Here is a 57,671-nt window from a genome sequence, read left to right as displayed (position 1 = left end):
GATAATACATGCTTGTCCAATTCTTTTACAGTTTCAGTGCCATTTTCACTATAGGCAATAGTCAAATCATCAACTGTTTCGCTCATGAATACATTCCATACAATAGATTAATTAATCGATGGATTGTAATTTGCCATTGACAAAAGTCAAGTTAAACGGAGTTTGGTATTGGTTAGTTTGATAAGTCCATATTTCAGGCTTTTGATTACTCTGAATAGGTTGATTAATGAATGTGTTATTAACCAAAGAAGGATTACCGCAGGAACCATATACCTTGTTAACGGGGTCGCCGATTTGCACCATTGAGCCACCACAGATAGAGAATGCATTCGTATTGGAACCGTTTATACGTACGGCACTGACTTTATTATCAACAATATCGATTTCAAGCTGCGCACCACTATTAGTGCCTACTGGTAAAGACCAGACTCCATAAAACGCGGATTGTGAACCTTGGTTATTATATAATAGCTGCATGACTGGAACTTTTTGCATCACCGGTGTATTGGATTGCTGTTTGCTGAGTGGTTGACCACAAGCTGATATGACCTGATCAGGGGTCATTCCTAAGTTAATATAACCATGATTTTGAGGGCAATACATCTGTGATTGTGCAAAGGCATTTAAGGACAAACTAAGAGAAGCTATCCCGAAAGCGCTTACTAGGCGACTAGTCATAAGATTATCCTCAAGGTTAATCTGTTTCAAGTATAGCTCCCCTTAACTTTTTTTGCTTACATCCTAAAGGGGAGTGAAGCCTCCATGAATAACGTAATCACTTTTAAAATCACAAGGATAATAAAAGGTGAAAAATCAAAACCGGAAATATCAGGTACAATGCGGCGCCCAATCTCTAATAGTGGCTCGGTAATTAACTTCATAATATCCAGAAAGGGATGCTGCCATGTAGGGTTTACCCAGCTCATAACAACACGAATAAGAATAAGGTAAAAAAGCAAGTTACAAACTTGAACAATTAAATCAGTAAAGGCAAATAGTAGTAAGTACGAAACGGGTAGTAGGAGACCGTGAAAAATTAAACCAATTATCAAATACTTAATGATTTCAATAACAATGATTAAAGCAAAACTCACCCAATCATATTGTTTTAAAGGGGTGTTTTCGGAGTAAATTAAGCGCTCGATGGGATGTACAATGGGATTCGTAAGACGATAGATTAGCTGACTCGCAGGATGCAAGGCACTAATACGAAAATAGCGAAGGGCTATTCGCAACCACAGTACAAAGAGGATTAAATTAAAAAATAGTTCGACTAAAAAATAAGTAACAGCAATTAAACCTGACATAATTTTCTCTCAAAGCTTCGGGTCGGTTGACAATTTTACTGCTTTGGCCAAAATGGCTTGATTTTCTGTACTCCGATGCTCACATACTTCATGTATGCTGCGCTTCGTGTTCAAAAATCAAGCCATTTTGGCTCAAAACAGCGAATTGTCAACCCGGCCCTAAATGAAATCTTTAGCGTAGATAGTTTGTTATTATACGGCGAATATCATAGCAAACTAAATTCTTCTTCCTTATAAAGTTCAGAGCGATAAAGTTAGGAGCTTAGCTGTGCAGCACGTTCGCTGGCAGCTTTCATTGCTTTAAATAACAACTCTTTAAATTCATGGCTATTCAATACGTCTAATGCAGCAGCAGTTGTACCTGCAGGGGAGGTTACTTTTTTTCTTAACTCGCTAATATCAATATTAGGCTTGGATGCCAAGGCTAAGGCACCTTCGAATGTTTGCAAGGTAAAGGTTTTAGCTATTTCTTCATTAAGCCCTAATTTTTTGGCGGCTTCAATCATCGCTTCTATAAAAAGAAAAACGTAAGCAGGTCCACTCCCTGATAAAGCGGTAAAAGGATTCATGTCATTTTCTTCACGAGTCCAATGAACTATGCCTAAGGTTTGAAATATTTCTTCAGCCCATTGTTTATGTAGCGTCGTGACTTGATGGTTTGCAATCATCGGTGTTGCTCCCTTACCAATGGAGATAGGAAGGTTAGGCATGCTACGAATAATTGCCTGTTCTTTGCGACAAGGTTGTGCAAGTGATGCGAGACTTACGCCCGCGGCAACAGAAATGAGGAGGCAATGAGGAGGAAGTGCTAAGCTGATTTCATGCAATACCTCTGCTATTTTCGCAGGTTTAACTGCCAGAATGACAACATCTGCCACATTTGCTATCTCCAAATTGTTGGGCGAGCGGCAGATGTCTTCTAGCATTTCGCTGGCAAGCGAAGGCGCTGCTGCAAAAATTTGATATTTTTTGTTGGCGATTAATCCTCGAGCAATGGCTTGCGCCATATTACCAAAGCCTATAAAACTTATCTTCATTCATGCTCCTTTCTACAAGTTAAGCACTCTCTTCTCTGTCACCAAATAAGGCTCGTCCAATGCGTACGATAGTACTACCCGCTCGAATTGCAGCGATTAAATCTTCACTCATTCCCATAGAAAGAGTATCCATTGATAAGTCCATTTTTTTATTGAGCTCAATAAATAAATGGGTAAGTCGTGAAAGACTTTCATACTGCTGTTCCTCTTCCTTTTGGGGTAGGGGAATAGCCATTAAACCGCGCAATTTTAGATTAGGCAGTTTAATAATGAATGCTGCCAATTCTTCGACTTGTCCAGGACTAATGCCTGACTTGCTTTCTTCATTATCAAGATTAATTTGCAAGCACACATTCAGAGGGGGTAAATAAGCTGAGCGGTGTTTGTTGAGTAAATAGGCAATCTCTTCGCGACTTACACTGTGAACCCAACTGAAATTTTGAGCAATGTTCTTAGCCTTATTACTCTGAATAGGTCCTATAAAATGCCAACAAATGCCTAAAGAATGGAGGGCTTGAATTTTTTGTCGTGCTTCTTGATAGTGATTTTCACCAAAATTTCTTAACCCTGCCTGATAGGCTTCCAAAATTGCATGAATACTGTGCCCTTTGCTAACGGCGAGCAATAGTATTTCCTGAGGGCAACGCTGATAGTATTTTGCACTCGAAGCGATGAGCTCTTGGATGCGATGAATTCTGTCAGTAATGTTGACCATATCAATACGTAAATGTGAGTAGGTTTGTAGCCTTATTAGTATGGCAAGGCTACAAATTCTATTGATTTAAGCGCTTTTCTGTATTTCAATCAATTGCGCAATTCCGCTTTCAGCCAAAGCGAGCATGTTGTTAAGCTGTTCGCGGCTAAAGCTCTTGTCCTCAGCAGTCCCTTGGATTTCAATAAAATGGTTTTCTTCATTCATAACAATGTTCATATCTGTTTCAGCTAAGACATCTTCGGCATAATCCAAATCGAGCACGGCTTGGCCACGATAAATACCAACAGAAACAGCAGCGACATAATTAAAAGTTGGCATTTTGCGTAGTTTTTCACGCGCCACCATCCAGGTAACTGCATCTTTTAACGCAACACAGGCCCCCGTAATTGCTGCAGTACGCGTGCCTCCATCTGCTTGGATAACGTCACAGTCTAAGGTAATAGTATTTTCACCAAGTACTTTTAAATCAACGCAAGTGCGCAAAGAGCGTCCAATTAAGCGTTGGATTTCCAGGGTTCTGCCACCTTGTTTACCTTTGCTTGCTTCACGTTCGGTCCGACTATGTGTTGCGCGAGGTAGCATGCCATATTCAGCGGTTACCCAACCTTGATTTTTGCCTTTCAAAAATCTTGGAACACCTTCGATAACTGATGCATTACATAAGATGCGTGTTTGGCCAAATTCGATGAGAACAGAGCCTTCTGCATGCTGGGTAAAATTTCGAGTAATTTTAATAGGGCGTAATTGGTTAGACTCACGATTACTGGGGCGCATGATAAATCCTCGATAAAATGAGCAAGTATAAACCTTTCCTCTAGACTATGCACCTGGATCTCTCTTATGTCAGCCATTTCTGCCAGACTGTAGAAGAAAGCAACACTGCTGCTTTCATAAGAATTAAAATAATTTTTTTGGAATTTAGAAGGGATATGAATTGAAAAGCAAGGCTTGCATTTGTACAAATTTAGTATATAGTCGCGCCCACGTTAGACGAATTAGTATCACAATATGACGCACAGTATGACCGCTTTTGCCAGGGTGCAACGCCAGTTTGATGCTGGAATTTTCTGTTGGGAAATCAAATCTGTAAACCATCGTTACCTTGATGTATCTTTTCGTCTTCCTGAGTCATTTCGTTTTTTAGAAACTTCATTGCGGACTTTACTGCGTGATAAAGTAAGCCGCGGTAAATTGGAGTGCCAATTAAAATTTCAGGCTTCAGTGGATTGCAATCAATCCATGCTCATTAATGAAAAACTAGTCAATGATTTGCTGGAAGCAGGGGAAAAATTGGCAACCAAAAAGTTTATCGCCAATGATTTATCATTAAGCACTGTTTTGGCGTGGCCGGGTATCGTCGAAGTTAAGCAACCTGATACTGAGTTATTGGGACAGCAGGCGGAACAACTTTTTGAAGAGGCATTAAGGCAACTGTTAGCAGTTCGGGAAGCTGAAGGCAAAGCATTAAAAACGCAAATTGAAATTCGTCTAAAAAAGTTAGATAAAGAAATACAAAATAGCTTGGAACAAGTTTCTACCCTTGGAGGACAGACTCGTGATAAGTTATTTACTCGTTTAAATGGTTTACAATTAGAAGTTGACAATACCAGAGTCGAACAAGAAATAGCTTTGCTGATAGCTCGCGCGGATGTAAGTGAAGAATTAGATCGCTTGCAGATCCATGTAAAAGAAGTTGCTAAGGCTTTGGGAAGTAATGAAGTTGCAGGACGTCGTTTAGATTTTCTAATGCAGGAATTAAACCGAGAGGCGAACACATTGAGCTCAAAATCAGACTCGATTGCCTTAACGCAAAGTGCAGTCGAAATGAAAGTCTTAATTGAGCAGATGCGGGAACAAATACAAAATATAGAGTAAATACTATGACTGTTACTACAGGCAATTTGATAATAGTCGCGGCTCCCTCTGGAGGAGGGAAAACCAGTTTGGTGAGAAAATTGGTCAATGCTATGGATAATATAGCAGTCTCAATTTCCCATACAACACGCAGTATGCGTCCTGGTGAGAAAGATGGCGTTGATTATTTTTTTGTTGATGAGCAGCAGTTCTTGGCTATGGTTAATGAGAGTGCCTTTGTTGAATATGCTCGTGTGTTTGACCACCACTATGGTACTTCGGTTGCGCAAATCAAAGCGCGGTTAGAGTCGGGAATTGATGTGGTTTTAGACATCGATTGGCAGGGTGCACAACAAATTCGTCGCATTTTTCCTGAGTCGCTCTCTGTGTTTATTGTTCCTCCTTCCCTAAATATTCTCAAGCAGCGACTTCTGGGTAGACGACAAGATAATGAAGATGTTATCCAAGAGCGAATGAAACGGGCACAAGATGAGTTAAGTCATTTTCCTGAATTTGATTATCTTATCGTTAATGACGATTTTGAAAAAGCCTCTGTAGAATTGCAGGCTATTGTGATAGCAAATCGCTTGAAAATGAAGCGTCAAGCACAACAGCAGAGAAAACTACTTTCTTTCCTGTTGTCATCGCAGTAAAATAGACTATTTTTGGGCCCTCAAAAGTTCTGCTAAACTCCAAGACATTGATTTTCTGACTTTATTACTTACATATTAGCTATATTAATAGAAAAGATGTTAGAAAATGAGTTACAAGTGAACTAATAGGGCCCATAGCTATCATTGATTGACAATGTTTTAGTTCCTGGAGGGTTGATGTTATGGCACGTGTAACCGTAGAAGATTGCTTAGAACACGTAGCAAATCGCTTTGAGCTGGTAATGGTGGCCACGAAGCGTGCTCGAGAGATCGCCGTACGTGGTGAGCAACCACTGGTTGAATGGGAAAATGATAAACCTACTGTAGTTGCTTTGCGTGAAATTGCGGCAGGATTAATTAAGCCGGATATTCTGGACAAAGACTAATTGAGAATCTTTCGTCACCGTGATTGTGGTTTGAACCTGCAGATTTTTCAGGATTTGTTGCAAATTTTTACTGTTATACTGCCTAAAATCCGGGTTTTACCTTTGCATTGGCGAAAAACTTCAGAATATTCTACTATGGACTTTTACAGCCAATATCTATAAGTGGTAGTTGAAGGGACAGGAGTATTGCGTGAGCTACTTTAAGGCGTTAGACGAAGAGCTTAAATGCTACCTTGAGCAACCGCTTATTGAGAAATGTTATCAAGCTTTCTTAGTGGCTGAAAAAGCACATCAAGGCCAAATGCGCCGTTCAGGTGAGCCTTATATTACTCATCCGGTTGCTGCTGCCTTAATTTTGGCACGCATGCGTTTAGATTATCAAACCATCATGGCGACACTGCTTCATGATGTAGTTGAAGATACTTCAATTAGCAAAGAGGATTTAATTCAGCAATTTGGGGAAGATGTGACTGCATTAGTAGATGGGGTCACCAAATTAACCAAAATTAAGTTTGAATCACGCGCCGAAGCGCAAGCAGAAAATTTTCGTAAAATGGTCCTTGCCATGGTGAAGGACATTCGTGTCATTATTGTGAAACTCGCTGATCGCTACCACAATATGCGCACCTTAGGGGCAATGCCATCGGTGAAAAGACGCCGGATTGCCATAGAAACCCTGGAGATTTATGCCCCGATCGCCAATCGCTTAGGGATGCATGCAATCTATACTGGACTTGAAGATTTAGGGTTTCAAGCCCTCTATCCTATGCGTTATCGCGCCATCAAGTCGGCTGTTGAGAAGTCACGTGGAAATCGGCGCGAATTAACGCAAAAAATTGAGCAAGATTTAGAACAAGCATTAAAACAACTCAACATTCCTTACGAGCATGTTTTTGGCAGACAAAAGCACTTATATAGTATCTATCGTAAAATGCGGCAGAAGAAAGCTTCTTTTGCCGAAATTACTGATGTTTTTGCTTTTCGAGTGATTACAGAAGATATTGACTCTTGTTATCGTGTCCTCGGCGCGTTACATCGTACTTACAAGCCAGTTCCGCAGCGATTTAAAGACTATATTGGTATCCCTAAAGCGAATGGTTACCAATCATTGCACACGACCTTATTTGGTCCTTTTGGAGTACCGCTGGAAGTACAAATACGAACGCGGGACATGGACAAGGTTGCGGAAAATGGGGTAGCTGCACACTGGATTTATAAGTCTTCAGGTTTAGAGGTCAATGAAGCCCAGTTGCGGGCGCGAGAATGGGTGCAGCGATTACTAGAAATGCAACGAAGTACCGGCAATTCTCTGGAGTTTATTGAAAACGTCAAAATCGATTTATTCCCAGATGAAGTTTATGTGTTTACACCTAAGGGGCATATTATGGAGCTCCCTAAAGGGGCTACTCCGGTGGATTTTGCTTATACGGTGCATTCTGGGGTTGGTAACAGTTGTGTCGCGGCAAAGGTTAATCGTCGTTTAGTTCCTTTAAGTATTCCACTGACTAATGGGCAAACGGTAGAAATTATTACGGCCCCTGGTGCTCATCCAAATCCAGCTTGGTTAAATTTTGTGGTAACTGGAAAAGCGCGTTCTAATATTCGTCATTTTTTAAAAAGCCAGCAGCATGCCGAATCCATTGTGCTTGGAAAACGTTTATTGGAACAATCGCTGACGGAATTATCCAGTGACTATGCAAAGGTGCCTCCTGAAACGTTGCAAGCGCTGCTTCATGATTTAAATTATAAATCTTCAGATGAACTACTCTATGCGATTGGTATTGGTAATCAGATGCCAATGGTGATCGCCAAGCGCTTGATCATTTCACAAGAAACTACAGAGCTTGATAAAAGTACGAAGAGTCGACCTTTGGCAATTAAAGGGACAGAGGGAATGGTGGTTCATTTTGCTGACTGTTGCCAACCTATTCCTGGTGATAATATTGTAGGTCGTTTTCAACAAGGTCGTGGTATTATCGTTCATGCTAGTGATTGCCTCAATATCAACCAAGGACGAGGTAATCCCGAACAATTGATTTCGTTGCGTTGGGATGAGCAAGTACAAGGAGAGTACTGGGTCGATATTACCGTCGAGGTGGCCAATCAACGAGGGGTTCTTGCCGCATTAGCGACGGCAATTTCTGAAGCAGAGTCGAATATAGGCAATATTAACGTGGATCCGAGAGATGGTCGCCATAATGCAGTAACTTTTTCCATAAGTGTGCGTGATAGGACTCATTTAGCCAGAGTAATGCGCCGCTTGCGGGCAAATAAAGTAGTGATGCGCCTTTATCGTAATAAGCAGGAGAATAATTAATGCAACCCATTCACAGTGATTTGGCACCAGCAGCGATTGGTACCTATAGTCAAGCAATCCGTTGTGGAAATACTGTTTATTTGTCAGGACAAATACCGCTCGATCCAAAGACTATGCAATTATGTAGCACCGAAGTCCGTATGCAGATTAACCAAGTGTTTGATAACTTAATGGCAGTTTGTGAAGCGGCCGGTGGCAGTCTTGCAAATCTTGTGAAACTGACAGTCTATCTGACCGATTTAAGCCATTTCCCTTTAGTCAATGAGGCTATGACTCGATACTTTGCCGAGCCATATCCTGCAAGAGCGGCAATAGGCGTAAGTGCTTTGCCCCGCGGCGCACAGGTAGAAGTTGAAGGAATCATGGTTCTGCCAAACAAATAAAGATTCCTCAGGTGAATAATTCGGAATATACCAAAGCAGGACGCTTTATGTTCCTGGTAGTTTGGCTCATTTTCTTTGGAATGCTGTTTTTATTTTTCTATTATTATAATAATGCAGATCAAGGAAAATATCAGATTAATGCCGGGACAATCGCTATTACGCCTGATAGGCAGGGGCACTATTATATTGATGGTTTCATTAATGATCATCCTGTAAAATTTTTGTTGGATACGGGGGCGACTTTAGTTGCGGTGCCGGAGCATTTAGCAAAAAAAATGAATTTAAAAGGCCGCTATGCTGTCACGATAAAAACAGCGAGTGGTGAGGTAACCGGTGCCTTAACGCGATTAGAAAGACTTTCTTTTGCTGATTTCAAACTGCAAAACATCAAGGCGGTAATTGTGCCTGGTGATGATGACGAAATTGTTTTATTGGGTATGAACGTATTAGCGCAATTTGATTTATCGCAAAAGGGCAAGCGTTTAATTTTAAAAAAAGAATAGGTTGTCTTTTTAACTTTGCTGCAAAAAAGCAGCAAATCGTACTGAAGGAACAATCACCTCCCGGTAGAATTTGAAAAGGCTTGGTAAACAATTGATTATCTGCTTTTATCTTAGATGAATGATGAGTTTGTATGAGTATAGTTTCTTTTCATGGTGTTACGTTAAATCTTGCGAGCAACTGTTTGCTTGATAAAGTGGATTGGCAGATTCAGCCGCAGGATAGAGTTGCTTTGGTTGGTAGAAATGGGGCTGGTAAGTCTTCTTTGCTGCGCCTTTTGCAGGGCGAGTTAGTAGCTGATAGTGGGCAACTGAGCCGCATTAACGGTTTGCGTGTCGCAGGTTTAACCCAAGAAGTTCCATTAAGCGCTAAAGAATCGGTCTACCATTTTCTCGTAAAAAGCTTAGGTGAGGTTGGAGAGGTACTCTCGCAGTTTCATGCCTTAACTCAAGCAAATGACACAGCTAAGTTAGCGCAATGTCAACAAAAAATGGATAATTTGCATGCTTGGGATATTTTGCCGCGTGTTGAAATGATGGCAAGTCGCTTGGGTGTTGATCCTAATGCCCAGATGAGTGAGTTATCAGGAGGAATGAAGCGCCGTGCCTTATTAGTGGCGGCCTTGATAGCCTCCCCTGATCTATTGTTACTCGATGAGCCAACCAACCACCTTGATGTGAATGCAATCGAATGGTTGGAATCCTATTTAAAGACTTATACAGGCAGTTTGTTGCTAGTGACTCATGATCGTGAGTTTTTAGGTCAAGTGGCAAACCGTATTGTCGAAATTGATCGTGGCAAACTTTACAGTTATGACTGTGATTATGAAACTTATCTTGATAGAAGAGAGGCGAAACGTTTAAGCGAACAAAAACAAAATGATTTATTCGATAAACGTCTTGCTGATGAAGAGACTTGGATACGGACGGGTATTAAAGCGCGTCGTACACGCAATGAGGGACGTGTTCGTGCTTTAAAGGCTATGCGCGAGCAATATAAGGCACGTCGTGAACAATTGGGCAAAGTACAAGCCATTTCTCTTGACGTTTCACGTTCAGGAGCAATGGTCATTGAAGCGAAAAACTTAAATTATAGTATTGCTGGTAAAACATTGGTGGATGATTTTTCTTTATTGCTAATGCGTGGAGATAAGGTTGGAATTATTGGACCTAATGGTTGTGGAAAAACTACCCTTGTTCGTTTGTTATTAGGAGAGTTAACACCGGATTCTGGTTCCGTGCGTCAGGGAACCTCTCTTGAGGTCGCTTATTTTGACCAATTAAGGCGGAAACTTGATGAGCAGCAGACAGTCATGGCCAATGTGGGGGATGGTGCTGATTATGTAACGATTAACGGTCAGCAAAAGCATGTCGCTTCTTATCTTCGCGAATTTTTATTCCCACCAGAGCGCTTTAATCAAACGGTTGCTACACTTTCAGGTGGAGAACGTAATCGCTTACTGCTTGCCAAATTGTTAGCAAAGCCAGTCAATTTGCTGGTTATGGATGAGCCAACCAACGATCTTGATATAGAAACTCTGGAGTTATTGGAAAACATGTTGATGGATTACCCGGGCACATTATTATTAATCAGCCATGACAGGGCATTTATTAATCAGGTGGTCACCAGTGTTTTAGTTTATGAAGGAGAGGGACAATTTAATGAATATGTTGGTGGTTACGAGGATTATCGCACTCAGAAAAAACAGCAACGAGAGACTATAGCAAAACCTGTGAAGCGGGTAAAAAACACGGCGAAACTAAGCTTCAATGAGCAACGGGAATTAGCCCAACTTCCACAAAAAATTGAAGCATTGGAACAAAGGATTGCGCAATCGCAGCTGAGAATGACTGAAGCCAATTTCTATCAACAAGAAGCCCAAGCAATCTCCGCATTTAATCAACAACTGGTAGCCGACGAGCAGGAGCTTGCAAGTCTTTACCAGCGTTGGGAAACGCTGGAAGAAAAGGGGTGATAACATGTTATTAACAGTAGCACTAGTCGTGGTGTGTTGTGCGATTGTTGTGATGTTTTCGCAGGAATTCGCTAATTTTTTTAAGAGGATATTTGCAATTCGTGGTATGAAATTGCTATTACCGCTTATCTTGGCTTCGACTTTGGTAGTTTATTACGATCCGTGGGTTTCCTGGGGATTGTTACAAACCAAACGAATCTTGCACACTGCAGCTGCCACTATAGCTAATTGGCTCTCTTTCAAAGAAGCACTTATCGTTGCAAATATTATTATCCTAATGGGACTAGCAGTCCTCCCTGTTGCTATTGCTAATTTTTGGATAAAACACAAAAGCTTTGAGCCGTTTCGTTTTGCATTTATTACCAGTATGGTCATTTGGCTCATTGTTGCCATCTTGTTGACAGTCAATTATAGCTATTCCTAAATTAGCATTTCTGAACAAATATACCTATTCAATCTGACACCGTATTCCCGTGGCATCGACCGCGGGGTTCGCTGAATGATATCTTCTAAAAAGTTCTAATGGGTTTGCATCTCCCCTAAATGATAAGGGTAACCCTCACGACATTTTTTATAGGAGTAGTAAACATAAGAAGGATTGGTAGAAAAACTATAATGAGTGGCATCATAGGCGCAACAAGGAATCTTGCTCATAAAACAACCACGCTTGGCGTTCCATAAGAAACCACTGCTGGTCATACGCAGAGAGCGCCCGTCCATGCAAACATAACGGGGTTTATCGGGCTTTCCTCCCACAATGCAACCTTGAGCAAAAACTATCCCTGGTAAGAAGGCAAAAATGAAGCAAAATAACTTGTTCATTTATTCGTCCTGTTGCTTGCTATACTATTAAAAATAGAAGAGGTTAGACTCAAATCAAGCCTTTTTTATAAAATCCTGTAAAGTTTAAGGAATACTTAATAAATTAAGTTTAAAATTAAAATTATTATGACTCTTGCGGAGTAACAAATGCCTGCCGTAAATAATACGCTATTAGCCGCGCTGCAAAATGCTGCACTTCTTAAAAAACCAGCTGAAGCCCTTCAAGTTTTAAATAAAATGCTGGAGGTAAGCCATACTACTCCAGATGCATTTAGAAAAGCGATCATAGACCAAGGGGCTATTTGGAACGGGTTAGGTGTTAATTTTAATCCAACGGGTTTTGCACATAACAATGATAATGATTTAAAGCCAGATGGTGATGTTGGGATGGGAGCAGTTCCTGCCCAAGATTTCCAGGCATTATTCAAACTTGCTGCCGAAAAAAGGATGATTATCGCGCTTCAGAATGCGGATGAGGCAGCTCTTAAGGCTATCATAGAGCAGGATAATAGAGTTCAGTTGCGCAACCTATTAGCTCACCCTGATGGTAGAACAAAATTAGGGGCACCAGCAGGTCGAATTGCTAACTGGAACCCTAATGATGAGTCGGTACTTACTAATGACGCAGTCGATAGAATTAGATTCGAAGCGCAGCGCCAGCTGCTTCTGAAAAAGATCAGCTCATGCCAAGATATTAATCAAATCAATGCCTTATTAACTGCTGGTGGTCAGCCTGCGTTTCAAGCTGCACTGAACGGACTTGGTATTGCACCTTCAACGTCTCCTAAGATGCTTCTGGCAAACCCGTTGGGGAATTTACAGAGGTTAGTAGCAAATGAGGCTGCTAAAAAAGGAATTGAGTTACATTTTGCTAATAATCCTCCTCTTAATCTGAATACTACGCTTGTGGCTTTGCAAGACCCTACGGCATCTACGTTTTTGAATGCAGCCATTAGTGTTGGCACAGGTTTTCCCGCTCCTTATAGAACTGCATTGCAAGATGCCGACGCGCCTTGGGTTCGAGCTCTAGTAGGTAAAAAATACTTAGAGCAAGCATTAAGCATAGGTAATAATAAAGATGCGCTTAAGAATATTGCCAGTCAAACTGACCTAAATGCCTTAAAAGACATATTGCAGGGGGGCAATAATGCAAATGATCTTTATTTAAATGCTGCCGTTACCGCAGAAAATTTAGCGAGTATTCGCCAGGCCGCAGCTACCCGGGCTCTGCAGCTTAAGATAGCCGAGCTAGATGATGTCGAAACTTTAAATGCTTTAATGAAGGTTACCTCAGTAGCAGACATTAAAAATGTTTTAGCCAGCAATACTGTACTTGGTTATCAAACTGAAAATAGTTTTCATAGCGCCTTTTCTGATCCGAAAAGCGTACAGCAAATCGTTGCGGCGGCTTATGTGAGAAAATCATTATATAGCGCCAAGGATGCTACTCGTTTAAGACAAATGTTAAACGAGCCTAATCCTGATTTTAATGTAGGCTGGGGACATTTTACTCAAGGACGTGCGGTACCACCAGGAGTCGCAGAGTACTTTAAAAATCCTGACAATGTCAAAAAAGCACGGCAACAGGCGCTGATTTCTCTAGCCAAGAGCGAGGATGGTGTTAAAGCTTTAAGTCCCGATCAGCTAGCGACTTTGGCATACCCCACAAGCGTTGGCCTTCTCAAGGGAGCAGTGAGAGTTCTTCTGGGTAGACCTGCCACTAGCGCTTTTCCCGGTGAAGATGATGTAATTCATCAAAATGCCTATGGGGATTATGAAAAGACGTTAAGTGCCTATGCAGCAATGGAAGCTACTCTGCGAGTTACTAAAAAAATAGATTTGCGGGGTAATAATTTTGCTGATTTTATAATTAATATTAATAATCTTAATATAGCAGACCCAACTGCTATTCATGGCGCTACAAGAGAATTGGCTGCCTTTGATTTAAGTCACTTAAATGTAGGCGCCCTAGTCGGAACTCTACCTCAAAAAGAGCAACAAGCTTTTCGGGCACGTCTAGTTGAGAATTTGGTTAGTAATTATCCAGAAGATGGAGATCTTACTAAGTTAAAAAAACTGACACAAGCCAAAGACATCGATACATTTAAAGCTGCGTTAACGGATATGGGGATTACTGAGCAAGGCTGGGTTAACAAGGACAGCATGGCTTCTGTACAAAAAGCAGCTGCAGCTAAAACCATTGCTTTAAGCTTGGATCAATATTCTCGCTTTGATAACCATGATGCCCTTATTAAAGTTATCGAGCAACTACCACTGGCTACACAACAAGTTATCCTTGCTAAACCGGAAATCATGCGCACTTTAATGGATGCTCATGGTCGTGATGTCAATGCAACGAGTCTGGCTATTGTAAAAGCATTGGGTGGGGATATAACGATTGATCCTGCTCTTTTGACGGCAGCGGCAGAAGAGAATTTACAGCATGCTCGCGCTTCAAAAATTGTCAATGCTCAAGTGGCAAAGATTATTGGTGAGATGACGCTAGATAATCCATTAACTGAGGCGCAGGTTAAGGCTATTAATGATGTGCTTTTGGATCCAAGCACCGATTTTAATGGCCCCACAACAGAATATAAAAGAGCAGTGGATCGTTTTGCTCAGGTTCTAGGAATGGATCCTGAGGATTTATATGTGGGGTTTGGCTATGATTCAGCTAATCGCACACGTGATGATGTAATTCAAGAAGCGATTCAGGATCAACGAGATCATAACCAGCATTTAATTGCGAGATACGGAATTACTCCTTCTGCCACAAATAAAGCAGTTATGCAATTCTTAATGACTCTAGAGAAAGAAGATGAATTTCCTGATGCTCAGATAAATACTATCGTGGGAAATTTTTATGAGTCATCAAGCTCGGCTGAGTTTTTGGGGAAATTACAGGCTGCTAATCTAGTCAATCCGCCTGCTCCAAGAGGTACGTTTAATCGTGATGATTTAAAAGAACAACTGACGCCAGAAGCATTTAAAGATGCAAAAGCAAGTGCGAGTAAAGCGGTATTCCTTAGTTCTGATCAAACGAATATAGCCAGGCTTATAGATCTACAAACAAAAGAGCGAAACAAATTTACAGATTTACATAAGGAAATTACTGAGGCTGATAAGAAAATCCATAAGCAGTTAAAGCTCTTAAGTGAAACAAAAGTTTTTGATTGGTTCAATCCTGCTTTTCAGGCTACGGCTAAAGAGAATGCTCGCGAGATGTTGGAGCAATATACTGAGCTTGATAAAGTCTCTAATTCGATGGTGAAGTTTTATCGAAATGAGATAACGCTTTTGAATGAGCAGCTTGCCAGTATCCCTCAAGCTCATGAGTTGCCTGTTAATACACCGCAATGGCGTAAAGATAAGCTTAAGGAGTATAGGGATGAACTCAACAAGCAGTTAGATGCAGCACAGAAAGAGCTTGAGCGTTATGAAGGAGTACAAAGACTGCTACGGGGTAATCCTATAGGGCCAGATAACTCTTTACTGAAAAAAGGCCTGCTGAAAACACTGCAAGAGGCCCAAGTGGGTAAAGACGTTAAATTTTTAGCTTTTAAGTCAAAGATTGATGATTATCCAATTAGCCAGAAACAATCGTTGCTTAGCAGTGCTGGTAATGAAACTGTGGATTTGACAGCTAATCTTACAGTGAGAAGAAATCAGATTACACCTGAGGGTTATAAACATTTTGATACAGAGAAACCTATTCCTGCAGGCTGTATTCGTAACCACACGATTGGGACCGTAGGGACTACTGGACCGATTTATAGTAAATTCCTGGAGGAGCGTAAGCCTGAAATGGCGCGAGTCAATAGTAAAGGTCAGGTGGAATATGTTGGTAGCTCCTCGTTCACTGTACGCCAACCTCCTCCTCCCACTGAGGAAAAAGCGACTAAAGAGTTTTATATGGCATTAGCCATGCAGGTATTAAAAGATGGGCCGCCTACAGCAGACGATCCTATCTATCTGGATGATGGTGATGAGGACCAAGTTAAAAATATGTGGATGGCATTAATGGTGATTGGTAGAAATGTCCCAGGTATGGAATTTGATAGCAGTGCGATTAAGGTAAGCAGCACGGCCGGGTTTAATCCAAATCAACACATTAAAAAAGATTTCTTTGGCAAAGGAGAGTCTATTATCAATCTACCCGAATATGAGACTTGGAAAACTCATCCTTCAGTTCTTAATAGCGCAACTGGTATGAAAGAGTTTTCTACGGTCAAGCTCGGAGAGAAAAGGGAAGAAGCAAAAGAGAAAACAAATACTGCAGCCAGCGACGTTGTCAAATCAAAATTGAAAGATATCAAACCTAAGGTAGAGCAAGTGAATACGGAACAGGAAAACAAGGCCCCAACTGTTCCAGGTCAAAGTAGTTGAAGGGCGAGGTAAGTTAGTTATTTATTAATAACCAGTTAAACTTACAATTTAGGACAATAATGAATAAGAATAATTTGCCTATTGGTGTGTTCGATTCAGGTATGGGTGGCTTAACAGTCTTAAGGGCGCTTAAAGCTACCCTGGTTAAAGAGTCTTTTGTCTATCTTGGGGATACAGCCCGATTGCCTTACGGTACCAAAAGCCCTGATACGGTGCAGCAATATGCATTGCAGATGGCTCGTGTTTTAGTAGAAAAACAGATAAAAGCATTGGTTATTGCTTGTAACACGGCGACAACAGCAGCGCTTCCTCACTTACAAGAGATGTTGCCTGACCTGCCAGTTTTAGGGGTTGTATCTCCGGGCGCTGCAGCAGTAGTGGCTGCAACTAAAAATCAACGTATTGCTGTTTTAGCGACTGAAACGACTATTGCTTCAAGCGCTTATCAACGTCTAATTTGTGAAAAATTGCCGCAAGCCACAATAAGTGCTCGTGCATGCAGTGTTCTAGTGGCTCTTGCCGAAGAAGGAATGGTCGATAATGCGATTGCTCGGGAAGCATTAAAGCATTATTTGTCAGATTTTCGTGATGAAGATACTCTTCTTTTAGGTTGTACTCACTTTCCCGTGTTTAAGTCGTTGTTAAAAACACTTTTACCTGCAGGGGTTACCATTGTTGACTCTGCTGAAGCTACTGCAAAAGCCCTGAAAGAAATATTAACAAAAACGAAATTATCCAGTACAGATGGAACGCAGGTTATTCATTATTTAGTCACTGATTCAATTAAACGTTTTCAAGCCGTGGGGGAGATTTTCCTTGGCGAACCACTCCCTCATAATCGCATTGAATTAGTTGATGCTTGCACGTAAGAGCTTATTTGCAAATAAGCTCTAGACTACTCACTTTCAACTATAATTTTCTTTTTTCGTGCTGATTGATGCCGCGCATGCATTTCAACATCAATGTAACGGTCTGTTGTCGCACTAGAGCTATGTCCTGCGTCGTCGCGTACATGTTCTCTGGGGCGAATTTTAACGTCTTCAGAGATGCCAGTATGCCTTAGCCAGTGTACAGTGGCTGCTGCCAAGTTATCAGCCTCTTCCAACCTATCATGGCGACGCAAGTCTTCAGCGGCCAAGTCAAAGCAAAGTTGTACTAAGCGTCGTATAGGGGCAGTATCGCTCATGGGTCCTGTACCACGAATTCTTGGTATTAGCGGAGAGTTATCGGCAGGTGAGGGGAACGGAGTTAAACCTAAAAACTGACGCCAACGCGCTAAGCTGGCCAGCATCGCATCACTAACAGCAACTTGTCGTTCTTTATTGCCTTTCCCTACGGTGGTAAACCACCATTGACCGTTTGAATCTTTGGCAAAATCATTCATTGTTGGGATCCAACGCTCACTCGCAGCAAGCTCAGAGATACGTAAATACATACCGAAAAGCATACTGAGAATAAAGCGCGTGCGCTCATGCTTTTCAGGATTCTCATTGGCGAGCTTTTCTGCAGCATCAAGTACTGCATCCCATTGATTGAGACTCAAACGTCTTATAGGGGCATTTGTTTGGCGTTTACGGACAAATTTACTTTTCTGTCTAATTAAGGCAACTGGATTAGATACCAGGTATTCTTCAGCAATCAAAAAATTAAAAAAAGTACTTAAAATAGCAAATATTTCCTGTACTGCCCCTTGTGAGAGGCTAAATTGCTCAACTGACGGCGCAACACCTTGCTTTCTTTCTGATTTACTCACACTGGCAACAAAGGGGCGCCAATCTTCATTGGGTTGACGTTTCCCTTCCTTTTCGAGAAAGCGTGGTACTTTTTTCAAACTTATCCAGGTAGATGGCGGGTTTTGGCAAAAGCGAACGAACTGCTCAATATCGTCGCGTTTAAGTTCGCAAAGAGTCGTCTTTTTGATGTGCCAACACCATTGCAAAAGGCGCTCGGCTTCGCGCCGATAACTGTTGAAAGTACCTAAGCTACCATTATAACTCTTTAAAAAATTTAAGCTGTAATAGAAATCATTCTGAAAACGAGCATCAGGTAAAATGACGTTTTCTTGATTTTTATGAAGATAATTCATGTTATCAAATATTGGAAGCAGTCGAGGTTTCATAATTACCACTATAGAAACGAAGTTTTTAATGCTAACTAAAAAAAATATAGGCGGCAAATGAATTGTTTATCGAAGAGACTCCACTTTCATTAAAATTTAATGGTTTTGGTTATTGACCTATAGCACAGCTACGAGTATTATTTGCGCTCTGTCCTCGGGACGGGTTAACGGGGTGTAGCGCAGTCTGGTAGCGCGCCTGCTTTGGGAGCAGGATGTCGGGGGTTCGAATCCCTCCACCCCGACCAGTTTTAAATTTGCGCCCGTAGCTCATCTGGATAGAGCATCGGCCTTCTAAGCCGAGGGTAGCAGGTTCGAATCCTGCCGGGCGTGCCAGCCTTTGTGCAGAGTTCCTATTTAATTGTAATAATTATGGTGAGCGTAGCTCAGTTGGTAGAGCCCCGGGTTGTGATCCCGGTTGTCGTGGGTTCGAGTCCCATCGTTCACCCCATACACCAATAATAAATCCAAAATATGATTATTTTTGGGAGTAATTTAGCCAGCTGAGCTTAAGATTCATTCTGAGTCTTTACAAGAGTGGCTTACTGTTTGATAATTCCACCCTGTTTAGCGAAAGTGGCGGAACTGGTAGACGCGCTGGATTTAGGTTCCAGTGGGGTAACCCGTGAGAGTTCGAGTCTCTCCTTTCGCACCATTTCATGACAATTTCCAAGAGGTGACTAGATGCAAGTTTCTGTTGAGACCTTGAAAGGTTTGGAACGTAAAATAACAATTTCGGTACCGACCGAAAAAGTAGAGGAAGAAGTGAGCCTGCGTCTCAGAAATCTTGCTCGCAAAGTGAAGGTTGATGGTTTTCGTCCTGGCAAGGTACCAATGCACGTTGTTCAAAGTCGTTTTTCTACCAGTGTGCGTGAAGATGTAGCCAGAGAAATGGTTCAATCAACTTTATATCAAGCATTACAAGATAAGCAGCTAGTGCCTGCGGGTTCGCCTCTTGTTGAGCCCGAACAAGTCGAGTCAGGAAAAGATTTTGTCTATACCGCCACTTTTGAAGTATTTCCCGAAATCACTATCGTTGAACTTGAAAATGCTACGATTGAAACAGTCCGTGCTGAAGTTAAGGATAGTGACGTTAAGGATATGTTAGAGAAGTTGCGCGAGCAAAATAAAGAATGGCATGAAGTATCACGCGCTGTAGCTAAAGATGACAAAGTGACTATCGACTTCCAAGGCTTTTTGGGTGATAAAGCATTCGAAGGTGGAAGTGCTGAAGGCTATGAAATCGTGATTGGCTCCGGTTCAATGATCCCTGGCTTCGAAGATGGCATCATAGGTGCTAAAAAAGGTAAACCTTTCGAAATTAAAGTAACTTTCCCTGCAGATTATGGACATAAAGATCTTGCTGGTAAAGAAGCAACCTTCAAAATTACAGTACAAAAAATTATGGAAGGTAAATTACCTGCATTAGATGATGCTTTTGCTGAAAAATTTAATATCAAAGAGGGCGGAGTAGATGCGCTGAAAAAAGATATTAAAGAAAACATGGTGCGTGAGCTTGAAAGACGCGTCAATGCGATGAATCGTGAGAAAATTTTTGACCAGTTATTGGCAGTTAACCCATTTGAGCTACCTAATGCATTAATTGACAAAGAAATCGAACATTTAAAACATGACATGTATCATCGTCTTTTTGGTCATGAGCATTCTGATAATGAAAAAATCCCAGATTTCCCTAGAGCCTTATTTGAAGAGCAAGCAAGACGACGTGTCCATCTTGGTCTACTCTTTTCTGAGTACGTTAAAAAGCACGAATTAGTTGCAGATAAAGCTCGAGTCGATGCAATGATCGATAAATTTGCAAGTGCTTACGAAAGTCCGGATGAGCTTCGTGCTTGGTACCAAGCGAGCAAAGAACGCTTAGGCGAAATCGAAGCATTGGTTATGGAAGAGATGGTTGCTGAGAAAATCAGTGAAAATGCCAAGATTAAAGAGAAGAAAATGGGTTACGAGGAAGTAATGAACCCGAAGAAAGAGACAACGAAGGAAGAGGCATAAAATATGACGGGCTATTCAGAGAACTTGATAAGAAATGCCAGTGGCTTAGTACCTATGGTTATTGAGCAAACCTCAAGAGGGGAGCGTTCTTATGATATATACTCAAGGCTTTTGAAAGAGCGTATCATTTTTCTGTTGGGCGAGGTTGAGGATCATATGGCTAATTTAGTCGTTGCCCAATTATTGTTCCTCGAATCAGAAAACCCAGAGAAAGATATTTCGTTATATATCAATTCACCTGGTGGGGTCGTGACAGCGGGACTAGCTATCTATGATACAATGCAATTCATCAAGCCAGATGTTAGTACATTGTGCATAGGGCAAGCTGCCAGTGCTGCAGCCTTACTACTTTGTGCCGGTGCAGAAGGTAAGCGGTTCTGTCTGCCAAATTCAAGGGTAATGATCCATCAACCTTTGGGTGGTTACAGAGGTCAGGCGACTGATATCGAAATTCACGCGCGTGAAACGTTAGCTGTACGTGAGCGCCTAAATAACATCATGGCAAAACATACTAATAAGACGCCTGATCAAATTATGCGTGATACTGAACGTGATAATTTCATGAGTGCCACACAAGCTACTGAATATGGTTTGGTAGATAAAGTTCTCCATGACCGCGTATCTTTAGCTGAAACCAAGTAAGTTGATTAGGCCAGTTTGTAAAACTGGCCTTTTCACTTGGCGTTATTTTTCCAATTGTCTAAAATTTTACTATGGCTTGTGCTTAAAGTTGCAAAAAAGGGAAATAAGAAATTGGGGGCAAGGATAGTTAAAGCAAATGGCCGGCGCTATTTAAGGGCATTTTTCTTGTTCGGCCCGATTTCCCAATGAAACTTTAAGAACAAAGCTTTTCAGATTACCACTGCTTTTGGTAACAGTTAGAAAGGGGTTTGTAGATGAGTAAAACCGGTAACGGCGATGGTGATAAAGTCTTGTATTGTTCATTTTGTGGAAAGAGCCAGCATGAAGTAAAAAAATTAATTGCTGGTCCTTCTGTGTTCGTCTGTGACGAATGCGTTGAGTTGTGTAATGATATTATTCGTGAAGAAACTCAGGAAACTCAAGAGGAAACTGAGACCCGTTTACCTACACCTAAAGAAATCGCCAATTTTTTAGATGAATATGTAATTGGGCAACCTCATGCCAAAAAAGTATTGTCTGTGGCCGTTTATAATCACTATAAGCGCTTACATCACAAAACTGAAGATGGCATTGAATTAGGGAAAAGTAATATTTTATTAATCGGACCTACGGGTAGCGGTAAAACATTGTTGGCTCAAACATTAGCCCGTATATTGAATGTTCCATTCACTATGGCTGATGCTACAACGCTAACTGAAGCTGGTTATGTGGGTGAGGATGTTGAAAATATTATCCAAAAATTATTGCAAAAATGCGATTACGATGTGGATAAGGCTCAACAAGGTATCGTTTATATTGATGAAATTGATAAGATTTCACGTAAGTCAGATAATCCCTCTATTACTCGAGATGTTTCCGGTGAAGGTGTTCAGCAAGCCTTATTAAAATTGATAGAAGGAACTATTGCCTCTGTGCCTCCTCAAGGAGGGCGCAAGCATCCTCAACAGGAATTCCTCCAAGTAGATACGTCAAATATTCTATTTATTTGTGGCGGTGCTTTTGCTGGCTTGGATAAGGTGATTCGTGAGCGAAGTGATAAGTCAGGTATTGGTTTCTCTGCTGAATTAAAGAATAAAAAAGATAATCAGGACATGGAAAAAGTGCTAAGTGCACTTGAATCTGAAGACCTGGTGAAATATGGTCTAATTCCAGAGTTTGTGGGCCGATTACCGGTTGTAACTACTTTGCATGAGCTAAATGAAGATGCATTGATTGATATTCTTACTAAGCCCAAAAATGCATTAACCAAACAATTTCATGCTTTATTTAAAATGGAAGGGGTTGAATTGGAATTTCGTGAAGAAGCCCTGCATTTGATTGCTAAAAAAGCCCTAGATAGAAAAATAGGTGCTCGAGGGTTGCGTGCTATCCTTGAAAATATACTTTTAGACACCATGTATGAGTTGCCTTCAATGGAAGGTGTTAATAAAGTAGTTATCGATGAAAATGTTATCAACAATACTGGAAAACCCATCCTTATTTATGAGGGTGAGGAAAACAAACAATCTGCTGCTGGTGGACGAGAATAAGAAATTATCCTAAAAATGCAGTTAGATTCGCACGAGAGTACTCGTTGTAGAATGTAACTCGTTTTTTAGGAGCATATGGCAGTGCTGCTCTCCTAGATTGGAATAACTAAAGGGGCAGTTCAAGTTCCAATATTTGCCTGAGGTGTGAACAAGCAACTGAGGGCGGCTGTGCTTTTTCTCATGGGATTTATCGTTTGAATAAGGGCTTATTATGTCTAGCGAAAGCGAAAAAGAATTCATGTCGAATGAAAATGAAGAAGTAATGTCATCATTGCTGCCTGTTTTACCTCTTCGTGATGTTGTGGTGTATCCACACATGGTTATTCCATTGTTTGTGGGAAGAGAGAAATCCATTAAGGCATTAGAGGCCTCGATGGTGGATAACAAACAGATTTTCTTAGTGGCACAAAAAAAGTCCTCGAATGACGATCCTGGTCCAGAAGATGTGTACACAGTGGGTACCGTTTCTAGTGTTCTGCAATTGCTAAAATTACCAGATGGCACAGTGAAAGTGCTGGTGGAAGGGGAGCAGCGCGCCAAAGTTAAGGAGTACACACAGGAAAAAAGTTATTTAGAAGCTTCTTTGGAATCCATTGAAGAATTCAGCGAGCAAATAAAAGAGCAAGAAATCGAAATATTGATGCGCTCTTTAATGTCACAATTTGAGCAATATATAAAATTAAATAAAAAAATTCCTCCTGAAGTTTTAAGTTCGTTAGCAAGTATTGAAGAGCCTGGGCGTTTAGCAGATACGATTGCAGCACATCTATCGCTAAAAGTTGAAGACAAGCAAGAATTGCTTGAAATTCTTGATGTTGGGACTCGCCTTGAACGCCTGATGGCCGCAATCGAAGGGGAAATTGATTTACTTCATGTTGAGAAACGCGTGCGTGGTCGTGTCAAACGACAAATGGAAAAAAGCCAACGTGAGTATTATCTCAATGAACAGATGAAAGCCATTCAGAAAGAGTTAGGTGAGCTTAGCGAGGAAGGTAACGAAATTGAGCAGTTAGAAAGCTCTATTAATAAAGCTGGCATGCCCAAAGAAGCAAAAGAAAAATCACTGGCTGAGTTGCAAAAATTAAAAATGATGTCACCAATGTCAGCAGAAGCGACAGTGATTCGTAATTATCTGGATTGGATGCTGACTGTTCCCTGGAAAAGAAAAAATAAAATTCAGTTTGACTTAAGTAAAGCGGAACGTTTATTGGATAAAGAACATTACGGGCTTGAAAAAGTTAAAGAACGTATTCTTGAGTACCTGGCTGTGCAACAACGGGTGAAGCGTCTAAAAGGCCCTATCCTGTGTTTGGTTGGACCTCCAGGAGTAGGTAAAACTTCATTAGGGCAATCCATTGCGAATGCCACTGGTAGGACATTTATTCGAATAGCTTTAGGTGGCGTTCGCGACGAAGCCGAAATTCGTGGTCACAGACGCACTTATATCGGTTCTATGCCGGGTAAAATAATTCAAAAATTATGCAAAGCAGGCGTAAAAAATCCACTTATTATGTTGGATGAAGTGGATAAAATGGCTATGGATTTCCGTGGCGATCCGGCTTCTGCATTACTCGAGGTATTAGATCCGGAACAAAATCATACCTTCAATGATCATTATCTAGAAGTTGATTATGACCTTAGTGATGTAATGTTTATTGCTACTGCGAATTCCTTAGAGATACCTGCGCCATTGCTCGATCGAATGGAGGTCATTCGTCTAGCTGGTTATACGGAAGATGAAAAAATTCATATTGCAGAAAGTTATTTGATACCCAAGCAATTGGTCTTGAATGGTTTAAAAGCCAATGAAATCAATATCGCAGAAACGGGTGTACGTGACATTATTCGCCATTATACGCGTGAAGCTGGGGTACGTAATCTTGAGCGAGATATTGCCAGTATTTGCCGTAAAGTCGTTAAAGAAATACTTGCTGGCAAACGGGTGAAAAAAGTCACTATTTCACGTAGTAATATTGAAAAATACCTCGGCGTGAAAAAGTTCCGTTACGGCCTTGCTGAGGAATTTGATCAGGTAGGGCAGGTTACAGGACTTGCGTGGACCAGTGTAGGTGGTGAACTCTTAACCATTGAAGCATCGATGATGACTGGAAAAGGGAAAACTGCGCATACTGGTCAACTGGGTGAAGTTATGCAAGAGTCTATTCATGCAGCAATGACAGTAGTTAGAAGTCGTGCTAAATCATTTGGGCTACAAGATGATTTCTATGACAAGAATGATTTTCACGTACATGTGCCTGAAGGGGCTACACCCAAAGATGGTCCTAGTGCGGGTATAGGGATGTGCACGGCATTGGTTTCTGCATTAACTCAGATCCCAGTACGTGCGGACGTCGCGATGACTGGAGAAATCACCCTCAGAGGACAGGTTCTACCCATCGGAGGGTTAAAAGAGAAATTGCTGGCAGCCCATCGTGGCGGAATCAAGCATGTCATTATTCCTGAGGAAAATCGCAAGGATCTTGAAGAGATTCCTGATAATGTTTTAAAGAAGCTGACAATACATCCAGTCAAGACTATTGAGCAGGTTTTAGAGCTGGCTTTACAACGCAGTCCTATCGTAAATGCCACTGCTCCTAGCCATCCAGAAGTAATTTCAAACAAAAGTTCAAAAAAAATTAAAAATAAAGATTTACATGCCCATTAATACCGGGTATATTTCACAGCGTTGCCCGCTACTGGCGGGCGATGCAAGGATGTGACTGCTTGACTGCGGCCGATGATTTTGATTTAATCGCCACGGGTAAGGAAAGAATAACTGATAGGGGAAAAGATGAATAAGAGTGAATTGATTGAAGCTATTGCACATGGTTCTGGCGTAACTAAGGCAGACGCTAGTCGAGTTCTCGATACTTTTATGACTACCGTGACCGACGCTTTAAGAAGTGGTGACCAAGTTGTATTACCAGGTTTCGGTTCTTTTTCCACTGGTAACCGCTCTGCACGTACTGGTAGAAATCCGCAGACAGGTGAAACCATTGAAATCAAAGCTTCAAGAGTTGCTAAATTTAAAGCTGGTAAATCACTAAAAGAAGCTGTACAAGAAGCGTAAGTTTTTTGGGTGCTTAGCTCAGCTGGGAGAGCATCGCCCTTACAAGGCGAGGGTCGCAGGTTCGATCCCTGCAGCACCCACCAAGAATTGGAGTGGTAGTTCAGTTGGTTAGAATACCGGCCTGTCACGCCGGGGGTCGCGGGTTCGAGCCCCGTCCACTCCGCCAGAATAACGCGCCGTATGGCGCGTTTTTTTTACCAGTCACGTTTTGAATCTAGATTTCTTTGCGAATACCCAATTTATGGAACACCAAATATGTTGCAGAAGCTGAACGAACGCATACAAGGTCTTGTAGCCTGGATAGTCATAATTCTTATCGCTATTACTTTTACTCTTTTTGGCGTTGACTATTATATGCAGTCGCATCAAGCCTCAAATGCTGCAGTGGACGTAAATGGGGAAGCAATTACGAAGCAGGCTTACGAAGTCAATTATAGACGAGCTCGCCAACAACGTGATGCATCACAAATGACTGTTGCTAACGAAAAAGCCCTAAAAAAGGAAGTCCTGGAAGATATGATTGTCAATGAGGTTTCAGTACAGGCTGCTCGAGGAAACGGTTTTGAAGTCAGCGCTGAGCAAGCGAATGCTGCAATAGTAAGTATTCCTCAATTCCAGGAAGATGGTCATTTTTCTGCTGAGCGTTACCAGCAGGCTTTAAGTGGTGCCATGTTTACTCCAGAATCGTTCCAAACAGAAGTCAGACAAGGAATGTTGTTGAATCAACAACGTTTTGCTTTCATGGGAACGGCTTTTGCACTGCCTAATGAAATTAAACGTTTTGTAAAACTTTATATGCAAACTCGGGATTATGATTATCTACAAATCCCAATTAGCTTGTTCATGAAGGATACTAAGGTTTCTGAGCAGGCAATTAATGAATATTATCAAAAACATCAAAAAGGATTTATAACTCCCGAAAAAGTCTCAATAGATTATGTTCGCCTTTCCATGCAGCAACTTCGCGATCAAATTATTATTAGCGACGATGAGTTGAAGCGTTATTATGAGGAGAATCAAAGTAATTTTATGACGCCAGCACAATGGCAGGTTGCTCATATTCTTTTTGCAGTGCCAGCTGATGCTGCAGCCGAAACACAAGAGCAAATTAAACAAAAGGCAGATGAGGCTTATCAAGTTTTGCAAAAAGATCCCAAACAGTTTTCTGCATGGGTACAAAAATCTGATGATAAGCTATCCGTGGCTAATAATGGAGTGCTTCCTTGGTTAGTTGCTGGGCATTCGGAGTTTGATAAAACTTTGACAACCTTAACAAAAGAAGGTCAAATTTCACCACCGGTAAAATCAGCTCATGGGTATGAAATTTTCAAATTACTTGCTTATAAACCTGCGACATTAAAACCTTTGGCAAGCGTGCAGTCAGAAATTAAGGAGCAATTGCTAGGTGAGCTTTCACAGACCAAGTATTCCCAAGCTCTAGAGCAATTAAGTGATTTGAGCTATCAATCACCAGACTCTTTAAATCCTGTCGCAGATGCATTAAAATTGACCATCGAAAAAACCAGGCCTTTTTCTCGACAAGGTGGCGACGAAGCATTAACAAAAAATAAAGAAGTAGTGAATGCAGCCTTTAGTCATGATGTTTTAGAGTTGGGTAATAATAGCGAGCCAATACAATTAGACAACGATAGTGTGATGGTATTGCGTGTGAACAATCATTTCCCAGCTGCAGAGAAACCGCTTGCTGAAGTCAAAGATTTCATTGCAAAAAAATTGGCAATGAAAGAAGCTGAGCAAATGGCGAAACAACTAGGAGCAACACTTTTATCGGCAAAAACGGATGTACAAGTTCAAGAAAAGTTATTAGCAACAAATCAATTGCAATGGCATCAAATTGAGCAAGCTACACGCGATACGGACAAAGCCGATGCTGCTATTAATGATTTGGCATTTAGTTTGGCTCGAACCAATACCCGAGAAGGACGTAGCTTAAGAAATGGGGACTTTGTAATTGTCCATCTGAAAAAAATTAATGATGGTCAATTTAAATCACTAGACAAGGAACAACAAGCTAGTATTGCGCAGCAAATTGAGTCTAGTTATGGAGTGATGGATTACGACCTTTATGTAAACAGCCTATTGAGTAAAGCAAAAATCGATAGACACTAAAGCAAGGGGGAGTAATGACGAAGAAATTTACTGACAACCAACTAGCAAATTTATATCTAAAACTGGGAAGTAGATATAAAGACTTAAGCGAACAAACTTATCCATCACTAACCCAACAACAGATTTATCAGCAATTACTTAATGAAATTTATTATGAATTAAATAGCCCATTGAGTAACTTATACGGGCTTGATTATTCTGAGCAATACAAAGTTTTTACTGTTCTCAATACGTTTTTTAATTCACGGCCTCCATTTGCTGCTCTTCAGCCTGAAGTACGTCCTCATTTCGTCTTTATTGTACAAAACATTGATGTTCATGATCGACGTTGGCATGGTCATCGTTGCTACAGCTCTACTAACGATGTGCTATTTACTTGGTTATTATTAGATTCCTTATCTCACCATCGCCACCATCATCACTATAACAGTGGCTGTTTTGGTAGTAGCAATCACCACTCACACTCCAGTAAAGATGATCAAGCGAAGTTATTTTTGTTGTTAGTTCTCTTGGCAGCGCTTGCCGTCGGCATTGCTTTTATCGCCGCATATTATCTACTTAGAGCTGGTGCCGACAGCATAGAGCGCCTCATCCATGACGAGGGGTCATTGCAAGCAATCATTAGCTTGTCAAGTGCAATGGGTAGTGCACTCGTTTCTGGGTTTTTAGCGACAATTTTTGCTTCAACACCGCTTGCTATGTTTGCTTTGGCGGCTGGCATCACTAACCCAATTGGTTTTGTGACTCTTGGTGTTATTTGCTTAACTGTTATTGGTTCAGCAGTAGGCTGTTTTATAACGAATCAAATCCAGAATTATATTATTAAACAAGGAAATCTAAACGCACTTGATCCCTTAGATCCTCATCGATACGGACTTACTGAAGATGAAGAGATACATTTAGCGAGTAGAGGTTTCGACCCTGTTAAGGTCAAATGCGCTATAGTTGCCCTTCATGAGCAAATAGGTAAGGATGTTTCTCCTCGCCTTCATCGTATTTTTTCAGATAGTGATGGAAAACAAGCGTTGTTGGATACTATAAGAAAATTACGTCGTGGTGAGACAGGATACATTATTGAAATTGGTACAGGAACTGACAAGCAAACTTTTGATTTAAGGCCTTTTGTTGTTCCCCAACAACAACATTCTTCTGGGTTATATCCAGACATTCGCCCTAATGCCGCTCCTACTCATGGACACCCTACTACTGAATATCAAGGATATCCAGAAATCCCACCTACGTACGATAGTACTAATTATGGCTCTAACATTCCTTCAGCACCTACTTATTTCTAAGATGGAGAGTTATTTCCAATAGTTGGGTCCTTAGGGCCCAGCTTAACTCCCTGGTGGTTATCTTGATTAAGATTTTCTATCGTTTGAGATTATGGTAGCCTTTAGCATCCCAAATTTTTAAGCTATCTGACAAACATTTGTTGGACTACACGAAGTGATGCGAAATAAATTTTCAAATTTAACAATCGATCGGCAGGTATTTATCTACTTCTCGATGCTCGCTTGTTTTTTAATTATGGCTCGCTTGTTTTTATGCAATTCCACGCTTGGTTTAGATGAAGCAGAGCAAATTGTTTTCGCACAGAAATTATCGGCAGGCTACCCTGCACAACCTCCTTTGTACACATGGTTACAGTATTTCTTTTTTCAAAGTTTCGGAGTGAGTTTACTGAGTATTGCCTTGTTAAAATATAGTCTGCTGTTACTATGTTTTTATTTTTATCATCAAATTTGTCGCCTTTATTGTCAAAATTTATTGTTAGCTTGGTGTGCTACTCTTTCATGGGCTTTAATCCCTAATATTAGTTATGATCTTTTGCCTCATCGGACGCATGCTATTTTAGCATTGCTAGCGGCTTGTTTGAGTTGGTATTGGTTGGTACGACCAACTCAATTATCCAAATTAGGTTGGTCCATAATTTTTGGTGCCATCATCAGCGTGGGTTTATTATCTAAATTTAATTATTTAATTTTTTTGTCAATTTTTATAATAACGGCATTATCGATTAAGGAATATCGCAATAAGCTTCTAAACCCTTATCTAATAGTTACTATTGTTACTGCTTTGCTACTTTCAAGCCCTTATTGGTTTTGGCTATTTGATAACTCAAAAATGGGTTTATATTCATCCTATAAATTGTCATTACCTGGCAAGAGTCAATGGCATGGGATAGGGCAGTTATTTGCAGTATCTATCTATTTCGCCATTCCTTTAATTGTAATCCGACTTTTTTTCCCACTATCGCGTGCGCAGCTTGTTAATAATGGACAAAACCAACTCTTGTGGCGCTATCACATTCTACTCATTCCCTTTTTATTGTTAGTGGTTATTAGCGCAGGTATTCACGGTGTTAAAAGCCATTGGGTTCTTCCATTATTTTTCTTAGTGCCTCTTTGGCTATTTAGTATCGTTGATAGTCAGGCTTTCTCTATAAGCCACGCCAAACGTTTTCTTGGTTTATGTCTAATAGTCCAGCTAACATTAATTGTTATTTGGATTAGTCGCACTCCTTATTTGGCTCAGTTTCCTGTAAAGCAATTTGTTGAGGATATTCGTGAAGAACAGCAACCTTTTGCTGCCATTGTTTCTGATTCACATTGGCTATTGGGCAGTCTTATGCTCTCTTTACCCAATAATCAAGGCACTTTAATGCATCCTGCAAAACCAATTGTTTTACCGCCAGGAAATCTTCTATTTGTCTGGGAAGGTGAGCAAACGCCCTGGTGGATTAACAATCTTGCTTTGGGTGCTTCGCAAACCATGACAAAAGCAAGGACAACTCGAAATGAAAAGGCTGCCACTAGTCATTTATATCGTCTGCAGACGAGATAAAAAGTAGAGTTTTACCAACATATCGTTAAGTCCTCATTAACCCAATCTAGATCCCTTTAAACTAATGCTATGCTTAGTTAATTGCTTAACTTTAAATTTAAGGAAGGTAAGAGATGACGATAATTCGAAAAGAGGATTTTATTCAAAGTATCTCAGATGCTTTTCAGTTTATCTCTTATTATCATTCCTATGATTTTATTCAAGCGATGTATCAGGCTTATGAAAAAGAACAATCTCCTCGAGCACGAAATTCAATAGCACAGATATTATTAAATTCTCGGATGGCTGCGGAAGGTAGACGTCCTATATGCCAAGATACCGGGGTGGCTGTTGTCTTCCTTAAAATTGGCATGGATGTCAGATGGGATACGACAAATCAGACCATCAATGAAATGGTCAATGAAGGTGTGAGACTAGCCTACACTAATTCAATCAACCCCTTACGCGCTTCTGTTGTAAATGAACCATCAGGTAGACGGGAGAATACAGGTGATAATACGCCTGCTATTGTGCACCTTGAATTTGTTTTGGGTCATACTATTGAAGTTATTGTCGCTGCCAAAGGCTTTGGCTCTGAGGCAAAGGCAAAATTCGCTATTTTAAATCCCTCTGATAGCGTTGTTGATTGGGTTATTGAGCAAATACCGCATATGGGTGCAGGATGGTGTCCTCCTGGCATATTGGGAGTAGGTATCGGGGGAACAGCTGAAAAAGCCATGTTGCTTGCTAAAGAAGCTCTTATGGAGCCCGTTAATATTCATGAGCTTTATCATTGCAAGAAACTAAACCATCTGGAGGCTTTACGCCTGGAGCTTTATGAAAAAATAAATGCACTTGGGATTGGCGCACAAGGCCTCGGTGGTTTAACCACGGTGCTTGATGTAAAGATTAAAGAATACCCAACTCATGCTGCTAGTTTGCCGATAGCGATTATCCCTAATTGTGCTGCAACAAGACATCTGTCATTTGTTCTCGATGGCAGTGGACCTGTTAAATTAACGCCACCTTCTCTTGACTCCTGGCCAAAACTAGATGGGAGTACTAACGCGCCATTGCGTAAAGTTAACTTGGATACCTTAACAAGAGCCGAAATCAGAGAGTGGCAATTGGGTGAATGTTTATTGTTATCTGGACAATTAATTACGGGTCGCGATGCAGCACATAAAAAATTAGCGCTGCTATTGGAGAGGGGAGATCCTTTACCTGAGGGCATTGATTTAGATAACAAATTTATTTACTACGTAGGTCCAGTACCTTCGGCAGCCAATGAAATTATAGGACCAGCAGGTCCTACCACCGCAACACGCATGGATAAATTCACCGAGCTTATGTTGTCAAAAACAAATTTACTTGGGATGATTGGGAAAGGTGAGCGAGGCCCAGTAGCCATCGAGGCAATTAAACGGCACAAATCTGTTTCTTTAATTGCTGTTGGCGGAGCCGCTTATTTGATCTCAAAGAGTATTCACAAATCACGCATCATCGCCTTTGAAGAGTTAGGGATGGAGGCTATGCGTGAATTGGAAGTTGTTGATATGCCTGTTACTGTGGCGGTAACTGCTGATGGTCAATCTATCCATGAACAAGGCCCCAAAGAATGGCGTATCAAAATTTCTGAGATAAAACGAAAGGACAACGATTAGGGAGCCTCGTTTAATTGATTAATAAAAATCAACGTTATCCGACTTATACAGAACAACCCCCTAATAAATCACCACAAAATATTCACTTGGGAATAATATTGGCTTTTGGCGCAGCTTTATTTTATTCAGTGATGGGAGCTCTCGTTAAACTTATAGCTAATGATGTTTCGAATACAACTATTATATTTTTTAGGTTTGCCTTAGGGTTTTTATTAATACTGCCCATTATAAGTTTTAACCAAGGGCATTGGCGGTCTTTATCCTATTTCAAAACGCAACGTCCTCTATTGCATTTAATTCGTGCAATAAGTGGGTTGTCATCCTTATTGTTGTTTTATTATTCTTTAAAGTTTATTCCACTAGTTGATGCTGTTTTATTAAATACAACCTATCCTATTTTTGTTCCTATTGTATTTTGGGTATTAATAGGGGTCAAAACTACGGCTAAGAGTAGTACCGGAATTTTAATTGGATTTATTGGTATCACCCTTGTTCTTAAGCCAAATGCTGAGGTATTTAATTCTGCTTCGATTGTTGCGTTAGCTTCCGGAGTTGCAGCTGCATTTGCAATAGCCTGCACTCGTCTTTTAAGCAGGACAGAAACACCTGCGGTGATTACTTTTTATTATTTTTCATTCACAACGATTATTTCAATGATGTTCATGCTTTTTCATTGGAATACTCCTGGTTTGAAAACGACGATCATCTTAATAATTATCGCTACTGTAGCAACAGGGTATCAATTATGTTTAACAGAAGCTCTTGCGCGGACACAAGCACGTATCGTATCGCCAATCATGTACTCAGCGATTGTTTTTAGCGGTATCCTTGGCTGGCTAATTTGGGGACAAGTACCCGATTTATTATCAATAGTGGGGACAATATTGGTTTTTTCTGGGGCACTTGTTGCTGTTTCTGCCCAATATAAAATAAATTAAAAATACTGAAGAAAATGATTTAAGACTATGCCTGAGGAGCGTCTTCTAACAACTGACGTACCCTCAGGCTAATGCTGTATGTGGATTATTCCAGGTCGGTCATTGATACGGCATGATAACCAGCATCAACATGAATAACTTCGGCCGTAATGCCTGAGGCCAGATCAGAGCATAAAAAGGCGGCGGTATTACCCACTTCATCAGCGGTAACGTTACGCTTTAATGGCGTTGTATTGGCATATAAATTCTGCATTTTACGGAAATCTTTAATGCCAGCTGCGGCCAAAGTTTTAATAGGGCCTGCAGAAATGGCATTGACGCGAATACCTTTAGGGCCCAAGCTTGCTGCAAGATAACGCACAGAAGCTTCAAGGCTAGCTTTTGCAATGCCCATGACATTGTAGTTAGGGACTGCTTTTTCAGCGCCGTAATAGCTTAATGTTAAAATAGCTCCTTGAGTGTCTTGCATCATGGGTTGGGCAGCTTTTGCCAAAGCCACTAAGCTGTAAGCACTAATGTCATGGGCAATGCGAAATCCTTCGCGATTGACATGTTCCACGAAATCACCACTAATCTGGTCAGCAGGAGCAAAGGCAACTGAGTGAATGATAATGTCTAGTTTATCCCAATGACTATTTAACTGTTCAAAAACTGCTTGAATCTCAACGTCGCTTGCAACATCACATGGGAATGTCAAATTAGAGTTAAATTCTGCAGCCATTGTCTCTACGCGGCTCTGTAGCTTTTCATTTTGATAGGTGAAGGCAAGCTCAGCACCTTGTTCGTGGAAGGCTTTGGCTATACCGTAGGCGATGGAGCGATTACTTGCAAGACCAACGATTAACGCTTTTTTTCCAGTTAAAAATCCCACATTACTCTCCTAATTTACTGTCGCTAAACTTTATCAATAGTTAAACCATTTTTGTGAGTTGCGAGTAATTCACGCATTTTAGCCTGAATCATATCGATGGCGATGCGATTTTCACCCCCACGAGGAACTATAATATCTGCATAACGACTGGAAGGTTCAATGAATTGCAGATACATGGGTCTTACCGTGGTTTCATACTGATGCACAACCGATTCAAATGACCGATGACGTTCTACCACATCACGTTTTAAACGACGGGTGAGACAGACATCTAAAGGGGTAGACATAAAAATACGAATGTCCATGATTTCCCGCAGCTCTTTATCACTAAAAAGAAGAATACCCTCTAACACAATGATGGCATGCTGACCAACTTGACGTGTTTCAGGCAGACGAATATGTTTAGAATGCGAATAAATAGGGATATCCACAGATTTCCCTTGTTGCAGATTACGCAAATGCTCGCACAGTAAAGCATGATCAAATGCATCAGGATGGTCGTAGTTAATTTTTTCTCTTTCAGCAAAAGGTAAGTGACTATTGTCTTTGTAGTAAGCATCTTCAGAAATAACGACAACTTGCTCGGAACCTAGTTCATTGACAATAGTATTGGCTAAAAGACTCTTACCCGAGGCTGAGGGCCCCGAAATTCCGATAATAATAGCTTGTTTACTCATGGTTTTATCATTCAAAATTTTGTGCAAATGTTAAGGGTTTATGAGGATAAATTCAATCCAAAATGTAACGAATACCTTGTTTTTAGCAAGTTAAAACCTATAGTTTACTCAATTTCTTGACCTCTTTGGCGTTTTAATAGCACATAGAGTGCGCCGCTACCGCCATCGCGTCCTAAGGCGCTATAGAAAGCGAGCACCTGGGGAAATTGACGTAACCAGTAATTAACCAGATTTTTTAGAATAGGTGCTTCTCCATTAAGGCTGCCCTTGCCGTGAATAATCAGCAGACAACGACGTGCTAATGAACTTTGCTCGATGATAAATCGAATTAAAGTTTCTTTTGCAGCTTCGGGCCGTAAACCATGTAAATCCAAACGTGATTCCCACCTAATTTGCCCACTCTTTAATTCACGCAGTCGTTTGTAAGGAATATTGTGGCTACAGTATGAAAGCACGGTATTAGCCTGTACTTCTTCAGAGTAATAGTCAGACAAATAAAAGTCGACATTATGCTGTTTAGGCGTTAAATCATGCTGCTTGTTTACAGCGATACGGGGTTTTTCAGTAGTGAAGTTAACCTGCTTATTTTTTTGCATAGGTTTTACTGTGCCTACCGTTTTACGAAATAAAGCTTTGTCTTCATCAGACAGGAAATCGTCAGCCATAAATGTATATTCAATTTTTACTCATTAATGAGATTATAGTAACTCTTCGGGGTATGATTGAAGAGCCGTGATAGATCAGTAACCTCTGGGAGGACAAATGCTCCGAACTAGCGTACAATTTGTGACAATTATGGACAGGGCTTATAAAAACCCCAATCTTTTTGTTACAAAAATAATTTTTGCTCTAAATTTGAGTCTTCATCAAATCTATGAATACTAAATAAAAAGCAAATTCTTAAATATAAAGGCTATGTATGACCGATTCTTATAAAACAGCGATTACTGAGTTTGAAACAATTATTGATTTTCTACGTTTTGGTTTAAGCCAAGCTAATGCGAATAATCTTTATTTCGGACATGGTACTGACAATGCTTGGGATGACATGCTTGCTTTGATCCTGGAAAGTCTACATTTACCTCCTGATGTAGATTCTCTACTTTTACAGGCGCGCTTAACCGCTGCAGAGAAGCAGGTTTTAGTGGAGCTGCTTTCGCGACGCATTATTGACAAAGTTCCCGTACCCTACTTAACCAATAAAGCTTATTTTTGTGAATTGCCGTTCTACGTTGACGAGCGCGTGTTAATTCCCCGCTCACCTATAGCGGAACTTATCAAACAACAATTTTCGCCTTGGTTAATTGCTGAAAGAGTAGAGCGCGTACTTGATTTATGTACGGGCAGTGGCTGTATCGCAATTGCCTGCAGCTATGCTTTTCCTGAGGCTATCATTGACGCCGTGGATATTTCGCCGGAAGCATTAGAGGTGGCTGCTATTAATTGTGAGCGTCATGACCTACAAGACACTGTCAATCTCATTGAATCAGATTGTTGGGCTAATCTTCCTATGGCTCGTTATGATTTGATTGTGTCCAATCCTCCTTATGTTGGTTATGAGGAAATGCAAACGCTGCCAGCTGAATATCGCCATGAGCCCAAACTGGCTTTGGAAACTGAAAATAATGGGTTAGCTATCGTTGAAAAAATCCTGGCAAGAGCCCATGATTATTTAACAGAAGATGGCATTTTAGTCGTTGAAGTTGGAAATAGTGAGCAAGCGCTAGAGGAGGCTTTTCCGAAGGTTCCTTTTACATGGCTTGACTTTGAGCATGGTGGGCATGGTGTATTCTTGTTTACCCGCCAGCAGTTGAAAACCTATTTTTCGCCCCAAGGTAATTAATCCATGAGCGGAAACACATTTGGTAAATTATTCACAGTTACTAGTTTTGGCGAAAGTCATGGTCCTGCTTTGGGCTGTATTGTTGATGGTTGTCCTCCGGGCTTGGCATTAACCCCAGAAGACATCCAACCCTTTCTTGATAAACGCAAGCCTGGCCAATCTAAATACACGACTCAAAGGCGCGAGGAAGATAAAGTAGAAATTTTATCGGGTGTTTTTGAGGGTTTAACTACAGGCACCCCGATTGCGTTATTAATTAAAAATAGCGATCAGCGTTCAAGTGACTATGAGGATATCAAAGATCTATTTCGTCCTGGGCATGCTGACTTTACCTACCATCATAAGTATGGATTCCGAGATTATCGGGGCGGCGGTCGCTCTTCGGCGCGGGAAACAGCGGCAAGGGTTGCTGCTGGCGCTATTGCAAGGTTCTATTTACAACAAAAGTTAGGCGTGGAAATTAGAGGCTATCTGCAGCAAATGGGGAGCATTGCTATAGATTTTGTTGATGAAAGATTTATCGATCAAAATCCTTTTTTCTGCCCTAACCAGGATCAGGTTCAAGCGTTGGCTGAATATATTGATCAATTACGTAGGCAAGGTGATTCCATTGGTGCACGGGTGAAAGTGGAAGCACGCAATGTTCCTGTGGGGCTTGGTGATCCTGTTTTTGACAAGCTTGATGCCACTCTTGCTTATGCCATGATGTCTATTAATGCGGTTAAAGGGGTGGAAATTGGTGCGGGTTTTAGTGCGGTGCAGCAATTAGGCAGTGAACATCGTGATGAAATGACAAAAGCTGGTTTTTTAAGGAATAACGCAGGAGGGGTGCTTGGAGGGATTTCAACAGGACAAACGATAGAAGTCAGTATGGCTTTGAAACCCACTTCAAGCATTATTAAACCTGGGCAAACTATTAATACTAAAGGAGAGGAAGTTTCTGTTGTCACAAAAGGTCGTCATGATCCTTGTGTGGGAATTAGAGCAGTACCTATTGCGGAGGCTATGATGGCTTTGGTATTAATGGATCATTATTTAAGACATAAGGCACAAAATAAATAAATGGATTATGCCATTTGAAATGGCAATCATAAAAAACGAGGGTTAGCAATGAATAGACGTTTAAATATCGCTGTCGTTGGCGCAACAGGTGCTGTTGGAGAAACTTTATTAACTGTGTTGGAAGAACGTGATTTCCCTGTAGCTAATCTTTATCCTTTGGCAAGTTCACGTTCCGTGGGCAAGACAGTTATGTTTAACAATAGTCATTTAGAAGTTGAAGATTTGGCTGATTTTGATTTTAGTCAGGCAGATATCGCTTTATTTTCTGCAGGTGGTTCGGTTTCTAAAGAATATGCTCCGAAGGCTGCTGCTGCTGGTTGTATTGTGATTGATAATACCTCCTGTTTTCGTTATGACGATGACATCCCCCTGGTTGTACCAGAGGTGAATGCACATCGCATTAGTGAGTATAAAAATCGGGGGATCATTGCCAATCCCAATTGCTCCACTATTCAAATGGTGGTTGCCCTGAAACCTTTGCATGATGCAGTAGGGATTAGCCGCATTAATGTTGCTACTTATCAAGCTGTTTCAGGCACGGGTAAAAAAGCCATTACTGAACTGGTGACCCAAATTGGTGAGCTTTTAAATGGTAGACCCATTAAATCCTCTGTTTATCCTAAACAAATAGCATTCAATGTATTACCTCATATTGATGAGTTCCAAGACAATGGTTATACACGTGAAGAAATGAAAATGGTTTGGGAAACTAAGAAAATTATGGAAGATGATTCTATTTTGGTTAATCCAACGACAGTTCGTGTCCCAGTACTTTATGGTCATTCTGAAGCCATTCATCTGGAGTTAAAAGTGCCAATGTCGGTAGCCGAAGCCCGTAAACTCTTAAGCAAAGCACCCGGTGTGAAATTAATAGATGATACCAGCAAGTTGCAGTACCCAACACCAATTACCCATGCAGTCGGACATGATGAGGTATTTGTTGGTCGGATTCGTCAGGATATTTCACACCCAAATGGTTTAAACTTATGGGTAGTGGCCGATAATATTCGTAAAGGTGCCGCTACAAATGCAGTGCAGATAGCTGAAATTCTGCAGCGAGAATATTTATAATTTATAATAGTTGTTATGCCTGATATAAAAAAACCAGATAGTATTGTTATGCCGCCTACTTGGCCTCCTCAAAAAGAGGGGGTAGGCTCCATATTGTTTGAAGAAACAAGAACCATGGAGAGGCAAAGACGAATAGCAGAGCAACAGCAGCACAGCAAGCTGGCAAAGGTACATGCGCGAGAGCATAATGAAGAAGAGCCGGCAGCTGCTCCAGAGGAGGCTGCACAAAATGGGATGCTGCAACATCCTTATCTGGATTCGCAGCGTAACGATGGTATTGATCCTGGTTTAAATCCTGAACCGCCATTAAATACAGAGGCTCGTCGTGAGTATGACAATGAACGACGTGAGCAGGAAATGGAGAAGCAGCTTCGCTTGGGTAATATGCCAAAAATGAGAACAGATCCTCAACCTAAACCATAGGATTTCTAGATGACCATTGCCAACGATATCATCAGTTGTCGAATGCCTGATTTTGACTTTTATGTCAGTCAAGGTGAGTCATTGGATGATATTGATGAATATGGATTTACTCCACTCATCGAATGCGCCATCACCAAACAGCCGCAGATTGCAGAGCAGCTTATTGCGCGCGGCGCAGATGTTAACAAGCCTGATGTAACTGGGCGCACGCCGCTTCATTGGGCAGTGGATAACAATGATTTAGTAATGTCTCGTCTATTACTGGAGCATGGTGCTAACGCAAATGCTTATACAACTGCAGGGTTATCCATATTAGTTTATCCAGTTTTAAGAGGAAATGATCCTCTTAAGCACTTACTTTATCAGCATGGTGCCAAATTGGATTTTGCTCTTGATTTTATCAATGGCAAATTATTGGGGCATCGCTTTGAATTGACCGGTGATGTAGATATCGTTAATGCTCAAGGCGAATTTATTGAACTCGATTATGAAGGATTCATGCTAGAGTTCACTGTTGCTGTAGTCAAAGACTCATTAAGACGTTTTACTAGCAGTTACTCAACTCGTCATCTTCGTGATCGCTTTCCTTACCTATATCAAATTATGGATGCCTTTGCAGTCGCCGCTGAACTATTACAATTCCAACAACATCAATTGCTAACTGATAATCATAAAGAACGTTTGGCCTGGTTAGTAAAATCCCCCATGCTTATTTTGCCGGCGGCAAGTCGTGGTCATGCCATTGGCTTCATACGTTACAATCAATGGTGGGCTAAAATTGATAGAGGGGAGAATAGTCTTAAAGAGGGTAGTGTCAATATTTATCAAATTACACGGCCTGAAGTCATTGATGTGAATTTTTTACTTGAATTCCTTTATAAAAAGCAAAGTCGTCGCTATTTTCAGCAGCAAATTAATCAAAAGTTAGGTTTAATTCCCGTATTGAAAATTCCAATTACCTCGCAAATTGCAGGTAATTGTTCTTGGGCCAACATGCAAGCGATAGTCCCGGTTGCTTATGCAGTACAAGAGCTAAATGATGCACCATTAGCGGAATTTAATTCTGATTTAGTGGTTAATTTGTATAATACTTGGGTTGAGTGGGATAAAGATCGAGCCTTAGATGAGTGCATACACCGATTTTATTTAGCTAATCCTATCCGTAAAGCAAGTTTTGCTTCTATGCTTGCTGCAGTTCTTTTTCAAGCTTGTGATGCCAGTGATGATCATCATCTGGAACGTGCGGAAAAAATTCTGACTATTCTGACGTTGCCTGATTATTACTATATTCTCTACAGTTATTTAGAGGAATATTGTATTAAGCGCTTAACGCGCCGAGGTAATAATTTGTTAAAATTACTTGATGATTGCGGCGTAAATCCTAATATTGGTGTCACACCTATTGCTACGGGTTTAAAAGATAGAACTTGATTGGTCTATCCTGTAATTGACTACTCTGAAACAACTAATAAATTAGAATGAGCTAAGTACAAATACGTTTGTTACGATTCTCAGGTAGAGGAGGCTGTGCTTTGTTGGTTGTATCAAGGCAGTTTTCATAAGCCTTGGCCAGGATTGTGATAAGAATTACTTCACACGAAGTGTTATAAGGTTGCTCATTACGTAGATTTGATAAATGCGATGAGTTGATTTTTCCTGATACAAGTAAAAAACTAAGCTCTTCCAAAGCGAGGCCTCGTATTTCCAGTTTAGACGTTTTTAGGCTGCGAATGACAAACTGGATGATATTTTTTTGTGTGTCCATATCTGCCCAATTAATAAAACCAATTAGCGTTTTTAAGGCTAGATGGCTAACCTGGAAATCCTGATGTTCTACCTTGGCCATGATATCTGGAATAATGGCTCCTAGTTGATCTCGATTTCTCCAGTTAGCGAGAGAAGAAATTATTTGTAAAGCGGCCTTATAAGCGCGTTTTTCGGTGTTTTTTAGTTGGCTAATGGCGGTGTTGAGTAGTGATTGAATTTGCGTGTGGTTCATTGTTGAACCAAATTTCTGGAGTACTTTCAGAGTAGATGGCAGGATAGGGAAACGATAGGGATCTAATTTTGTAATAGCTTGATTGACTTCTACCCTTAAATTTTCATGTATCTTGTCAGAAAAAGAGAGAAATGTTTCAAGAGCAAATTGAACAACCAGATAGTGGGGGTGGTTCAGTTGCAGAGTAATTTGCCGAACGACAGTATCTAGCCGTTTTTCATCGATATGTTTGATGAGAATGGTCAATACTTGCAGTGCGGCAATAAGATCTTTCATTTTGTTTTTATTTAAATCAGCAATGGCTGTGCTTACTAAGAGCCTCAAAAACCTGCGATCAACCTTATCGGCAAAAAGAGCTAAGGTTTGTTGTGCGGCATTGCGAACATTTGCATCATTATTGGTCAGCTGAGCAATACTGGCATAAATGATTTTCATCCCCTGGGACTCGCTAGGCTTAAGCTTTAACAAGGGTAAAATTTCTAAAGAGGCGAGTATAATTTGCCAATTAGAATGTTTCAGTAAAGGTTCTATTTTTTCCAAAGGGTTATGAAATGAGGGCAAATTTATTTTGGGAATACAATTTTTTAAAATTTGTAGTGAAATCAAACAGTTAGTAAAGTTTTCTGACAATTGAGCTATGATATGAGGTAGCGTAGGCGTTAATTGCTCCTTATCTAATTTGTCTAGTATTGTTTGAAAAGTGAGTAGAGCTTCTTGACGTACCTTGTCCTCCTTATGGTTGAATTTTGTAGTTATAATCCTTGTCGCTGATTCAAGTTGTTGCTTGTCCAACCGATAAGCGATACACCGCAAAGCTTTAAGCATTGTTTGCTGTATTTGTGTGTTTTGATGAGCTTCATTATTCTTAATGGTAGACAAAATTAAGTTAATTTGTTGAGCACTGATCTGAGTAGAAAAACAAGTTAAGCATCCAATTGCACATTGTATTTCTTCAGGGTAAATACTAACGAGTTTGTTAATTGCTTTTACAACAATAGTTTCTATATGTTCAAAATTCATCTTATCGACAAAAGCGGTTAAAATTTGGAGCGAAACCTCAATGCGAATTGAGCTATTGTGAGTTAGACTAGTTTTATTTTCTAAAAACTCAACAGCTCGATTTAAGATGAATGTAAGTTGGGGGGCAGGTATTTTGTGACTATTTACCTTTAGAGTTGTTAAAGCTAAAAAACGGATTCTTGGTTCAGAATGATACAATTTATCAGCAAGAAGCATAGTATTGGAATCAAACTGTTTAGTGGTTATCAAGCTCGATATAGCTAATAAAGCCTCCATTGCTACTTCACATTCGGGGAAAATAGCAAAGCCAAAATTTTTCCTGAGAGTAGCAATGTCTGACTCATCGATAACAATTTGATGTCTGTTAAGCTTATTAAGAACTGCAAGGGTGGCTAAGCGTAGCGCGATTGGTGATGTTCTACATTTAATTACTTGCCATAGTATAAATGCTTCGCAAGGAATATTGGTTAAGTTGTTCTGCTGCAGCCATTTGTGTAAAAGGCAAAGTTGGTAATCAAGGGATTCTTTATCCCGTCGTTTAAAGATCACATGCGTCGCGAGTTTTAATTGGCGTTTATTCAGTTGTCTACTTGATTGCACAAGTGCTTTGGTTGTTATATGGCTGTAAATTTCTTCCCATAGGTTGTCTGGTAGTTCCCCAAAAAAACCAATCTCTTTACTCATGACTAACCTCGTGAATAGACTTAGCTTACTCCTTTATCAAAGCGTAAGTCTGTCATAAGGTTTGAGTTATTTTTATGGGTAGTTTTACCCATAAAAATAAAGGGCCATTTTGTATATTTGTCGAGTAAAGGTATTAATTTTTTGGTGGGCTAAGAGGGGGCTCCTCTACGATGGTGGTCTTATCTATTATTCTAAATAAATCTATTTTTTCTTCTCCATAAAAATGATCATAATCATTCTTACCCCCTTCTTGTATAAAGACTCTACCTAACTCGTTGGCGGCAAGAAGAACTTTGTAGGTGGTGATTGTTTTACAACTAGAGGATAAACCCACGATTAGGTCTGCTCTGAATGAATATGCATTCCCCATTTTGCAACTATAAATTTCAAGATGAATATTAAAATTTTCGAGTTCTAAATCTTCATGAATAAGTTCAATGAATGCCTCAGAATCTAAACCAGCTAATTTTTCCTCGACTGGATTTCCCTGGGCAATAAAGATCAAGGTATCTCCTGGGTTTAATTGCTGATGAAGGCGATGAAGAATTTTGGGATCTGTTAAATTGAGAGACTGTTTTTCTTGTTTTTTTAAGGTTAATTCAACCTTCTCACTGACAGTGTATATAAAATGATCTTTTTGGTTGTATCTATGACGAAAAGAATGTCCAATTTCGCCATTTGCCACTATTTCATGCTCAAAATTCTTTCTATCAAAATCCATTTTATCAACATCCCCCTCGAGATTCTCTTCAAGGTAACAACTATAAAGCTCAATAATAATTACTTTGTGAGAGGTCTTGTCAGATTCTTTAAAAAATTTGGTATGCAATAAATTGTGCATATCGGATTTACTTGCAGACATATAGTAATGAGATGGTTATTTTTTCATTATGGACTATATTAAATCTATTTAGATAAAAGATAAACTTCTCGGGCAATAAAAAAGATTAATTTAAATAGATAAACCTTTATGCATCATCTTCAGAGGCTACTTCATGATGATAGCGCTATGGTTGGGGATGCAATTTTTTCATTTTATGTTGACTCATAAGTTTCAAAAACGCGATCAAGGAATCTAATTCTTGTTTGGATAATATCTCCTCTGTAAAAGCAGGCATCTTATCATTTTTCATATAACGTACCGACTGAGGATCACGAATAAATTGACGCAAAGATCTTTCACGAAAGTATTCAGTAGGATTTTGAGGAAAATTTAAGTCGGGTCCAATATTAAGGTTGCCAATTAAATTAATTGAATGACAAACGCCACAATACGTAGAAAATACCTTAAGACCTTGTGCTTGTAACGCCGTACTTTTGGGTGGTAAAAGTTGATTAAAGGGATTAACAGACTCCGTTTTTATGGATTTAACACCAAAAACCCAATCAGTTTGGGCGACTTTTTTACCTTGCCAAATTAAATAAAAAGGACCTGCTGAGTGTTGTAATTTATTAATGATAGGCCAGGGTTTGTCAGGTTCTTCAATGGCAAGGTATGCCGTTGACTTATGTTTAAGTCCACAAGGATAAATTCTTGGGAGGTCGATATAAGCGATATATCTATCAAATGCTTCGACCTTCAATAGCGTTTTCCTTTTAAAAGATTTGTCATTTTCAAGCAAATCACATATGCGAATTGCTTTAACATGAAATGTTTTATTAGGATAGGCTGGTAAAACAATGTTCTTTAGTAAGATAAGTTGCGGATGATGCAGTAAATCATCTTGAGTATAACTCCTCTTTAAATGTCCAACTTCTAAGGTTAGCAGCTGTCCAGCATAAAAGGTAGAAGGGAAGAGCATAGAGATTAACAAAGATATCCAAAGGAACGTTGTTCTCATAAAAGTCTCAAAGATGGCTTAATTGTCAGCATTAGAAAGGTACGATAGCTGAGTTTAACCTCAACTATCGTATAAAGTGAACAGAATTATCAAGAATCAATTGTCGTGGGAGTCTTTGTTAGCTGGCATTTTTTTTTTTGTCTGGTCAGGCTTCATTTGTACGACTCGTCCGCCTGTATGAGGATTATTCTGGCCTTTTTTGCGTTGTGGATTAGCATTGCGTGCTTGGTTTCCACTTGGACGTCGACGGCGATTAGCTTGGTTTTGCTGGCGTCTATCATTTTGAGAATGAGACTGTTTATGCTGATGCGAGCTACCACGGGTAGTTTTTTCGGGACGGCTTGATGGAGCACTGGATTCTGAGGTTCCAAACAAACTATTCCATAGACGTTTAATAAAGCCATTATGGGCTTTAGTAGGGTGATGAATAGAGAATGCCTTCACTGCTGGCTCGTCAAGCTTGGCTGCATCTTCGGCACGAACGACTGTAAGTTCTGGTTGATGAATAAGCGAGTAACTTGGTTTCTTCGTTTTACCTACGTTATCTTCTTTTAAGCGTGTTATTTCATATTGTGGCGGTTGTAGATAAGGATTAGCAATAATTAATACCTGGACACCATGGCGTTTTTCTATATTTAGAATGAATTCACGCTTCTCATTCATGATGAAAGTAGCCATTTCAGGTGGTAGCTGCACTTGAACTTCAGCGGTCTTCTCCTTTAGTGCTTCTTCTTCGATTAAACGAATCATTGATAAGCCATGAGATTGAATATTTCTCACAGTTCCTCGACCTTCGCAACGCGGGCAGACTTCCTGAGCACTTTCGCCTAAAGAAAGACGCAAACGTTGACGGGACATTTCGAGTAACCCAAAACGAGAGATGCGACCTACCTGGATACGAGCTCTATCAGCTTTCAGTGCTTCTTTTAAGCGGTTCTCAACTTCTCTTTGATTTTTGCTCGAACTCATATCGATGAAATCAATCACTACTAAGCCGCCCAAATCGCGTAAACGTAATTGACGTGCGATTTCATCAGCTGCTTCGAGGTTAGTATTGAGTGCAGTTGTTTCAATGTCAGAGCCGCTAGTTGCTTTTGCAGAGTTAATATCAATGGAAACCAAGGCTTCTGTACGATCAATAACGAGTGCTCCACCAGAAGGTAAGGGGACTTCACGTTGGAAAGCTGTTTCTATCTGACTTTCAATTTGATAAAAATTGAATAAAGGAACTGTGCTATTGTAAAGCTTAAGGTTAGGCAGAAAGTCTGGTTTGACCTGTTCAATATATTGCTTGGCTTTTACGTAGGAAATCTGATCATCAATAATGATTTCCCCAATCGATTTACGCAGGTTGTCACGAATAGAGCGAATAATAACATCGCCTTCCTGATGAATAAGACAGGGGGCGAGCTGAGTATTATAAGCTTGTTTAATCGCTTGCCATTGATTAGCTAGCATATCAAGGTCAGCTTGTAACTCATCTTGGCTTTTACCAACGCCGGCTGTGCGAATAATAAGCCCCATTCCATCAGCTAATTCAAGAGCATTTAATGTTTCTTTTAGTTCATCTCTATCATCGCCTTCGATACGGCGGGAAATGCCTCCTGAATTGGGATTATTGGGCATTAAAACTAAATAACAACCTGCCAGGGTAATGTAAGTGGTCAATGCTGCACCCTTGTTACCGCGCTCTTCTTTATCGACTTGGATAAGTAATTCTTGGCCTTCACGAATCAATGAAGTGATTGGAGGCTTTTCATCCCCAAAGTCATCAGGATGTTTACTCAAATATTCTGGGGCAATTTCCTTGAGAGGTAAGAACCCTTGACGTTTAGCACCATATTCAACAAAAACTGCATCTAGACTTGGTTCACGGCGCGTAACTACAGCCTTGTAAATGTTTCCTTTTTTCTTAACTTCAGAAGGACATTCAAGATCCAGGTCATAAAGATGATTATCTTTAACGAGAGCAACTCTTACCTCTTCGGATTGAGTTGCATTAATTAACATTTTTTCCATTACTTACCCCAATAAAGGGCGCACACTTAAGTAAGACAGTGTAAGGATTTATTTCTTGTTGTTGAGTTACGATAGCTAAGAGATTCAGCTTTTTTATTTGAGCTCCTGATTCTCCAAGAAATCAAAAAATAATTAGCCATTAAACGTTTCTTAACAAACAAAAAACATATTATTAAGCATTCCCCAAGACCATAAGGACAGACCACACGCATGGTGCTGCAAATATTGTAGCGCATGCTGGATGGTATACATCTAAAGCCAGATTTTGTGAGGAAAAGGCTGTCTTGATGGTTCTATGCATAAGGAACCATCCTTTGCCTAACTTGCGCAAAATAAACTGGAACTGATGTAAGGCATGTCTGACATGCGTGGGTATCTGATGAGTTCTTCTTCAATTTGGCTCTGGTATTGGGTGCTTCCTTATATCTTCTTTAAGGGAGCGCGTTTCATTTTAAGGACCTATTTTCAATTATACTACAAATGGCACCGTTAACTATTTCTTCGTGTCTGCAGTCAGATAAGGCTGCACTAAGTGACACGAAATTTAGCTTGTGGCTCATTTGGTGAATTGCAAACGGACCCTTGAATTTAGCCGAGTTTTATTAGCGGCTGATAAACTTTCTGTTTATACGTTATAATTCGGTCGCGTGACTAACTTCACGCATTTTTTAATATTATCAAAAAAAATAGCCACAGCAAATAGGTTTATGCACAAATGAGTGATGTACGTTATACAGAAATCAGTACTGAAGAAGATGGACAGCGTCTTGATAATTATTTAGTAAAAATACTGAAAGGTGTGCCCAAGAGCCACATTTATCGAATAATTCGTGCGGGAGAGGTGCGCGTTAACAAAAAAAGAGCCCAAGCTTCTTTGCGATTAAGGGAAGGGGATATTGTGCGTATTCCTCCTGTACGTGTCTCGCAAGATAAGGAAGTTTTTGTGGGGGCGAGATTAGAGCAGCAGTTAAAAGATAGTATTCTATTTGAGGATAGCACTCTTTTGGTTATCAATAAGCCTGCAGGGATTGCGGTACATGGTGGTAGTGGTTTGAGTTTAGGAGTTATCGAAGCATTGCGAAAAACGCGAACCGATCTGGCTTATTTAGAACTTGTGCATCGTCTTGATAAAGAGACATCAGGGTGTTTGTTACTCGCCAAAAAAAGGAGTATGTTGCGAGCTATTCAAGCTTTATTAGAGGGTCGTCAAATCCAAAAAACCTACTGGGCTTTATTGTTTTCTCCATGGCAGGATAAAAAAACGGTCGTTGTAGACGTGCCATTAGTAAAAAATATATTAAAATCAGGAGAGAGGATTGTTACTGCAAGTCCAGAGGGTAAACCTTCTCAAACTACGTTTAAGCTGCTTGAGAACTATCAGCAAGCCTGCTTAGTCGAGGCCTCTCCAAAAACAGGGCGGACACACCAAATTAGAGTGCATAGCGCTTATCTTGGTCATGCTATTGTTGGTGATGAAAAATATGGAAAAATAGAGCAACTAGAAGATTTAGAAACAATGAAATCTAGACTTTATTTGCATGCAAGAGCGATTCAATTTAACCTGAACGGAAAAAATTATCTATTTGAAGCAAATTTAGATGAGCGATTTACTAACACACTGAAGAAATTACGTGCGAGGAGCTTGTAAACTCATGAGTAAGCCATATCGCTTGGTCGTGTTTGATTGGGAAGGAACCCTGGTAGACACACTGGGACAAATTTTTAATAGTGTTGCGACGGAAGCGAAGCGTTTGAATTTTGGAGAAATTGATGAACAATTGGCTCGTCAATCTGTAGATTTGGGATTGGTGAAAGCACTAAGAAAAATATTTCCTCATTTAAGTGAGGAGCAACATCAGCAATTGTTGCTAGCAGTACAACAATCGTTAATTACGCGCAGCACAGAGATTTACTTAATCCCAGGCGCAAAAGATTTCGTTAGTCGTCTGCATCGTGCTGGTATTGACATCGCTATTGCCACTAATAAAGGGCAGCAATCATTGCAGCGCACTTTACACGCTTCTGGCTTAGACAATTGGTTTAAAGTAACACGGTCTGCAGGGCAAACTGCTGCAAAGCCTGCTACGCAAATGCTTGAGGAAATTTTAGAGACTTTCGGTGTTGCTGCAGATGAAGCACTGATGATAGGTGACTCCGCCACAGACATGGAGATGGCCAGGAATCTTGGTGTGGATGCGGTGGGCGTTGATTTTTATCATCAACAAAATGCAGCATTGCTTGCTGCTGGCGCAAAAGCTGTTTTTGATGATTATGAACATTTAGCTGACTATTTACATTTGCCAAAAGAGGGAGGGCTCAAGTGAGTACCTTAACCAGTTTACCTAATTTACTAACTTTAATGCGCATAGTACTCATACCAATATTTATTATTGTGTTTTATTTACCGTTTAGCTGGGCACATGGTCTTGCTGCGGCTATTTTTGCTTTAGCAAGTTTTACTGATTGGCTAGATGGTTACCTGGCACGCAAGCTAAAACAAATGTCTCCTTTCGGCGCGTTTCTTGATCCTGTGGCTGATAAATTACTAGTTGCATGTAGTTTATTGCTGTTAGTAGGAGCGAAAGAGGTCGACTATATCACTATCCCGGCTATTGTAATTGTTGGACGTGAAATCGTTATTTCTGCATTGCGAGAGTGGATGGCAGAGGTAGGGAGTCGTGCGAGTGTTACAGTAAGTTATATTGGTAAAGTAAAAACTACTCTGCAAATGATTGCTCTTGTCCTATTGATTGCTTTTACACCTTCGCAATCGGGGTGGGGAATGCTAGGTTTTATTTTGTTGTATTTGGCTGCGATCATGACTATATGGTCAATGATTATTTATCTTACTATTGCCTGGCCACAATTGATGAATAAACATCCTGTCTCTTCGTAGAATTTTTTCAAAAATTGAATTTAATTGGTTGACAGCGGTTGAATTTACGGTAGAATGGCAACCCGTAGACAGGCGGGAATAGCTCAGTTGGTAGAGCACAACCTTGCCAAGGTTGGGGTCGCGAGTTCGAGTCTCGTTTCCCGCTCCAAATTAAAGCGACGGCGTGTCGCTTTTTTTTTAATGAATTAGTTTTGGCTGTGTGGCAGAGTGGTTATGCAGCGGCCTGCAAAGCCGTGTACGCCGGTTCGATTCCGGCCTCAGCCTCCAAAATAGATGCCCAGGTGGCGAAACAGGTAGACGCAAGGGACTTAAAATCCCTCGGAGGTTAAACTCCGTGCCGGTTCGACTCCGGCCCTGGGCACCATCCACCCTAATATCCTATGCATGTAATTATTGGTAACTTTGGCAATCATTCTCTTGCTGCAATGCAAGCACTCCTTGAGAAGGGTTTACCGGATATTCACTTTTTTTACGTTGAAACCGGATGGGCTGCAATTTCCTGGCCAGAGAGAGTCGCGGCTTGTGCTAGTTATGCAAAAAAACAAGGGATAAATGTACATCATTTAGTAGCTCAAACGAATTTTTCTGAAATGGTAATTACCCGCAAACAATTCCCTAGTCGAAAATTTCAGTGGTGTGCTAGTTTTCTTAAAGGGCTAACGATTATCAATCATCTCGATGAATGCGATCCGGCCTGCGAGGCTTTGATCGTTTCGGGTAAAAGGCAGCATGATTCAAGGAGATATGCCAATCTACAAGAATTTGAGTATGAAAATGAATTATACCAAGGTCGAACTCTATGGAATCCATTATGGCGGGCAGGAAATGAAGAGTTTAGGCAATTAATTCAGAGGACTGGTTTTACACCACTGCAACATCCCAGTTTAGAATGTAATCCTTGCATTCACATTGATGTAAAACAGGTTAGTTGTGTTGATGCCTCATCAATTAAACGTTTAGAAGAGCTAGAACAAAACATTCAACAAACGATGTTTCAGCAGCCTATAAGGGAATTGTACTCTCTAAACAATAGACAAAGTGAGGAAGGTTTTGGCTTACAGCAGTTTGATTTAGGTTGTGGTGCCCCTTGGGGATGTGGTGAATAAGGGGTTCTTGATGGGAGCCTATGGGAAAATCGCTCCCTGATTTTTACCGTGATTGGTATCGATATCATATTGCTTATCCCAGATATTGTGTTGCAGGAGAATCTCTTTTGCTGTGGCAGCAATTTTAGTTTTTAATGTCTTACAATCGGGCATCGATTTCATTTTGGACAAGGCATTTTCTATCTCTGTCGCTGCGGCTATCCCGTTGATTTCATGACCTTTTTCATGATTTTGCAGTGCGGTCATATAAGTATTCCATTTATTGCTTAAGTAAGCTGGGGCATCACTTTGATTAAGCCATTGGGGGAAAAGTGTGGTGATCGTGACAGTGACATTGCTCGCTGTAAGGTAGCATGGATTTTGTGAGGGATTGTCATAATGCCAGGTGTAATGCCAATCAATATGCCAAGTGGTTTGTGCGTCAAAATGCTCGCCATCAATATTGGGCCCTGAGTCATTCATTTCTTTGCGTAGCTCATCACCTGTGCTCCCATTTATAGGATAGAAAGTCTGTATTTTTTGGATAACAGGGACAGCAAAACTGGGTATCGAAAAAAATAGAAAATAACTACAACATGTCATGATGTGTTTCATGGTATCTTGTGTATGCTTACATTGCTCTAACAAGGAGTTAGCTATTATTGCATGAAATATTAGTGACTCATAACCTTAGTAGCGAGTGCTTTATTCTTCGCGTGGTGAGCGGCTCATCAAATTTATTGTTGCTTGTTGCGGCGTAATCTTGTCTTTTAGGACATCATTGACTTGGGAGCAAATGGGCACCTCAACCTGAAATTGTTCTGCGAGCGCGCAAACTTGGGCGGCATTATGCTTTCCTTCGACGACCTGACCTATTTGCTTTTCTGCTTCCAGGGAACTAATCCCGCGACCTAAGCATAGACCAAAGCGTCGGTTTCTTGATTGATCATCAGTACAGGTTAATACTAAATCGCCAACACCGGCTAAACCCATAAAGGTATCTTCTCGAGCGCCCATTTGAATCCCTAAACGGCGCATTTCTGCTAAACCTCTTGTGATGAGGGCAGCTTTTGCATTGGCACCATAACCTAAGCCATCACTAATGCCACATGCTATGGCTAATACATTCTTCACTGCTCCGCATAATTGGACTCCAATAACATCATTGCTTAAATAGGCTCTTATGTTATTGCAGTGCAATAGAGATTGAATTGATTTTTGGTAGTCTGGATTATTACTCGCCAGAGTTAGTGCTGTTGGTAGAAAATGGGCAACTTCACGAGCAAATGAAGGGCCTGAAATAATCGCTATCGGGAAGGATTGTCCCCATCGTTCAGCGACTAATTCGCTTAATAATTTATTTCTGATTGGGTCAATGCCCTTGGTTAGCCATGCTAAACCACATTCTGGTTTATGAATTTGATAAAGCAATTTTGCAAAGGCATGAGAGGGAACTGCAATAATGATTTCTGTTGCTTGTTCAAGGCATTGATTTAATTCAACAACTGGAATAAGGGATTGTGGAAAGATGACATCACCTAAATAACGCTGATTACAACGTTGCGCTATCATTTCTTTTACATGCTGGGGGCTATGCCCCCACAGCATAACTTGATTACCACAGTTTGCCAGATGAACTGCCACGGCAGTTCCCCAAGATCCGGCACCAAGTATGGCAATCTTTTTGGTTTTCATATTAGTGTGATGTTTCAGTTTGATCTTTTGCAGCTTTCTGTTTTTCTTCCATTTGTTGCATATAAAGCGCATCAAAGTTAATTGGTGCCAATACTAATTGCGGGAAGCTGCCGCGAATTACTTGAGAAGTAATCGTTTCACGTGCATAAGGGAAAAGAATATTAGGACAGAAACTGTTCAATAGATGATCAAGCTGTTCCTTAGATGGGCCTTGAATAGTAAAGATACCTGCTTGTTTAACTTCAGCTAAAAATGCTGTTGTATCCTTGTTCTTAACAGTGGCAGTTACTGTGAGTATAACTTCGTAAACGTCTTTCTCTAATTGCGTGTTTTGAGTATTCAGATCTAATGATAATTCAGGTTCCCACTGCTGCTGAAAAATTGCTGGTGTATTGGGAGCTTCGAAAGAAGAATCTTTCATATAGATACGCTGAATTACAAATTGCGCTTCTGACTGTGCAGTATTTGATTGTTCTGTCATTATTTTTTTATCCTCGTAAAAGTTTATCTAATTGCCCTTGTTTATCTAAGGCATACATATCATCACACCCGCCAATATGTTGGCCATTTATGAATATTTGTGGCACTGTACGCCTACCACTTTTCTCAATCATTTCATCGCGTTTGGTTGGCTCATCGTCAACACGGATATCTGTGTAAGTCACTCCCTTTTTATCCAATAAGTCACGTGCCCTTGTGCAATAGGGGCAATAGGCAGTACTGTACATAATTACATCAGCCATATTGTTTTCCTTGTGTTATTTTCCTTTAATTGTGGGTAATTCAGCAGCTTGCCATGCAGCAATACCCCCGGCTAGAACCAGAGGTTGTGTAAAACCTTTTTCTCGTAATTTAGCTGCCAATTGAGCAGATTGCAAACCTCGTGCACAGACAAGAATTAATGGTTTTGCCTTATATTTTTCCATACGCTGCTCTTCAAAATCTTCGGGATTAGCACGGATAGCATCAATAATATGGCCCTTACGAAAAGTTTCCGGGTCGCGCAAATCAATAACCACTGCGTCCCCATGGTTAATTAAACTAACAGCAGACTGCGGAGATAATTCTTTAGCCCGTTTTTTTTGGGTTTGAAATTCATTAATAAAAATTAAGAGTAAAATAATTAGTAATGCAAGCCAAAGTGCCCAATGATTTATAATAAATTGCCCCAGCTGCCCCATATCTAATCCAATAATAACGACGAATTGGCGAATTATCCTAAGAATGCTCTCCTAAAGCAAGTAATCCACTGGAGATGAAAGAGGGCTCGAAATTGTGGCTGTAAAATTGTATTTCATATGAGCATATAAGTTGATTTAAGAACAGTTTATCTATAGAATTTGCCTGGCTTTGATTATTTTAAGGTGTATAAATGAAAAAAATAAGCTCTGGTATAATCCTGGTTTCAATGTTAATGAGTGGTTGTGCGTCAATAAAATTGGACCCACAAGCAAATCGTATCATTGCTTCTCCTAACCCAGCTCCTAAGGGATGCAGATATGTAGGACAGGTTGTAGGTAATCAAGGTAACTTCTTTACTGGGGACTGGACTTCCAATAAAAATTTGGAAGAAGGTGCCATGAATGATTTGAAAAATAAAGCAAGTAGATTGGGTGCTAATTACATTCAGTTAATCACTAACCGTGCGGGAAATACAGGCTCAATCAGTGGTTTTGATGGCAATGTGAGTGGCCATATGTCACAAACCAATGTCACTAATCTTGGTAATGCTTACCTTTGTCCTGAAAAAGCGATTGGTTTGTAAAATTACTTGTAAACACTTAATTCAATAAGCGATTAGAGGTGTTTCACTAGAAATTGGAGTTACATTTCTAGCGAAATGCCTTCAGATTTATTTTCCCCCTGCTATGATTTGCTATGCAAGTTAAATCAGAAGCGTGCTCACTTCTGATTTAACTTTGGAGTACTTTCATCAATGTTTTCACTGATTTTATCAACGGTCTTAATACTCTCTGTTTTTGTTTGGAAAAAGCGCCATTGATCAGTTCCAAATCGGGTAAATCTGAAGGTAGGAAATGCCAAAATGACGTTTAATATATCAGCAAGCACTTGTTTATAGCCGCGATGTTCGGCCAAAACGGGTCTTGCGTCATCGATTGCTTTTTTACACCTTTGTTGAAAAGCTTCCGGATTTGAGGGATTTTTCAAGTGTTCCGTAAGTTCTTCATGAAGTTCTTTATAAAGATTAACAGCTGTTTTTGCAACTTTTTCGTATCTGTCATCTCTAAGCGCCAATATCGCGTGAGAGCATGCTTTTATTCTAAGCTCTTCCAAAGCCACTAATAGCTTTTCCTCAGGATTTTTTGAATGAACTACTTGTTTCTTAAGTTTCTTATGCTGAGCCTGCATACCGTCAAACCAATTTTTACGCGCACCCTCTGTTAAGTTGTGATGGTCAAGAACTTTATGTAAATTGTCATAAGAAAGTGTTTTATCAAGCAGTACTTGCAATACTGGTTGAGGCATATTATTGTTTCTTTTTGCAAGTAAATGACCAATAAGCGCTTGTGTATGGCATTTTTGAGCAATTGCTAAAAGATGTTCTGCAGAAAGTCGCCCTGTCTTGTCAGGCTCAATGAGAGTTGCCAAAGCATCGTCATCAGCGATTTCAATCATCTCAGTAAGTGGTACACAATCTGCTATCGCTTCTCCAAAACAATCAACGATATGAAGTGCAAGGTGCGGATCTAGCGGATGCTGCGCTCTAATAATCTCCCTAGTTTCTGGGGTTAAGTGATCGTATTTTTTAAATACTTGGAATAAGTAGTTAGTCCATTTATCAGGGGTATCATTTGCTTTACACTTTTCAAAAGCGTAGCGTGTGAGTTTTTCCAAGACTTCATGGCTAACATAAAACTTGCTTATCATTTTTTGAGCGATATCGCCAGAGAATGCATTGTTATCAATAATAAGTTTCATCACATCCACGGTGACCTGGATATGTGATAAAACTTTTTCTAAGATTTCAACATTCACATCCTTTTTCACAATTTCTGCTAATACCGCCTCATCAATAGCCTTTCGGTGCTCTAATATGACTAACAAATCAGAGTTACTTAATTGGTTAGTGGCTAAAAGTTGCAGCACAACTTTTGAAGACAAGAGGTCATGTTTATAAATAGCGCTGCAAACTTGTTCGTTTGTTTTATGATGGTTATAAATGAACATGAGGGTATCAGCGTCTTTGGCGAGTTTAACAACCTGTAATACCTCTTCTTCTCCTAATTCCTTTTTACTACCAATGAGGGTTGTTAAGACTTGGTCATTGATGGCAGAAGGATGTTGTAAAATCAGTAGTAACTCTTCTTTTTCTAGTTTTTTCATTATCAAAGACAGTACCAGTGGCGTAGAGAGAGAGGGATGCCTATAAACCTCTTGACGAACAGCAGAGTTCTCTGGTGCATAATTGTAAACAAGTTCCAGAATTTCCGGATTTTGAGTTTGCTTAAGTATTAATAACAAGCTATCTTGATCCAGATTAGATTTCTTAAGAACCTCTTTCAGCACATTTTCTGTAATGTCCTTTCTTTGAAGTAGTTTTGTGATGAATTGAGTACTTTCGCATTTCTTAGTCAGTGATATCAGTATATTTTCAGAAAGCTTATTCGTTAAGCCAAGAAATCCTTCTATAACCGAAGCATCGTTACTAAACTTATGTTTAAGTATGTTATCTAAAAGTTTATCTGAGGGGTTGTCTGCTTTTAAAAGCGTTTTTAAAGAGTCTGCGTCTATAGCATGAGCAACCATTGCTTCAAAAGTATCCATAATTACTGCCTTATCTTGTAAGGCTGGATATTTTTGCAGGATACGAAGAGCGTTAATATCTGCAATTTGCCATGTTGATTGGCTATTAAGCTTCCAGTGACGTTCCAAAAATTCGTCAAGTGGCATGCCGAGACATTTTGTTATACTAGGGATTGTTTCCTTAGGTAGATCATCTAATATCGGTTGACCAGTTTCTACTTTCTTTTTTGTATATTTCAGCAGTTCTTTTAGGTCTGAAAGATGTTTTAAATGGGCATTAACATAACTAGAACCACTGAAGGATATATCGAATTTTTGCTGTATGTCCTGAGATTTAATCTCTTTAGTTGCCCAGTTCTGATTCAAATAAACAAACGCTTCAGCGACTTTTTGATATTCGGTAGCCTGAACGGGAATGATTTGGGGGAACAAATCTTTCCAATTAAGTTGTGTAAGATCCTCAAAAGGATTCGCTGCAATATAGAGAAACCCTTCAACGTACCCTTGCGTTAATGCAGCTTTTAGCTGAGGTAGATCAGCTTCACTGCCTGGGCGATAGACTTGTAATGCATTTTCAAAGTAAGTGAGTTTTTCAACGGAATTTTCTTGTAGCCAATATAAAGGTGTGTCTTGATTTAGAAGACTATCTAATTCGCCATTAAAAAAGCGCACTTGTTCACGCAAGATTTGATAGCGTTTGTCCTTTAGAATGTTTTGTGGTGGATTTCCTGCAATAAGTGTGTCTGACGTGGTGCATATCCAGCTGCCAGGATTGTTCCCGATTATTTCCGCCAATTCTTCTACTTCTTGAGGAGTTACAATTGTAGCATGTAACTGATCATTTTCCATGTGATACCAGATAAGAAAAACCGGTTTTAAATAGCCATTGATATTTTGCTCTTGTCCACTATAAGTCTTAGCGTAGTTAACACTTACTCTGAGAGTATCAGAAAACATATTCGGTAAAACGTTAGGAGCCTTACAAAATTGATTAAACGGCGTAGTCATTTTGCTTGCCTCAAAGAACCCCTTGGTGCCAGATAACCAATTTTTCCAGCTCTCCAAGCTTGTCCAATTGGACCAACTACTAGCACTTGACTTAGTTGCCGATTCTTTCCAGCTTTTTGTAGACGCTTCCCATAATTTAGGATCGTAACAATCATTCAGTGAGATACGTTCTATTTCTACTTGTTTTTGTACTTGTTTTTGTACCTGAACTTCTTTGGCAAGAGAATCATCGAGGCCTTCATATTTTTCTAAGCAGTGAGGAAGAGCCGTCTTGATGATGGTTTCCATCGTCGTTCTTAATTGCTGAAGTTCTTTTTCATCAGGCGTGAGTCCACCTAGTTCGTAACAATTGGCCCATTGGCGAAGTAACTGCTCTTTATAGTTAGCAAGTAGATCCGTTGTCGCTTGTGCTTTATTAATAGCTCCGTATAAAGCAAAGAGCTCA

At 40.3% G+C, this 57,671-nt stretch carries 50 protein-coding genes, 9 tRNA genes and 1 pseudogene (1 of these 60 only partly in view); 39 read left to right on the top strand and 21 right to left on the bottom strand.

Annotated features, from left to right (window positions below; genetic code table 11):
• The 6 genes from Lbru_RS15915 to rph form a co-directional block, all read right to left on the bottom strand.
• Positions 1-86 carry the start of a hypothetical protein gene (locus Lbru_RS15915; RefSeq protein WP_058443096.1) on the bottom strand. The gene continues 208 nt to the left of window position 1, outside the view, so only the first 86 of its 294 coding nucleotides appear in the window; it begins with the start codon at positions 84-86; its stop codon lies beyond the left edge, outside the window.
• A gap of 25 nt (positions 87-111) precedes the next feature.
• Complete coding sequence (locus tag Lbru_RS15910) at positions 112-678, bottom strand: DUF2845 domain-containing protein (RefSeq protein ID WP_058443095.1); 567 nt, start codon at positions 676-678, stop codon at positions 112-114.
• Between the two features lie 56 nt (positions 679-734).
• On the bottom strand, positions 735-1,307 hold the full coding sequence (locus Lbru_RS15905) for a YggT family protein (protein ID WP_058443094.1): 573 nt from the start codon (positions 1,305-1,307) through the stop codon (positions 735-737).
• A 254-nt stretch (positions 1,308-1,561) separates the two neighbouring features.
• Positions 1,562-2,344 (bottom strand): pyrroline-5-carboxylate reductase, encoded by a 783-nt coding sequence (proC, locus tag Lbru_RS15900; RefSeq protein WP_058443093.1) that lies wholly within the window; start codon positions 2,342-2,344, stop codon positions 1,562-1,564.
• A gap of 19 nt (positions 2,345-2,363) precedes the next feature.
• On the bottom strand, positions 2,364-3,059 hold the full coding sequence (locus tag Lbru_RS15895; RefSeq protein ID WP_058443092.1) for a YggS family pyridoxal phosphate-dependent enzyme: 696 nt from the start codon (positions 3,057-3,059) through the stop codon (positions 2,364-2,366).
• Between the two features lie 66 nt (positions 3,060-3,125).
• Positions 3,126-3,833: a ribonuclease PH gene (gene rph, locus Lbru_RS15890; RefSeq protein ID WP_058443091.1), complete on the bottom strand. Its 708-nt coding sequence runs from the start codon at positions 3,831-3,833 to the stop codon at positions 3,126-3,128.
• 234 nt (positions 3,834-4,067) lie between these two features.
• Here rph and Lbru_RS15885 point away from each other — a divergent pair, with 234 nt between their 5' ends.
• From Lbru_RS15885 to Lbru_RS15850, 8 genes are all read left to right on the top strand, one after another.
• Positions 4,068-4,934: a YicC/YloC family endoribonuclease gene (locus tag Lbru_RS15885; RefSeq protein WP_058443090.1), complete on the top strand. Its 867-nt coding sequence runs from the start codon at positions 4,068-4,070 to the stop codon at positions 4,932-4,934.
• A 5-nt stretch (positions 4,935-4,939) separates the two neighbouring features.
• Positions 4,940-5,566 (top strand): guanylate kinase, encoded by a 627-nt coding sequence (gene gmk, locus Lbru_RS15880; protein ID WP_058443089.1) that lies wholly within the window; start codon positions 4,940-4,942, stop codon positions 5,564-5,566.
• 182 nt (positions 5,567-5,748) lie between these two features.
• Positions 5,749-5,952: a DNA-directed RNA polymerase subunit omega gene (rpoZ, locus tag Lbru_RS15875; RefSeq protein WP_058443088.1), complete on the top strand. Its 204-nt coding sequence runs from the start codon at positions 5,749-5,751 to the stop codon at positions 5,950-5,952.
• 190 nt (positions 5,953-6,142) lie between these two features.
• Positions 6,143-8,269 (top strand): bifunctional GTP diphosphokinase/guanosine-3',5'-bis pyrophosphate 3'-pyrophosphohydrolase, encoded by a 2,127-nt coding sequence (gene spoT, locus Lbru_RS15870; RefSeq protein WP_058443087.1) that lies wholly within the window; start codon positions 6,143-6,145, stop codon positions 8,267-8,269.
• Positions 8,269-8,652 (top strand): RidA family protein, encoded by a 384-nt coding sequence (locus Lbru_RS15865; RefSeq protein ID WP_058443086.1) that lies wholly within the window; start codon positions 8,269-8,271, stop codon positions 8,650-8,652. Before spoT ends, Lbru_RS15865 begins: the two co-directional genes overlap by 1 nt.
• Positions 8,653-8,663: 11 nt before the next feature.
• The gene (locus tag Lbru_RS15860; protein ID WP_058443085.1) at positions 8,664-9,155 is read left to right on the top strand and encodes a retropepsin-like aspartic protease family protein; all 492 of its coding nucleotides are present in this window, start codon (positions 8,664-8,666) and stop codon (positions 9,153-9,155) included.
• A 131-nt stretch (positions 9,156-9,286) separates the two neighbouring features.
• Entirely contained in the window at positions 9,287-11,128 is a 1,842-nt protein-coding gene (locus Lbru_RS15855; protein ID WP_058443084.1) for an ATP-binding cassette domain-containing protein, read from the top strand.
• A gap of 4 nt (positions 11,129-11,132) precedes the next feature.
• The gene (locus Lbru_RS15850; RefSeq protein WP_058443083.1) at positions 11,133-11,552 is read left to right on the top strand and encodes a hypothetical protein; all 420 of its coding nucleotides are present in this window, start codon (positions 11,133-11,135) and stop codon (positions 11,550-11,552) included.
• A 95-nt stretch (positions 11,553-11,647) separates the two neighbouring features.
• On the opposite strand, the gene Lbru_RS15845 is transcribed toward Lbru_RS15850, so the two are convergent.
• Positions 11,648-11,950 (bottom strand): hypothetical protein, encoded by a 303-nt coding sequence (locus tag Lbru_RS15845; protein ID WP_058443082.1) that lies wholly within the window; start codon positions 11,948-11,950, stop codon positions 11,648-11,650.
• A gap of 147 nt (positions 11,951-12,097) precedes the next feature.
• On the opposite strand from Lbru_RS15845, the gene Lbru_RS15840 reads away from it, so the two are divergent.
• Positions 12,098-16,336, top strand: a complete 4,239-nt coding sequence (locus tag Lbru_RS15840; protein WP_058443081.1) for a hypothetical protein — start codon at positions 12,098-12,100, stop codon at positions 16,334-16,336.
• A gap of 59 nt (positions 16,337-16,395) precedes the next feature.
• A complete protein-coding gene (gene murI / locus Lbru_RS15835; RefSeq protein WP_058443080.1) occupies positions 16,396-17,205 on the top strand; it encodes a glutamate racemase in 810 nt (269 codons plus the stop codon).
• Positions 17,206-17,231: 26 nt separating this feature from the next.
• Here the strand turns inward: murI and Lbru_RS15830 are convergent, their stop codons facing one another.
• Complete coding sequence (locus tag Lbru_RS15830; protein WP_058443079.1) at positions 17,232-18,455, bottom strand: tyrosine-type recombinase/integrase; 1,224 nt, start codon at positions 18,453-18,455, stop codon at positions 17,232-17,234.
• Positions 18,456-18,623: 168 nt separating this feature from the next.
• Between Lbru_RS15830 and Lbru_RS15825 the strand changes: the two genes are divergently transcribed.
• From Lbru_RS15825 to Lbru_RS15750, 16 genes are all read left to right on the top strand, one after another.
• A tRNA-Pro gene (locus Lbru_RS15825) sits at positions 18,624-18,700 on the top strand.
• A gap of 11 nt (positions 18,701-18,711) precedes the next feature.
• A tRNA-Arg gene (locus Lbru_RS15820) sits at positions 18,712-18,788 on the top strand.
• Between the two features lie 39 nt (positions 18,789-18,827).
• Positions 18,828-18,903, top strand: a tRNA-His gene (locus Lbru_RS15815).
• Between the two features lie 119 nt (positions 18,904-19,022).
• A tRNA-Leu gene (locus Lbru_RS15810) sits at positions 19,023-19,107 on the top strand.
• A 29-nt stretch (positions 19,108-19,136) separates the two neighbouring features.
• A complete protein-coding gene (gene tig / locus Lbru_RS15805) occupies positions 19,137-20,468 on the top strand; it encodes a trigger factor (protein WP_058443078.1) in 1,332 nt (443 codons plus the stop codon).
• A gap of 3 nt (positions 20,469-20,471) precedes the next feature.
• Positions 20,472-21,110 carry an ATP-dependent Clp endopeptidase proteolytic subunit ClpP gene (gene clpP / locus Lbru_RS15800; RefSeq protein ID WP_058443077.1) on the top strand — a complete coding sequence of 213 codons (639 nt, stop codon included), beginning with the start codon at positions 20,472-20,474 and terminating at the stop codon, positions 21,108-21,110.
• A gap of 254 nt (positions 21,111-21,364) precedes the next feature.
• Positions 21,365-22,639: an ATP-dependent Clp protease ATP-binding subunit ClpX gene (gene clpX, locus Lbru_RS15795; RefSeq protein WP_058443076.1), complete on the top strand. Its 1,275-nt coding sequence runs from the start codon at positions 21,365-21,367 to the stop codon at positions 22,637-22,639.
• Positions 22,640-22,877: 238 nt separating this feature from the next.
• Complete coding sequence (gene lon / locus Lbru_RS15790) at positions 22,878-25,304, top strand: endopeptidase La (RefSeq protein WP_131793526.1); 2,427 nt, start codon at positions 22,878-22,880, stop codon at positions 25,302-25,304.
• 126 nt (positions 25,305-25,430) lie between these two features.
• Complete coding sequence (locus Lbru_RS15785) at positions 25,431-25,709, top strand: HU family DNA-binding protein (RefSeq protein WP_058443074.1); 279 nt, start codon at positions 25,431-25,433, stop codon at positions 25,707-25,709.
• A 7-nt stretch (positions 25,710-25,716) separates the two neighbouring features.
• Positions 25,717-25,792 (top strand) — tRNA-Val (locus tag Lbru_RS15780).
• 6 nt (positions 25,793-25,798) lie between these two features.
• Positions 25,799-25,875 (top strand) — tRNA-Asp (locus tag Lbru_RS15775).
• An 89-nt stretch (positions 25,876-25,964) separates the two neighbouring features.
• Complete coding sequence (locus tag Lbru_RS15770) at positions 25,965-27,839, top strand: SurA N-terminal domain-containing protein (protein WP_058443183.1); 1,875 nt, start codon at positions 25,965-25,967, stop codon at positions 27,837-27,839.
• Positions 27,840-27,853: 14 nt separating this feature from the next.
• Positions 27,854-29,134, top strand: coding sequence for a hypothetical protein (locus Lbru_RS15765; protein WP_058443073.1), 1,281 nt, complete (start codon positions 27,854-27,856; stop codon positions 29,132-29,134).
• Between the two features lie 157 nt (positions 29,135-29,291).
• Complete coding sequence (locus Lbru_RS15760; protein ID WP_083500944.1) at positions 29,292-30,686, top strand: glycosyltransferase family 39 protein; 1,395 nt, start codon at positions 29,292-29,294, stop codon at positions 30,684-30,686.
• Between the two features lie 113 nt (positions 30,687-30,799).
• Positions 30,800-32,329 (top strand): fumarate hydratase, encoded by a 1,530-nt coding sequence (locus tag Lbru_RS15755; RefSeq protein ID WP_058443071.1) that lies wholly within the window; start codon positions 30,800-30,802, stop codon positions 32,327-32,329.
• Positions 32,330-32,343: 14 nt separating this feature from the next.
• Positions 32,344-33,267, top strand: a complete 924-nt coding sequence (locus Lbru_RS15750) for a DMT family transporter (RefSeq protein WP_058443070.1) — start codon at positions 32,344-32,346, stop codon at positions 33,265-33,267.
• A gap of 85 nt (positions 33,268-33,352) precedes the next feature.
• Here the strand turns inward: Lbru_RS15750 and Lbru_RS15745 are convergent, their stop codons facing one another.
• The 3 genes from Lbru_RS15745 to Lbru_RS15735 all read right to left on the bottom strand — a co-directional run bounded on the left by Lbru_RS15745 (position 33,353) and on the right by Lbru_RS15735 (position 35,480).
• Positions 33,353-34,138 (bottom strand): enoyl-ACP reductase FabI, encoded by a 786-nt coding sequence (locus Lbru_RS15745; protein WP_058443069.1) that lies wholly within the window; start codon positions 34,136-34,138, stop codon positions 33,353-33,355.
• A 23-nt stretch (positions 34,139-34,161) separates the two neighbouring features.
• Complete coding sequence (gene udk / locus Lbru_RS15740; RefSeq protein ID WP_058443068.1) at positions 34,162-34,815, bottom strand: uridine kinase; 654 nt, start codon at positions 34,813-34,815, stop codon at positions 34,162-34,164.
• A gap of 104 nt (positions 34,816-34,919) precedes the next feature.
• Positions 34,920-35,480 carry a Smr/MutS family protein gene (locus Lbru_RS15735; RefSeq protein WP_058443067.1) on the bottom strand — a complete coding sequence of 187 codons (561 nt, stop codon included), beginning with the start codon at positions 35,478-35,480 and terminating at the stop codon, positions 34,920-34,922.
• Positions 35,481-35,734: 254 nt separating this feature from the next.
• Here Lbru_RS15735 and prmB point away from each other — a divergent pair, with 254 nt between their 5' ends.
• The 5 genes and pseudogenes from prmB (at position 35,735) to ankH (ending at position 40,645) form a co-directional block, all read left to right on the top strand.
• Positions 35,735-36,658: a 50S ribosomal protein L3 N(5)-glutamine methyltransferase gene (gene prmB / locus Lbru_RS15730; protein ID WP_058443066.1), complete on the top strand. Its 924-nt coding sequence runs from the start codon at positions 35,735-35,737 to the stop codon at positions 36,656-36,658.
• A gap of 3 nt (positions 36,659-36,661) precedes the next feature.
• Entirely contained in the window at positions 36,662-37,720 is a 1,059-nt protein-coding gene (aroC, locus tag Lbru_RS15725; RefSeq protein WP_058443065.1) for a chorismate synthase, read from the top strand.
• A gap of 48 nt (positions 37,721-37,768) precedes the next feature.
• The gene (locus tag Lbru_RS15720; protein ID WP_058443064.1) at positions 37,769-38,791 is read left to right on the top strand and encodes an aspartate-semialdehyde dehydrogenase; all 1,023 of its coding nucleotides are present in this window, start codon (positions 37,769-37,771) and stop codon (positions 38,789-38,791) included.
• Positions 38,792-38,845: 54 nt separating this feature from the next.
• Positions 38,846-39,214 (top strand): annotated as a pseudogene (locus Lbru_RS15715) (Smr/MutS family protein); the annotation flags it as partial.
• A 9-nt stretch (positions 39,215-39,223) separates the two neighbouring features.
• Positions 39,224-40,645, top strand: coding sequence for a Dot/Icm T4SS effector AnkH/LegA3 (ankH, locus tag Lbru_RS15710; RefSeq protein ID WP_058443062.1), 1,422 nt, complete (start codon positions 39,224-39,226; stop codon positions 40,643-40,645).
• A gap of 52 nt (positions 40,646-40,697) precedes the next feature.
• Here the strand turns inward: ankH and Lbru_RS15705 are convergent, their stop codons facing one another.
• The 4 genes from Lbru_RS15705 to Lbru_RS15690 all read right to left on the bottom strand — a co-directional run bounded on the left by Lbru_RS15705 (position 40,698) and on the right by Lbru_RS15690 (position 46,777).
• The gene (locus Lbru_RS15705; RefSeq protein WP_058443061.1) at positions 40,698-42,917 is read right to left on the bottom strand and encodes a HEAT repeat domain-containing protein; all 2,220 of its coding nucleotides are present in this window, start codon (positions 42,915-42,917) and stop codon (positions 40,698-40,700) included.
• 133 nt (positions 42,918-43,050) lie between these two features.
• The gene (locus Lbru_RS15700) at positions 43,051-43,758 is read right to left on the bottom strand and encodes a hypothetical protein (RefSeq protein ID WP_131793519.1); all 708 of its coding nucleotides are present in this window, start codon (positions 43,756-43,758) and stop codon (positions 43,051-43,053) included.
• A 166-nt stretch (positions 43,759-43,924) separates the two neighbouring features.
• The gene (locus tag Lbru_RS15695) at positions 43,925-44,758 is read right to left on the bottom strand and encodes a c-type cytochrome (RefSeq protein ID WP_083500943.1); all 834 of its coding nucleotides are present in this window, start codon (positions 44,756-44,758) and stop codon (positions 43,925-43,927) included.
• Positions 44,759-44,854: 96 nt separating this feature from the next.
• Positions 44,855-46,777 carry an Rne/Rng family ribonuclease gene (locus Lbru_RS15690; RefSeq protein WP_058443058.1) on the bottom strand — a complete coding sequence of 641 codons (1,923 nt, stop codon included), beginning with the start codon at positions 46,775-46,777 and terminating at the stop codon, positions 44,855-44,857.
• A 715-nt stretch (positions 46,778-47,492) separates the two neighbouring features.
• On the opposite strand from Lbru_RS15690, the gene Lbru_RS15685 reads away from it, so the two are divergent.
• The 7 genes from Lbru_RS15685 (at position 47,493) to Lbru_RS15655 (ending at position 50,779) form a co-directional block, all read left to right on the top strand.
• Complete coding sequence (locus Lbru_RS15685; protein ID WP_058443057.1) at positions 47,493-48,425, top strand: RluA family pseudouridine synthase; 933 nt, start codon at positions 47,493-47,495, stop codon at positions 48,423-48,425.
• A 4-nt stretch (positions 48,426-48,429) separates the two neighbouring features.
• On the top strand, positions 48,430-49,101 hold the full coding sequence (locus Lbru_RS15680; RefSeq protein ID WP_058443056.1) for an HAD family hydrolase: 672 nt from the start codon (positions 48,430-48,432) through the stop codon (positions 49,099-49,101).
• Positions 49,098-49,673 (top strand): CDP-diacylglycerol--glycerol-3-phosphate 3-phosphatidyltransferase, encoded by a 576-nt coding sequence (pgsA, locus tag Lbru_RS15675; protein ID WP_058443055.1) that lies wholly within the window; start codon positions 49,098-49,100, stop codon positions 49,671-49,673. The genes Lbru_RS15680 and pgsA overlap by 4 nt, the downstream gene beginning before the upstream one ends.
• A 72-nt stretch (positions 49,674-49,745) precedes the next feature.
• Positions 49,746-49,821, top strand: a tRNA-Gly gene (locus Lbru_RS15670).
• A gap of 45 nt (positions 49,822-49,866) precedes the next feature.
• A tRNA-Cys gene (locus Lbru_RS15665) sits at positions 49,867-49,940 on the top strand.
• Between the two features lie 8 nt (positions 49,941-49,948).
• Positions 49,949-50,037: transfer RNA gene (locus Lbru_RS15660), tRNA-Leu, on the top strand.
• Positions 50,038-50,053: 16 nt separating this feature from the next.
• On the top strand, positions 50,054-50,779 hold the full coding sequence (locus tag Lbru_RS15655; protein WP_058443054.1) for a phosphoadenosine phosphosulfate reductase domain-containing protein: 726 nt from the start codon (positions 50,054-50,056) through the stop codon (positions 50,777-50,779).
• Positions 50,780-50,797: 18 nt separating this feature from the next.
• On the opposite strand, the gene Lbru_RS15650 is transcribed toward Lbru_RS15655, so the two are convergent.
• The 5 genes from Lbru_RS15650 to Lbru_RS15630 form a co-directional block, all read right to left on the bottom strand.
• Positions 50,798-51,361: a DUF922 domain-containing Zn-dependent protease gene (locus Lbru_RS15650; protein WP_083500942.1), complete on the bottom strand. Its 564-nt coding sequence runs from the start codon at positions 51,359-51,361 to the stop codon at positions 50,798-50,800.
• A gap of 102 nt (positions 51,362-51,463) precedes the next feature.
• Complete coding sequence (locus Lbru_RS15645) at positions 51,464-52,453, bottom strand: NAD(P)H-dependent glycerol-3-phosphate dehydrogenase (protein WP_058443053.1); 990 nt, start codon at positions 52,451-52,453, stop codon at positions 51,464-51,466.
• A gap of 1 nt (position 52,454) precedes the next feature.
• The gene (gene secB, locus Lbru_RS15640; RefSeq protein WP_058443052.1) at positions 52,455-52,934 is read right to left on the bottom strand and encodes a protein-export chaperone SecB; all 480 of its coding nucleotides are present in this window, start codon (positions 52,932-52,934) and stop codon (positions 52,455-52,457) included.
• A 7-nt stretch (positions 52,935-52,941) separates the two neighbouring features.
• Positions 52,942-53,196: a glutaredoxin 3 gene (gene grxC / locus Lbru_RS15635; RefSeq protein WP_058443051.1), complete on the bottom strand. Its 255-nt coding sequence runs from the start codon at positions 53,194-53,196 to the stop codon at positions 52,942-52,944.
• A 15-nt stretch (positions 53,197-53,211) separates the two neighbouring features.
• Positions 53,212-53,634 (bottom strand): rhodanese-like domain-containing protein, encoded by a 423-nt coding sequence (locus Lbru_RS15630; protein WP_058443050.1) that lies wholly within the window; start codon positions 53,632-53,634, stop codon positions 53,212-53,214.
• Between the two features lie 191 nt (positions 53,635-53,825).
• Here Lbru_RS15630 and Lbru_RS15625 point away from each other — a divergent pair, with 191 nt between their 5' ends.
• Complete coding sequence (locus Lbru_RS15625; protein ID WP_058443049.1) at positions 53,826-54,218, top strand: DUF4156 domain-containing protein; 393 nt, start codon at positions 53,826-53,828, stop codon at positions 54,216-54,218.
• Between the two features lie 137 nt (positions 54,219-54,355).
• On the opposite strand, the gene Lbru_RS17580 is transcribed toward Lbru_RS15625, so the two are convergent.
• Positions 54,356-57,671, bottom strand: a 3,316-nt coding sequence (locus Lbru_RS17580; RefSeq protein WP_193786930.1) for a hypothetical protein, incomplete at its 5' end; no start/stop codon positions are given.

This window comes from Legionella brunensis, from assembly GCF_001467025.1.
Taxonomy (GTDB): domain Bacteria; phylum Pseudomonadota; class Gammaproteobacteria; order Legionellales; family Legionellaceae; genus Tatlockia; species Tatlockia brunensis.
Note: the sequence above shows the minus strand (reverse complement) of the source record. Positions and strands in the feature narration are given on the sequence as shown.

What these genes read in the sequence shown, in the direction of transcription:
- Lbru_RS15630 (WP_058443050.1), bottom strand. Translation starts at nt 53,634, where the DNA reads ATGGGGCAGCTGGGGCAATTTATTATAAATCATTGGGCACTTTGGCTT.
- clpP (WP_058443077.1), top strand. Translation starts at nt 20,472, where the DNA reads ATGACGGGCTATTCAGAGAACTTGATAAGAAATGCCAGTGGCTTAGTA.
- Lbru_RS15865 (WP_058443086.1), top strand. Translation starts at nt 8,269, where the DNA reads ATGCAACCCATTCACAGTGATTTGGCACCAGCAGCGATTGGTACCTAT.
- Lbru_RS15735 (WP_058443067.1), bottom strand. Translation starts at nt 35,480, where the DNA reads ATGGCTGACGATTTCCTGTCTGATGAAGACAAAGCTTTATTTCGTAAA.
- Lbru_RS15705 (WP_058443061.1), bottom strand. Translation starts at nt 42,917, where the DNA reads ATGAGTAAAGAGATTGGTTTTTTTGGGGAACTACCAGACAACCTATGG.
- Lbru_RS15845 (WP_058443082.1), bottom strand. Translation starts at nt 11,950, where the DNA reads ATGAACAAGTTATTTTGCTTCATTTTTGCCTTCTTACCAGGGATAGTT.
- Lbru_RS15830 (WP_058443079.1), bottom strand. Translation starts at nt 18,455, where the DNA reads ATGAAACCTCGACTGCTTCCAATATTTGATAACATGAATTATCTTCAT.
- proC (WP_058443093.1), bottom strand. Translation starts at nt 2,344, where the DNA reads ATGAAGATAAGTTTTATAGGCTTTGGTAATATGGCGCAAGCCATTGCT.
- Lbru_RS15850 (WP_058443083.1), top strand. Translation starts at nt 11,133, where the DNA reads ATGTTATTAACAGTAGCACTAGTCGTGGTGTGTTGTGCGATTGTTGTG.
- Lbru_RS15685 (WP_058443057.1), top strand. Translation starts at nt 47,493, where the DNA reads ATGAGTGATGTACGTTATACAGAAATCAGTACTGAAGAAGATGGACAG.
- udk (WP_058443068.1), bottom strand. Translation starts at nt 34,815, where the DNA reads ATGAGTAAACAAGCTATTATTATCGGAATTTCGGGGCCCTCAGCCTCG.
- Lbru_RS15755 (WP_058443071.1), top strand. Translation starts at nt 30,800, where the DNA reads ATGACGATAATTCGAAAAGAGGATTTTATTCAAAGTATCTCAGATGCT.
- Lbru_RS15770 (WP_058443183.1), top strand. Translation starts at nt 25,965, where the DNA reads ATGTTGCAGAAGCTGAACGAACGCATACAAGGTCTTGTAGCCTGGATA.
- Lbru_RS15720 (WP_058443064.1), top strand. Translation starts at nt 37,769, where the DNA reads ATGAATAGACGTTTAAATATCGCTGTCGTTGGCGCAACAGGTGCTGTT.
- Lbru_RS15840 (WP_058443081.1), top strand. Translation starts at nt 12,098, where the DNA reads ATGCCTGCCGTAAATAATACGCTATTAGCCGCGCTGCAAAATGCTGCA.
- Lbru_RS15760 (WP_083500944.1), top strand. Translation starts at nt 29,292, where the DNA reads ATGCGAAATAAATTTTCAAATTTAACAATCGATCGGCAGGTATTTATC.
- Lbru_RS15625 (WP_058443049.1), top strand. Translation starts at nt 53,826, where the DNA reads ATGAAAAAAATAAGCTCTGGTATAATCCTGGTTTCAATGTTAATGAGT.
- tig (WP_058443078.1), top strand. Translation starts at nt 19,137, where the DNA reads ATGCAAGTTTCTGTTGAGACCTTGAAAGGTTTGGAACGTAAAATAACA.
- prmB (WP_058443066.1), top strand. Translation starts at nt 35,735, where the DNA reads ATGACCGATTCTTATAAAACAGCGATTACTGAGTTTGAAACAATTATT.
- Lbru_RS15895 (WP_058443092.1), bottom strand. Translation starts at nt 3,059, where the DNA reads ATGGTCAACATTACTGACAGAATTCATCGCATCCAAGAGCTCATCGCT.
- Lbru_RS15855 (WP_058443084.1), top strand. Translation starts at nt 9,287, where the DNA reads ATGAGTATAGTTTCTTTTCATGGTGTTACGTTAAATCTTGCGAGCAAC.
- Lbru_RS15885 (WP_058443090.1), top strand. Translation starts at nt 4,068, where the DNA reads ATGACGCACAGTATGACCGCTTTTGCCAGGGTGCAACGCCAGTTTGAT.
- clpX (WP_058443076.1), top strand. Translation starts at nt 21,365, where the DNA reads ATGAGTAAAACCGGTAACGGCGATGGTGATAAAGTCTTGTATTGTTCA.
- Lbru_RS15700 (WP_131793519.1), bottom strand. Translation starts at nt 43,758, where the DNA reads ATGCACAATTTATTGCATACCAAATTTTTTAAAGAATCTGACAAGACC.
- aroC (WP_058443065.1), top strand. Translation starts at nt 36,662, where the DNA reads ATGAGCGGAAACACATTTGGTAAATTATTCACAGTTACTAGTTTTGGC.
- Lbru_RS15650 (WP_083500942.1), bottom strand. Translation starts at nt 51,361, where the DNA reads ATGACATGTTGTAGTTATTTTCTATTTTTTTCGATACCCAGTTTTGCT.
- lon (WP_131793526.1), top strand. Translation starts at nt 22,878, where the DNA reads ATGTCGAATGAAAATGAAGAAGTAATGTCATCATTGCTGCCTGTTTTA.
- Lbru_RS15785 (WP_058443074.1), top strand. Translation starts at nt 25,431, where the DNA reads ATGAATAAGAGTGAATTGATTGAAGCTATTGCACATGGTTCTGGCGTA.
- Lbru_RS15910 (WP_058443095.1), bottom strand. Translation starts at nt 678, where the DNA reads ATGACTAGTCGCCTAGTAAGCGCTTTCGGGATAGCTTCTCTTAGTTTG.
- Lbru_RS15905 (WP_058443094.1), bottom strand. Translation starts at nt 1,307, where the DNA reads ATGTCAGGTTTAATTGCTGTTACTTATTTTTTAGTCGAACTATTTTTT.
- rph (WP_058443091.1), bottom strand. Translation starts at nt 3,833, where the DNA reads ATGCGCCCCAGTAATCGTGAGTCTAACCAATTACGCCCTATTAAAATT.
- Lbru_RS15655 (WP_058443054.1), top strand. Translation starts at nt 50,054, where the DNA reads ATGCATGTAATTATTGGTAACTTTGGCAATCATTCTCTTGCTGCAATG.
- secB (WP_058443052.1), bottom strand. Translation starts at nt 52,934, where the DNA reads ATGACAGAACAATCAAATACTGCACAGTCAGAAGCGCAATTTGTAATT.
- gmk (WP_058443089.1), top strand. Translation starts at nt 4,940, where the DNA reads ATGACTGTTACTACAGGCAATTTGATAATAGTCGCGGCTCCCTCTGGA.
- Lbru_RS15695 (WP_083500943.1), bottom strand. Translation starts at nt 44,758, where the DNA reads ATGAGAACAACGTTCCTTTGGATATCTTTGTTAATCTCTATGCTCTTC.
- Lbru_RS15690 (WP_058443058.1), bottom strand. Translation starts at nt 46,777, where the DNA reads ATGGAAAAAATGTTAATTAATGCAACTCAATCCGAAGAGGTAAGAGTT.
- Lbru_RS15765 (WP_058443073.1), top strand. Translation starts at nt 27,854, where the DNA reads ATGACGAAGAAATTTACTGACAACCAACTAGCAAATTTATATCTAAAA.
- rpoZ (WP_058443088.1), top strand. Translation starts at nt 5,749, where the DNA reads ATGGCACGTGTAACCGTAGAAGATTGCTTAGAACACGTAGCAAATCGC.
- murI (WP_058443080.1), top strand. Translation starts at nt 16,396, where the DNA reads ATGAATAAGAATAATTTGCCTATTGGTGTGTTCGATTCAGGTATGGGT.
- grxC (WP_058443051.1), bottom strand. Translation starts at nt 53,196, where the DNA reads ATGGCTGATGTAATTATGTACAGTACTGCCTATTGCCCCTATTGCACA.
- Lbru_RS15680 (WP_058443056.1), top strand. Translation starts at nt 48,430, where the DNA reads ATGAGTAAGCCATATCGCTTGGTCGTGTTTGATTGGGAAGGAACCCTG.
- ankH (WP_058443062.1), top strand. Translation starts at nt 39,224, where the DNA reads ATGACCATTGCCAACGATATCATCAGTTGTCGAATGCCTGATTTTGAC.
- Lbru_RS15645 (WP_058443053.1), bottom strand. Translation starts at nt 52,453, where the DNA reads ATGAAAACCAAAAAGATTGCCATACTTGGTGCCGGATCTTGGGGAACT.